55 protein-coding genes, 1 tRNA gene and 3 pseudogenes (1 of these 59 only partly in view) are annotated in these 56,231 nt (G+C 69.3%); 29 read left to right on the top strand and 30 right to left on the bottom strand.

All coding sequences use genetic code 11. The features are described 5' to 3' along the window. A protein-coding gene (locus ABD256_RS22095; RefSeq protein ID WP_344421839.1) for a FadR/GntR family transcriptional regulator crosses the window boundary here: on the top strand, positions 1-713 show its 3' portion. 34 nt of this gene lie to the left of the window's left edge; only the last 713 of its 747 coding nucleotides appear in the window; its start codon lies beyond the left edge, outside the window; it ends in the stop codon at positions 711-713. A 460-nt stretch (positions 714-1,173) separates the two neighbouring features. Here the strand turns inward: ABD256_RS22095 and ABD256_RS22090 are convergent, their stop codons facing one another. The 3 genes from ABD256_RS22090 to ABD256_RS44450 are packed head-to-tail and all read right to left on the bottom strand — an operon-like array spanning position 1,174 to position 2,256. Next, on the bottom strand, positions 1,174-1,344 hold the full coding sequence (locus tag ABD256_RS22090; RefSeq protein ID WP_344422057.1) for a DUF397 domain-containing protein: 171 nt from the start codon (positions 1,342-1,344) through the stop codon (positions 1,174-1,176). Then, positions 1,313-1,915 carry a DUF5753 domain-containing protein gene (locus tag ABD256_RS22085; protein ID WP_344422055.1) on the bottom strand — a complete coding sequence of 201 codons (603 nt, stop codon included), beginning with the start codon at positions 1,913-1,915 and terminating at the stop codon, positions 1,313-1,315. Before ABD256_RS22085 ends, ABD256_RS22090 begins: the two co-directional genes overlap by 32 nt. A 17-nt stretch (positions 1,916-1,932) precedes the next feature. Further along, the gene (locus ABD256_RS44450) at positions 1,933-2,256 is read right to left on the bottom strand and encodes a helix-turn-helix domain-containing protein (RefSeq protein ID WP_425546491.1); all 324 of its coding nucleotides are present in this window, start codon (positions 2,254-2,256) and stop codon (positions 1,933-1,935) included. On the opposite strand from ABD256_RS44450, the gene ABD256_RS22080 reads away from it, so the two are divergent. Then, positions 2,197-3,213, top strand: a complete 1,017-nt coding sequence (locus ABD256_RS22080; RefSeq protein ID WP_344421836.1) for a patatin-like phospholipase family protein — start codon at positions 2,197-2,199, stop codon at positions 3,211-3,213. The two genes, ABD256_RS44450 and ABD256_RS22080, sit on opposite strands and share 60 nt — an antisense overlap. Here the strand turns inward: ABD256_RS22080 and ABD256_RS22075 are convergent. Both ABD256_RS22075 and ABD256_RS22070 read right to left on the bottom strand, forming a co-directional pair. Further along, complete coding sequence (locus ABD256_RS22075; RefSeq protein WP_344421833.1) at positions 3,199-4,251, bottom strand: trans-sulfuration enzyme family protein; 1,053 nt, start codon at positions 4,249-4,251, stop codon at positions 3,199-3,201. The genes ABD256_RS22080 and ABD256_RS22075 overlap by 15 nt on opposite strands. A 32-nt stretch (positions 4,252-4,283) precedes the next feature. After that, entirely contained in the window at positions 4,284-7,007 is a 2,724-nt protein-coding gene (locus tag ABD256_RS22070) for a penicillin acylase family protein (RefSeq protein ID WP_344421831.1), read from the bottom strand. A gap of 171 nt (positions 7,008-7,178) precedes the next feature. Between ABD256_RS22070 and ABD256_RS22065 the strand changes: the two genes are divergently transcribed. Together ABD256_RS22065 and ABD256_RS22060 are read left to right on the top strand one after the other, a co-directional pair. Next, on the top strand, positions 7,179-7,877 hold the full coding sequence (locus ABD256_RS22065) for a hypothetical protein (RefSeq protein WP_344421828.1): 699 nt from the start codon (positions 7,179-7,181) through the stop codon (positions 7,875-7,877). A gap of 60 nt (positions 7,878-7,937) precedes the next feature. Next, positions 7,938-8,312, top strand: coding sequence for an FKBP-type peptidyl-prolyl cis-trans isomerase (locus tag ABD256_RS22060; RefSeq protein WP_344421825.1), 375 nt, complete (start codon positions 7,938-7,940; stop codon positions 8,310-8,312). 28 nt (positions 8,313-8,340) lie between these two features. On the opposite strand, the gene ABD256_RS22055 is transcribed toward ABD256_RS22060, so the two are convergent. The 5 genes from ABD256_RS22055 to ABD256_RS22035 all read right to left on the bottom strand — a co-directional run bounded on the left by ABD256_RS22055 (position 8,341) and on the right by ABD256_RS22035 (position 11,779). After that, positions 8,341-8,925 carry a hypothetical protein gene (locus tag ABD256_RS22055; protein WP_344421823.1) on the bottom strand — a complete coding sequence of 195 codons (585 nt, stop codon included), beginning with the start codon at positions 8,923-8,925 and terminating at the stop codon, positions 8,341-8,343. 17 nt (positions 8,926-8,942) lie between these two features. Beyond that, the gene (locus ABD256_RS22050; RefSeq protein ID WP_344421819.1) at positions 8,943-9,596 is read right to left on the bottom strand and encodes a hypothetical protein; all 654 of its coding nucleotides are present in this window, start codon (positions 9,594-9,596) and stop codon (positions 8,943-8,945) included. Continuing rightward, entirely contained in the window at positions 9,596-11,008 is a 1,413-nt protein-coding gene (locus ABD256_RS22045; RefSeq protein WP_344421817.1) for a putative T7SS-secreted protein, read from the bottom strand. Before ABD256_RS22045 ends, ABD256_RS22050 begins: the two co-directional genes overlap by 1 nt. Then, entirely contained in the window at positions 11,005-11,376 is a 372-nt protein-coding gene (locus ABD256_RS22040; protein WP_344421814.1) for a hypothetical protein, read from the bottom strand. Before ABD256_RS22040 ends, ABD256_RS22045 begins: the two co-directional genes overlap by 4 nt. Positions 11,377-11,696: 320 nt before the next feature. Next, positions 11,697-11,779, bottom strand: a tRNA-Leu gene (locus ABD256_RS22035). Positions 11,780-11,905: 126 nt separating this feature from the next. Here ABD256_RS22035 and ABD256_RS22030 point away from each other — a divergent pair. From ABD256_RS22030 to pknB, 7 genes and pseudogenes are all read left to right on the top strand, one after another. Further along, on the top strand, positions 11,906-13,117 hold the full coding sequence (locus ABD256_RS22030; protein ID WP_344421811.1) for an FHA domain-containing protein: 1,212 nt from the start codon (positions 11,906-11,908) through the stop codon (positions 13,115-13,117). Between the two features lie 139 nt (positions 13,118-13,256). Continuing rightward, positions 13,257-13,730: an FHA domain-containing protein FhaB/FipA gene (locus ABD256_RS22025; protein WP_344421808.1), complete on the top strand. Its 474-nt coding sequence runs from the start codon at positions 13,257-13,259 to the stop codon at positions 13,728-13,730. Beyond that, positions 13,727-15,076, top strand: a complete 1,350-nt coding sequence (locus ABD256_RS22020) for a PP2C family protein-serine/threonine phosphatase (protein ID WP_344421805.1) — start codon at positions 13,727-13,729, stop codon at positions 15,074-15,076. Before ABD256_RS22025 ends, ABD256_RS22020 begins: the two co-directional genes overlap by 4 nt. Further along, positions 15,076-16,548 (top strand): FtsW/RodA/SpoVE family cell cycle protein, encoded by a 1,473-nt coding sequence (locus ABD256_RS22015; RefSeq protein ID WP_344421802.1) that lies wholly within the window; start codon positions 15,076-15,078, stop codon positions 16,546-16,548. Before ABD256_RS22020 ends, ABD256_RS22015 begins: the two co-directional genes overlap by 1 nt. Beyond that, the gene (locus ABD256_RS22010) at positions 16,545-18,005 is read left to right on the top strand and encodes a peptidoglycan D,D-transpeptidase FtsI family protein (RefSeq protein WP_344421799.1); all 1,461 of its coding nucleotides are present in this window, start codon (positions 16,545-16,547) and stop codon (positions 18,003-18,005) included. Before ABD256_RS22015 ends, ABD256_RS22010 begins: the two co-directional genes overlap by 4 nt. A 3-nt stretch (positions 18,006-18,008) precedes the next feature. Beyond that, positions 18,009-19,345 (top strand): annotated as a pseudogene (locus tag ABD256_RS22005) (serine/threonine-protein kinase). Beyond that, positions 19,342-21,342 carry a Stk1 family PASTA domain-containing Ser/Thr kinase gene (gene pknB / locus ABD256_RS22000; protein WP_344421793.1) on the top strand — a complete coding sequence of 667 codons (2,001 nt, stop codon included), beginning with the start codon at positions 19,342-19,344 and terminating at the stop codon, positions 21,340-21,342. The pseudogene ABD256_RS22005 and the gene pknB overlap by 4 nt, the downstream one beginning before the upstream one ends. Before the next feature lie 71 nt (positions 21,343-21,413). On the opposite strand, the gene ABD256_RS21995 is transcribed toward pknB, so the two are convergent. Further along, positions 21,414-21,563, bottom strand: coding sequence for a hypothetical protein (locus tag ABD256_RS21995; protein ID WP_344421790.1), 150 nt, complete (start codon positions 21,561-21,563; stop codon positions 21,414-21,416). Positions 21,564-21,608: 45 nt separating this feature from the next. Here ABD256_RS21995 and ABD256_RS44445 point away from each other — a divergent pair. Then, positions 21,609-21,776: pseudogene (locus ABD256_RS44445) on the top strand (Scr1 family TA system antitoxin-like transcriptional regulator); the annotation flags it as partial. A gap of 128 nt (positions 21,777-21,904) precedes the next feature. After that, the gene (locus ABD256_RS21990; RefSeq protein ID WP_344421788.1) at positions 21,905-22,021 is read left to right on the top strand and encodes a DUF397 domain-containing protein; all 117 of its coding nucleotides are present in this window, start codon (positions 21,905-21,907) and stop codon (positions 22,019-22,021) included. Here the strand turns inward: ABD256_RS21990 and ABD256_RS21985 are convergent. From ABD256_RS21985 to ABD256_RS21955, 7 genes are all read right to left on the bottom strand, one after another. Next, positions 21,993-23,456, bottom strand: coding sequence for a caspase, EACC1-associated type (locus tag ABD256_RS21985; protein WP_344421785.1), 1,464 nt, complete (start codon positions 23,454-23,456; stop codon positions 21,993-21,995). The two genes, ABD256_RS21990 and ABD256_RS21985, sit on opposite strands and share 29 nt — an antisense overlap. After that, a complete protein-coding gene (locus ABD256_RS21980; protein WP_344421783.1) occupies positions 23,453-23,815 on the bottom strand; it encodes an effector-associated constant component EACC1 in 363 nt (120 codons plus the stop codon). Before ABD256_RS21980 ends, ABD256_RS21985 begins: the two co-directional genes overlap by 4 nt. A gap of 767 nt (positions 23,816-24,582) precedes the next feature. Further along, entirely contained in the window at positions 24,583-25,368 is a 786-nt protein-coding gene (locus ABD256_RS21975) for a choice-of-anchor P family protein (protein ID WP_344421780.1), read from the bottom strand. Positions 25,369-25,404: 36 nt separating this feature from the next. Beyond that, positions 25,405-26,202, bottom strand: coding sequence for a L,D-transpeptidase (locus tag ABD256_RS21970; protein ID WP_344421777.1), 798 nt, complete (start codon positions 26,200-26,202; stop codon positions 25,405-25,407). Positions 26,203-26,386: 184 nt separating this feature from the next. Then, the gene (locus ABD256_RS21965) at positions 26,387-27,028 is read right to left on the bottom strand and encodes an aminodeoxychorismate/anthranilate synthase component II (RefSeq protein ID WP_344421774.1); all 642 of its coding nucleotides are present in this window, start codon (positions 27,026-27,028) and stop codon (positions 26,387-26,389) included. A gap of 44 nt (positions 27,029-27,072) precedes the next feature. Further along, positions 27,073-27,510, bottom strand: coding sequence for a DUF6292 family protein (locus ABD256_RS21960; RefSeq protein WP_344421771.1), 438 nt, complete (start codon positions 27,508-27,510; stop codon positions 27,073-27,075). Continuing rightward, positions 27,507-27,683 (bottom strand): DUF6307 family protein, encoded by a 177-nt coding sequence (locus ABD256_RS21955; protein WP_344421768.1) that lies wholly within the window; start codon positions 27,681-27,683, stop codon positions 27,507-27,509. The genes ABD256_RS21960 and ABD256_RS21955 overlap by 4 nt, the downstream gene beginning before the upstream one ends. 213 nt (positions 27,684-27,896) lie before the next feature. On the opposite strand from ABD256_RS21955, the gene ABD256_RS21950 reads away from it, so the two are divergent. Both ABD256_RS21950 and ABD256_RS21945 read left to right on the top strand, forming a co-directional pair. After that, positions 27,897-29,222, top strand: coding sequence for an FAD-dependent oxidoreductase (locus ABD256_RS21950; RefSeq protein ID WP_344422052.1), 1,326 nt, complete (start codon positions 27,897-27,899; stop codon positions 29,220-29,222). Between the two features lie 100 nt (positions 29,223-29,322). Continuing rightward, entirely contained in the window at positions 29,323-29,715 is a 393-nt protein-coding gene (locus ABD256_RS21945; protein ID WP_344421765.1) for an SCO5389 family protein, read from the top strand. A gap of 33 nt (positions 29,716-29,748) precedes the next feature. Here the strand turns inward: ABD256_RS21945 and ABD256_RS21940 are convergent, their stop codons facing one another. The 4 genes and pseudogenes from ABD256_RS21940 to ABD256_RS21920 form a co-directional block, all read right to left on the bottom strand. Next, positions 29,749-29,925 (bottom strand): hypothetical protein, encoded by a 177-nt coding sequence (locus ABD256_RS21940; RefSeq protein WP_425546490.1) that lies wholly within the window; start codon positions 29,923-29,925, stop codon positions 29,749-29,751. Continuing rightward, a pseudogene (locus tag ABD256_RS44625) lies at positions 29,922-30,837 on the bottom strand (LLM class flavin-dependent oxidoreductase). The gene ABD256_RS21940 and the pseudogene ABD256_RS44625 overlap by 4 nt, the downstream one beginning before the upstream one ends. Next, positions 30,837-30,992, bottom strand: coding sequence for a hypothetical protein (locus ABD256_RS21925; RefSeq protein ID WP_344421762.1), 156 nt, complete (start codon positions 30,990-30,992; stop codon positions 30,837-30,839). Before ABD256_RS21925 ends, ABD256_RS44625 begins: the two are co-directional and overlap by 1 nt. Further along, positions 30,992-31,882, bottom strand: coding sequence for a class E sortase (locus ABD256_RS21920; protein ID WP_425546489.1), 891 nt, complete (start codon positions 31,880-31,882; stop codon positions 30,992-30,994). The genes ABD256_RS21925 and ABD256_RS21920 overlap by 1 nt, the downstream gene beginning before the upstream one ends. A gap of 188 nt (positions 31,883-32,070) precedes the next feature. Here ABD256_RS21920 and crgA point away from each other — a divergent pair, with 188 nt between their 5' ends. Both crgA and ABD256_RS21910 read left to right on the top strand, forming a co-directional pair. Further along, on the top strand, positions 32,071-32,337 hold the full coding sequence (crgA, locus tag ABD256_RS21915; RefSeq protein WP_344421759.1) for a cell division protein CrgA: 267 nt from the start codon (positions 32,071-32,073) through the stop codon (positions 32,335-32,337). 76 nt (positions 32,338-32,413) lie between these two features. Further along, positions 32,414-32,851: a PH domain-containing protein gene (locus tag ABD256_RS21910; RefSeq protein ID WP_344421756.1), complete on the top strand. Its 438-nt coding sequence runs from the start codon at positions 32,414-32,416 to the stop codon at positions 32,849-32,851. On the opposite strand, the gene ABD256_RS21905 is transcribed toward ABD256_RS21910, so the two are convergent. Both ABD256_RS21905 and ABD256_RS21900 read right to left on the bottom strand, forming a co-directional pair. Next, positions 32,834-33,790 (bottom strand): rhomboid family intramembrane serine protease, encoded by a 957-nt coding sequence (locus ABD256_RS21905; protein ID WP_344421753.1) that lies wholly within the window; start codon positions 33,788-33,790, stop codon positions 32,834-32,836. The genes ABD256_RS21910 and ABD256_RS21905 overlap by 18 nt on opposite strands. A 40-nt stretch (positions 33,791-33,830) precedes the next feature. Beyond that, positions 33,831-34,385 carry a peptidylprolyl isomerase gene (locus ABD256_RS21900; protein WP_344421750.1) on the bottom strand — a complete coding sequence of 185 codons (555 nt, stop codon included), beginning with the start codon at positions 34,383-34,385 and terminating at the stop codon, positions 33,831-33,833. Positions 34,386-34,474: 89 nt separating this feature from the next. Between ABD256_RS21900 and ABD256_RS21895 the strand changes: the two genes are divergently transcribed. Then, positions 34,475-35,191 carry a hypothetical protein gene (locus ABD256_RS21895; protein ID WP_344421747.1) on the top strand — a complete coding sequence of 239 codons (717 nt, stop codon included), beginning with the start codon at positions 34,475-34,477 and terminating at the stop codon, positions 35,189-35,191. 124 nt (positions 35,192-35,315) lie between these two features. On the opposite strand, the gene ABD256_RS21890 is transcribed toward ABD256_RS21895, so the two are convergent. After that, positions 35,316-35,771, bottom strand: a complete 456-nt coding sequence (locus tag ABD256_RS21890; RefSeq protein ID WP_425546496.1) for a DUF6918 family protein — start codon at positions 35,769-35,771, stop codon at positions 35,316-35,318. A 185-nt stretch (positions 35,772-35,956) separates the two neighbouring features. Then, positions 35,957-36,490, bottom strand: a complete 534-nt coding sequence (locus ABD256_RS21885; RefSeq protein WP_344421742.1) for a DUF2020 domain-containing protein — start codon at positions 36,488-36,490, stop codon at positions 35,957-35,959. A 49-nt stretch (positions 36,491-36,539) separates the two neighbouring features. Between ABD256_RS21885 and ABD256_RS21880 the strand changes: the two genes are divergently transcribed. The 3 genes from ABD256_RS21880 (at position 36,540) to ABD256_RS21870 (ending at position 39,939) form a co-directional block, all read left to right on the top strand. After that, positions 36,540-37,178, top strand: a complete 639-nt coding sequence (locus tag ABD256_RS21880; RefSeq protein WP_344421739.1) for a pyridoxine/pyridoxamine 5'-phosphate oxidase — start codon at positions 36,540-36,542, stop codon at positions 37,176-37,178. A gap of 90 nt (positions 37,179-37,268) precedes the next feature. Continuing rightward, complete coding sequence (locus ABD256_RS21875; protein WP_344421736.1) at positions 37,269-38,516, top strand: M14 family metallopeptidase; 1,248 nt, start codon at positions 37,269-37,271, stop codon at positions 38,514-38,516. A 52-nt stretch (positions 38,517-38,568) separates the two neighbouring features. Continuing rightward, positions 38,569-39,939, top strand: coding sequence for an alpha/beta hydrolase (locus ABD256_RS21870; protein ID WP_344421733.1), 1,371 nt, complete (start codon positions 38,569-38,571; stop codon positions 39,937-39,939). Between the two features lie 79 nt (positions 39,940-40,018). Here ABD256_RS21870 and ABD256_RS21865 read toward each other — a convergent pair whose 3' ends face one another. After that, positions 40,019-41,131: an alpha/beta hydrolase family protein gene (locus ABD256_RS21865; RefSeq protein WP_344421730.1), complete on the bottom strand. Its 1,113-nt coding sequence runs from the start codon at positions 41,129-41,131 to the stop codon at positions 40,019-40,021. 175 nt (positions 41,132-41,306) lie between these two features. Here ABD256_RS21865 and ABD256_RS21860 point away from each other — a divergent pair, with 175 nt between their 5' ends. The 7 genes from ABD256_RS21860 (at position 41,307) to fxsT (ending at position 52,650) form a co-directional block, all read left to right on the top strand. Further along, positions 41,307-42,614: a sensor histidine kinase gene (locus tag ABD256_RS21860; RefSeq protein ID WP_344421727.1), complete on the top strand. Its 1,308-nt coding sequence runs from the start codon at positions 41,307-41,309 to the stop codon at positions 42,612-42,614. Continuing rightward, the gene (locus ABD256_RS21855) at positions 42,611-43,273 is read left to right on the top strand and encodes a response regulator (protein WP_344421724.1); all 663 of its coding nucleotides are present in this window, start codon (positions 42,611-42,613) and stop codon (positions 43,271-43,273) included. Before ABD256_RS21860 ends, ABD256_RS21855 begins: the two co-directional genes overlap by 4 nt. Before the next feature lie 176 nt (positions 43,274-43,449). After that, entirely contained in the window at positions 43,450-43,869 is a 420-nt protein-coding gene (locus tag ABD256_RS21850) for a YciI family protein (RefSeq protein ID WP_344421721.1), read from the top strand. 3 nt (positions 43,870-43,872) lie between these two features. Further along, positions 43,873-45,150, top strand: a complete 1,278-nt coding sequence (locus ABD256_RS21845) for an RNA polymerase sigma factor (protein WP_344421718.1) — start codon at positions 43,873-43,875, stop codon at positions 45,148-45,150. A gap of 198 nt (positions 45,151-45,348) precedes the next feature. Beyond that, a complete protein-coding gene (locus ABD256_RS21840) occupies positions 45,349-47,172 on the top strand; it encodes a VMAP-C domain-containing protein (protein ID WP_344421715.1) in 1,824 nt (607 codons plus the stop codon). Continuing rightward, positions 47,169-48,248 (top strand): AAA family ATPase, encoded by a 1,080-nt coding sequence (locus ABD256_RS21835; protein WP_344421712.1) that lies wholly within the window; start codon positions 47,169-47,171, stop codon positions 48,246-48,248. The genes ABD256_RS21840 and ABD256_RS21835 overlap by 4 nt, the downstream gene beginning before the upstream one ends. Before the next feature lies 1 nt (position 48,249). Then, positions 48,250-52,650, top strand: coding sequence for an FxSxx-COOH system tetratricopeptide repeat protein (gene fxsT, locus ABD256_RS21830; RefSeq protein WP_344421709.1), 4,401 nt, complete (start codon positions 48,250-48,252; stop codon positions 52,648-52,650). 64 nt (positions 52,651-52,714) lie between these two features. Here the strand turns inward: fxsT and ABD256_RS21825 are convergent, their stop codons facing one another. Genes ABD256_RS21825 through ABD256_RS21815 form a run of 3 tightly spaced genes read right to left on the bottom strand, consistent with a single transcriptional unit; the run spans position 52,715 to position 55,523 of the window. Beyond that, positions 52,715-54,499 (bottom strand): HEXXH motif domain-containing protein, encoded by a 1,785-nt coding sequence (locus ABD256_RS21825; protein WP_344421706.1) that lies wholly within the window; start codon positions 54,497-54,499, stop codon positions 52,715-52,717. 38 nt (positions 54,500-54,537) lie between these two features. After that, a complete protein-coding gene (locus ABD256_RS21820; RefSeq protein ID WP_344421703.1) occupies positions 54,538-54,807 on the bottom strand; it encodes a hypothetical protein in 270 nt (89 codons plus the stop codon). Further along, the gene (locus tag ABD256_RS21815) at positions 54,804-55,523 is read right to left on the bottom strand and encodes a Crp/Fnr family transcriptional regulator (RefSeq protein WP_344421700.1); all 720 of its coding nucleotides are present in this window, start codon (positions 55,521-55,523) and stop codon (positions 54,804-54,806) included. The genes ABD256_RS21820 and ABD256_RS21815 overlap by 4 nt, the downstream gene beginning before the upstream one ends. Positions 55,524-55,706: 183 nt before the next feature. Here ABD256_RS21815 and ABD256_RS21810 point away from each other — a divergent pair, with 183 nt between their 5' ends. Continuing rightward, the gene (locus ABD256_RS21810) at positions 55,707-56,114 is read left to right on the top strand and encodes a hypothetical protein (protein WP_344421697.1); all 408 of its coding nucleotides are present in this window, start codon (positions 55,707-55,709) and stop codon (positions 56,112-56,114) included. The last annotated feature ends 117 nt before the right edge of the window (positions 56,115-56,231 follow it).

Here is a 56,231-nt window from a genome sequence, read left to right as displayed (position 1 = left end):
ACGAACGCGTGGTCGAACAGATCGAGGAAGCGGTACTGTCCGGGCGCGTTTTGCCTGGTGAGAGGCTATCCAGCGAGCGGGATCTGATGGTCCAGTTCGGGGTCAGCCGGTCCACCGTCCGCGAGGCGCTGCGGGTGTTGCAAGCCGCACAAATCCTCCGTTCGCGGCCCGGCGACCCTCGCGGGCCCGAGGTGCTCGCGGCCTCGCCCGCCGCATTGCACAAGTCCGTGCGGCACCTGACGCGCGCGCGGCACATGGGCCTCGGCGAGGTGCTGCAGTTCCGGATGCTGCTCGAAGGATCCGCTTATCTCCTGGCCGCTTCGCTGCGGACGTCCGCCCAGCTCGACGAAATGGCGGCCGCGCTGGAAGCCATGCGCGCGGATCTCGGCACGAGCGAGTTCAGCCGCGCCGACGTGGCGTTCCACGACGCCGTCGCCCGCGCGACCGGCAACCCGATGATCGTGGTGTGCGGCGAGGTCGTGCGGGAGGTGGTGCTCGAACTCATCGAGGACAAGCTCGTGCACGCCGACGACCGCCACGCGCTGATGCGGTCTTCGCTCGCGCACCACACCGAGGTGCTGGCCGCGGTCCGCGACGGGGACGGCGCGCTGGCCTGCCGTCTGGGCAGGCAAGCGCTGTACGACTACTACGCGGATTACGTGCCGGAGGAAGGGCTCGCGAAGCTCCGGCCGCTGATCGGCGCCGAGACCTGACCGTTCGCGCGCTTGTGGTGGCGGCGCTGCGCATGCCCTGAAGGATGCTCCTATAGAGGTCAAGGTGAGGTCCCGCTGCGCATGCCCTGAAGGTGCCCTTCGGGGAATCTGACGCCCCGAAGGTGACCTTCAGGGCATGCGCTGGGATTTCGCCGCCCGCGCCTCTTCCCTCGTCCGCGTCCAGGCCCCTGCAGGGGCCTTCATAGGCGTGAATGCCACGGATGCGGCCTCCACGGACCCGCTCTGCTCCGGGCGCATGCCCCGAAGGGGCCCTTGAGGGAATCTGACGCCGCGAAGGGCCCCTTCAGGGCATCAGCACCACCGTGCCGCCCGCCGCGAGGGACGAGATCGCGGCGTCAGATTCCCCGAAGGCGACCTTCACGGACCCAGCCCCCGACGGCTCCGCGCTTCCGCCACCCACCTCACCAGAATCAACGCGCACACATCATCACTGTGACCTTCAGGGCATGCGGGCTGTGGTGAGGAAGGCTTGCCAGGCGGTGCGGGGGACGGTGAGGTGGCCGGATTGGGGTGCCTTCGAGTCCCGTACTGCCGCACCCGTGCTGACTTCGGCGACCTCGACGCAGGTTTGGCCGCTCTCATTGCTGTAGGAGCTGTTGCGCCTGGTCAGGCCGGGGTGGACTTGAGTGGGCGGCCTCCTCGTGATCGTAGGCGGCTGCCAGGTCGGTCAGCCATGCCCGCGATTCTTCCTCATCGAGTGCGGCGTTTTCGAGCTTGCCGAGGATGGTGCGGTGTGTGATCACATCGCTGGGGACTTCCAGGAAAGTGCCACCGCAGATGCCTTCCGCGTAGACGATCGAGGGGTACTTGTCGTACTCCATGACTCGAAAACTGTTCCACGTGTTGGGCCCGGTCGAGTCGAGAACCACGCGCACGGCGCAACGGGGATGAGCGCCGGTGAGCAAGAGGTACAGCATCTGCTCGTGCATGAGCCGGGAGTCGCCGACCACCGTGCGGAGCGCGTGTTCCCGCAGGAAGAACAGGCATCGCGGCGGTGTGGATCGCTGGAAAAGACCCTGCCGGGCCATTCGTGCTCGTACCCGCAGTTCAACGTTGTCCGGCGTGAGCAACCCACCCCAGCGCATCAGTGTTTCCGCGTAGTTCTCCGTTTGCAGAAGTCCGGGCACCACATTGGATTCGTACTCGGTGATCACGGTCGCGAGGCTCTCCTGCACGACCAGAGATCTGAGTTCCGCGGTTAAGCTCGGTTCGCAGGAGCGGGGCCCGGGCCGCAGCCGCCGAGGTACCTCGCGACATCGGTGGGCGACGGCGGCCGCGCCCCGCTCTCGATGAACGACAGACTCGCGTGCGACCAGCCCAGCTTCCTGCCGAGTTCGCGGATCGACATGTTCACTGCCTCGCGGCGCTTCCTGAGTTCCGGACAGATACTTTGCCGGATTTCACCGCAAAGAACGCAAGCGGTTCGAAGCTGTACCGTGATCGCACGAGCGGAAGGGGTGGCATGACCGGATCCATCGGGCTTTGCCTGTCGGGCGGCGGGTACCGGGCGATGCTCTTCCACACCGGGACGCTGTGGCGGCTCAACGAACTGGGCTGGCTTTCCCGGCTCGACCGCGTGTCCAGTGTGTCCGGCGGCTCGATCGCGGCGGGCGCGCTGGCGAAGGCGTGGCCGTCGTTGAAGTTCACCGACGGCATCGCGGCGAACCTCGGCGCCGAAGTCGTTACGCCGTTGCGGAAACTGGCGAGTACCAGCCTCGACGTCGGCGTGGTCGTGCGCGGGTTGCTCCGTCCGTGGCGCAGCGTCGGAGAGGAGCTGGCGATGGCCTACGCGCACCACCTCTACGGCGACGTGCACCTGACCGACCTGACCGCAAGCGGGCCGTCGTTCATCTTCACCGCGACCGATCTGTGCGACGGTTCGCAGTGGTGGTTCGCGCGCCAGCCGGGGGTCACGCTCGCCACCGCGGTCGCCGCGTCGTCGGCCTTCCCGCCGTTCCTGTCCCCGGTGGTGACACCGGATCCGCGACCGGACCGCGACGGGAAGACCGTGCTCTCCGACGCGGGCGTGTTCGACAACCTCGGCCTCGACGCCGTGGTCGGGCAATGCGAAACCGTGCTGGTGAGCGACGCGGGCAAGCACATGAAGAACCTGCGCAAGGTGGGGAAGAACTGGATCAGCCAGATGCTGCGGGTGTCCACGGTGACCGACAACCAGGTCCGCGAGCTGCGCACCGGCGGACTCCTGAAGTCCTATGTAGACGATGAGTTTTCCGGCGCCTACTGGGGAAGTTACAGCGACATCGAAAACTTCAAGCTCGCCGACGCGCTGACCGCACCGCACGAGGACACGAAGAAGCTCGCCGAGACCAAGACGAGGCTGACGAGTTTCCCTTCGCTCCTGCAGGAACGGCTCATCAACTGGGGTTACGCCGTGTGCGACGCGGCCATGCGGCGCCACGTCGACCCGGACGCGAAGGCACCGGCGAAGTTCCCGTTCGCCGGCTCAGGCGTCGGCTGACAGCGCCCGTTCCAGGTCGCGCCACAGGTCGTCGGGATCCTCCAGCCCGACGCTGAACCGGATCAGCCCCGGCGGCACGTGCCGGTCGCCTTCCATCGTGGCGCGCCGTTCCACCAGGCTTTCCACCCCGCCGAGGCTGGTCGCGTGCCGGATCAGCGCCAGCGACGCGCAGACCTTGTCGGCGGCTTCCGCGCTGCCGAGTTCGAGGCCGATCATGATGCCCTCACCGGGGTACCGCACCTTCGTCACCGCGGGGTGCCGCGCGAGCAGGTCCGCCAGTTTCGCGGCCGTCGAAGCCTGTTCCGCGAGCCGCACCGGCAACGTGCGCAGGCCGCGCAACGCGAGCCACGCCTCCAGCGCGCCGGGGGTGGCACCGTTGCGGGACCGTGAATCCCGCAGCTCCTTCGCCAGTTCCTCGTCGGCGGCGATGGTGACGCCGAGCAGCAGATCGCTGTGCCCGCCGATCAGTTTCGTCGCGCTGTGCACGACGACGTCGGCGCCGAGTTTCAACGGCTGCCGTCCCAGCGGGGTGGCGAAGGTGTTGTCCACGACCACGCGCGCGGTCCGGGCCGGCGCACCGGTCACCGCCTCGATGTCGATCAGGTCGAGCGTCGGGTTGGTCGGCGACTCCAGCCACACCAGGTCCGCCTCGCGCGCCGCATCGAGCCAGCCGTTGGTATTACCGGGTGGAATCTCCGACACGACCAAACGGCCACGCTCGTGTTCGTGGGCCAGGAGGCCGCGGCTCCCGGCGTAGCTGAAGGTCGGCACCGCGACCTTCGCGCCGAGGGGCAGCACGTCCACGATCGCGGCCAGTGTGGCGATCCCCGACGCGAACGCGGTCGCGTGGCCGCCTTCGAGCGCGCCGATCGCTTCCTCGAACGCTTCCCAGGTCGGCGTGCCGTTCTGCCTGGCGTAGGCGCGATCCGTCCCGGCGCCGTAGGTGCTCGCCGGGACGATCGGGGTGTTCAGCGGTTCGCCTGGCCCGTGCGGGCGGCCCGCGACGATCGCCAGCGTGCGAGGGGAGAGTTCGTCCACCCGGTCACGGTAGACGAACCCTCCCCCGCACTTCACCGGTGCGACGGGTACTCGACCACCTGCTGGAACGTCGGCCGGTTCTGCGTGCTGATCTTGTCCTGCGTGATCCCGCCCAGCGGCCGGTGGATGATCGCGTCGGCGCACCACTGGTCGCCCGCCTTGCAGTCGCCGTCACCCGAGTACACCTCGGCGATCGGCTGCGCGGCCGCCTTCGTCAGCGCGTCCAGCAGCACCTGGCGGCACCGGCCGAGATCGCCGCCGCCGCAGAACTTCGCGCCCATCGGACCGGCGACCGGCGCGCCGAGCACCGAACGGATGTCCTTCGACAGGTACCCCCACCAGCCGTGCTGGTAGGCAGAACCCGCGTGCGGCGTCCCGACGTGCTTGCCCGGCACCTCCTGCTGCCATCCCGACGGCGTTTCGTTGATCGGCAGCACGCCCGCCATCGCGCCGAAGGCCGCGTCGCCGAGGCCGGGTTTGAACTCGGCGTTCACCAGGAACGGCCACCACGCGTCCATGATCCTGATCGCGTCCGCGTCGGTGTAGGCCTTGCTGCCCTGGCTGGTCTCCGCGCGCTTGCCGCCCTTGGCCGCCCACACCTTGAGCTTCGTGACCGCGTCGGCGGCGGGCCCGCTCACCGGCGCGCTGTCGATGACCTTCAGCAGGTCCGGCAGCACCTTCTCGGCGCGAAGATCGGTCAGCGACGCGTCCGCCATCGCCTGCGTCAGGTTGACCCTGGTCACCGGCGTGTTCGAGGAGATGAGCCGCTTCACCCTGCTGTCGAGCAGGTCACCGCGGTGCACCGCCGACTTGTCCGCCCCGCCCGAGGCGTAACCGTCGGCCTGCGCGTTGTTCCAGCTGATGTAGTAGTCCTGGTTGATCGACTGCGGGTGCTGCGCGGCCGGGGTGTAGGCGGCCGTGTTGCCGTCGGGGTTCCAGCCCTGCCAGTCGAAACCGGCGTCCGCCTTGACCGGCATGGCCGGGTCGACGTTCGGGTCGCGCACCGGGTTCGTGCCCGAGTTGAAGTACGCGATGTCCTTCGAGTCGGCGTAGAACCAGTTGAACGTGTAGTTGACCGCGCTCGCCGCGCGCTGGAAGTCCTGCGCGGATCTGATCGCATCGGGATCGTTGAACTGCTGGAACCCGAGCACCGAGTCGATCTCGTGGAAGTAGCTCGACCGCAGCGAGGCGTAGGCGACGGGTTTGCCGCCCACCGTCGCGCGATGGGTCACCGGGCCGTACTTCGTGCGGTAGCTGCGCAGCGTGTACGACCCTTCCGCGGTGCCGTCGGCGACGGTCGGCTTCCACGAATCCTTGCGTTCCACGGTGTCCATCGGCAGGCACTGGCCGCGGTGGCGGTAGTAGTTCGTGTCCTTCGTCGCGGGTTTCCCGCTCGGGTCGCACAGTTCGAGCGCGTAGGTGTCGGTGATGTCCTGGGCCGCCGAAGTCGCGCTCCACGAGTAGTCCTGGCCGCGACCGAGCAGGACGTAGAAGCTGAGGCCGGCGAACGACGCGCCGCGCGCGCTGATGCCGGGGCCCTGCAGTTCCTGCAGCATCAGCAGCTGCGGCGCGAAGTACCCGGTCTGCGGGCCGAACACGGCGACGGGGTGCCCGCTTTCGGTGTGCTTGCCGGACACCACGAGCGCGTTCGACATGCCGCGGTGCTCGGCCTGGCTCGGGACCGCGGCGCCCTTCGCCGAGCCCGTCGGATCGAACACGAGCTGCTGCCCGCTGACCGAGCCCTGGTCCGGCAGCGCTGCCCCCTGCGGTGACGCGGGCGTGTTGCCGTACGGGAACTTCTGGCCGTCGTGCACGGTTTTCACGGCTTCGGGATCGTTCTCGGCGCGGAAGCTCTGCCACACCTTCTCACCCTGCTCGACGCCGTAGCGCTCCTGCATGGCGAGCTTCGCGACCGCGTTCTGCACCTCGCCACCGCCGCCCGCGCCGAACTGCGCGCCCACCACCGAGGCCAGCACCACGAGATCGGTCAGCTTGAACGGTTCGATCGTGCCCGCGTTCGTGATCGCGTCGACGTGCCCGGTGAGCACGTACTCACCGGGGAAGTAGCGGCCGTCGTGGGACTGCTTGACGTACTGGTTGATCCCGTCCAAATAGGACTTCGCGTCCGCCAGTGCCTGCACGCCGCGCGGCCCGGTCGCGGCGGCCGCGTCGATCTGCTGCTGCAGTTCCTGTTCGGTGTAGGGCGCCGCGGAGAAGAACTGCTGTTCGAGATCGCGGTTGCCCTGCGCGCCGCCCGCGAACGAGGTCAGCTGCCCGCGGCCGACGTGGCGCATCACGTCCATCAGCCACAGCCGGTCCTGCGCCGCGGCGTACCCGGCGCCGAACTCGGTGCCCGCGCGCGTGGTGCCCTGGACGTGCGGCACGCCGGTCGCCTTGTCGCGCGTGATCGTCACGTCCGAGCGCGGTTTCACGGTGCTTTCCACCTGGCCCGCGGGCACCCCGAAGGACGAGTCGTTGAAGAACCTGCCGATCGTGTCGCTGGTCAGGCCCTGGTAGTTCGACGGCAGCGCCGCGTACTTGCCGAGCTGGTCCGCGGCGTGCGCCGGCCGCGTGCCCAGCGTCTTGTGCAGGAGGATGTCGGTCAGCGTGGCGTTCCCGTTCTGGCCTGGCGGCGTGATGTCGTTGCACTGGTTGCCGCAGAAGTCGATCTGCGGCGCGGCGGCCACGGGAGGGGCGGTCGCGAGCGCGCCTCCGATGACGGTCGCGGTGACGAGTGCCGTTATGCGTCGTCGCATGCGGGAACGTCCCTCCCTGCTCGAATGGTGACCCGGCGCACGTTACCCATCGGTAGAACCATTGTGAAGAGTATTCGCATTCGGCTCGTTCTGATGGAGTAAGCCCTGCATACAGCGGCGACGCGGTACCGTCACCACTCGAATGCACTAATTGGCCAAAAAGGACGTCCCGTGACCTATCCGCCCAACCAAGGCCCGTACGGCCAACCGCACCAACCGCCGCACGGACAGGGTGGTTACCCGTACCAGTACCCCCAGCAGCCAGGCCAGTTCCCCGGGCAGTACCCGGGGGGCCCGCCGCCGCGGAAGAACAAGACCGGACTGATCGCCGGGCTCGTCGCGCTCGGCTTGGTCGTGGTGGTCGGCGTGGTGCTCGCCATCGTGCTGACCAGCGGCGACGACAAGGCCGCGGCGCCGCCGTCGTCGAGCGCGGCCGCCCCGCCGCCGTCGTCTTCTCCGTCGTCTCCGCCGAAGTCCTCCGCACCGAAGTCGTCCTCGGCACCGTCCGGCGGCGGCATCCCGGCGGCGGACGCGTCGACCCTGCAGTCCCTTTCCATCCACCTGCAGTCGAACCTGAACTACAAGAACGTCGACGGTCTCCTGATCAAGGTCTGCTCGCCGGCCGACAACAAGGAGAAGGCCCGCGCGGACGTGCTGGAGCAACTGCCGATGATGGACCCGGCCAACCCGGAGCACGAGCGTCGCTGGAACTTCGGTGTCGGCGTGACGTCCAAGGCGTCGGGCGAGGGCTACCAGATCGCGTTCCAGGGCTCGTTCAACGACGCGCAGGACACCCCCATTTCCGTCACGTTCAAGGCCTACGTCGACGACGGCAAGGCGACCTGGTGCGGGATGAAAAAGGGCGGCTGACCACGCGCGATGACCGGTGAACGACTAACGTCCGCGGTAACCACCAGGAAGGAACAGCGAATGGCACTGGAAAAGCCCGAAGTCGACCGGCCGGACGGCCCGGCGCCCGCCGAGCTGACCGTCACCGACATCAGCGTCGGCGACGGCACCGAAGCGGCCACGGGCAAGACCGTGTCCGTGCACTACGTCGGCGTCTCGCACTCCACCGGCGAACAGTTCGACGCCTCATGGGACCGCGGCGAACCGCTGCGCTTCCCGCTCGGCGCCGGGCACGTCATCCCCGGCTGGGACCAGGGCGTCGCGGGCATGAAGGTCGGCGGCAGGCGCAAGCTCGTCATCCCGCCGCACCTCGCCTACGGCGACCGCGGCGCGGGCGGCGTCATCAAACCGGGTGAAACCCTGGTCTTCGTCGTCGACCTGGTCAACGTCAGCTGATCTTCGGTACCGGGACCGCGCGGGCGCCTCACGGGCGGCCACCGCGGTCCCGGACCAGCTGACGCTCACGGTTGGTGATCGCCAGCCGGACCGTGGAGCCGTCCGGCCAAGTCAGCGAAGCCTCCGTCGCCTTGAGCTTCGGTCGCTGTCCGCGTGGTGCCTGCCAAAGGATCCGGCTCGACCGGTTTTCGCCTGCCACCGCAACGGCCAAATACGAGTGGGACCACGCGAGCCACAGGGTGCGGTCGTCGACGCGGACCGCGTCGGCGAACTGGACCGCGGGCGAATCCGGCGCTCCCCTGACTGCGAGGGTGCCCTGTTTCGACAGCGGTCCTGACAAGGACAGCTCCAGCCCCACCAGGTTCAGCACGGCTTCGATCACCAGGAGCAACAGCAGGAACACCCCGACGACGGCGAGCGCGACGATGAGGACCGCCTTGCCGAACACCCGGTGGGCAACGCTGGAGCTGACCGGATGCCCGTTGCCGCGCCGCCCACGCACGTCATAGCTGAACCGACGCCGCCGGAAATGAACGAGCGAAACCGACTCGCGCCACTGAGCCGACAAGTGGACGCGGATCTGTTCCCGACAGGCCTCGTTGGGATCGCGCACTTCAGATCACCGACTCGTCAACCGACACCGATGGGCTCCCATTGGAAAGTATCGAATATCTCGACACCTAGGACGCAGACCCGATCCCAGTCACGCCAAGAGTTGCTCAGGACCGAGACGACTCCGATCGCGGTACCGTCCGGGTCGGGAATCCAGGCCGAAAACTGACGCGTCAACACCGGATCCCGCTCCGACCCGACCGATATGAAATTCTTGTCCTGTATCGCGAGTGCCACCGCGGGGCCGACCGGAAGTTCCATCAGGGTCGGCGTTCCACGACCTTCGTTCTTGTGAATCTCGTACAGTCCGGCGACGGCGGTCTCCTGGTCGCCATGGCTCGACGGCATAGTCAACCCGGTGACGGTGACCATGATCGGCCGCAACGGATCCTCCGGCGATTTGTAGTACGCGACAGCAGCGTAGTCGACTCCACTACCGCCGATCGTCATTCCTAGTTCCGCGAAGGCCGCAGCCGTCGCGGCGGCATGGTCCCCACCCGATTCCAGGCTGAACTGCTTACCGACGTCTTCAAGAAACGGATCACAGAAGTCCGTCGAGTGGATCTGATCTTCGTCGAGCGGCAAGGCTATGAACCCTGGTGGCATACCGAGGCTGAAGCCCCGAGGAACGACTGGCTCGTCCGTCGCGGCGCTACCGGAATTCGAGCTCATTATCTGATTCTCCCGCCCAGAGCCTTGCTGACCCCCTGCGAAACCGCCTCTCGTCCTTGTTCGACATAGGGCTCCGCTTCCCATTTTCCCACGGTCACGACGGCTTGTTTACCTGTCACTACCGCCGCCCCTGCGGCCACCGCGGCCCCACTCTCGGCAGTGTGCAGAGCTTTTTCCGTGAGGCCGAGCGTGGCCAGACTCCGCCCACCAGGCTTCCACGAGTTGACAGTCAGATTCTGAATTCCCTCCCCCTCCTTGCCGAGGAACTTGGCAACCTTGTTGACGCCGTCTATTCCCTTGTTCACCAAGTTCGCCCCGCCACCGATCTGCTGCGACCCCGCCCTCGAAAAAGTCTTACCCATCGCTCGGGCACCGCTGGCCATCTTGGATCCCTCTTCGGCGAACTTGGCCGCATTACGCCCTGCCTTCACCGCTTTGGGGAGTACCTTTGCCGCCCCGAGCGCACCTTTTCCCGCGCCCGCCCCTGGAATCATTCCCAGACCATCGAAGGCGATCGTCGACCAGGAGACGTTGGCGCCCGCGGCTTTGGCAAGCAAATGCGTCCCGGCAGCGGCCGCGCTCACCCCGACCGCTGCCGCGGCGGTTACCGCGTTTACACCGGGAATCCAGGACGTCGCAGCCGCGACGACGCTGAGAACCGTGCCGACCGCGCTCAACACGTCGCCGATCTTGGCGATGACGTCGGCGTGGTCCTTGACCCACTGCCACGCCTTGCCCGCGAGATCCTTGATGCCGTCGACCATTTTGCCGATGGCGTTGCCGATTCTTTCGAGCATGCCGGGTTCTTCGGGTGCTTCGTCCTTCGCGCGGCGGAGGGCGGCGGCTACCTGGCCCGCGAGGTCGAGATGCTGTTCCCGCAGGCGTTTCGCGGCGCCGCGGATCGCGTCCAGGTCGTCTTGGGCCTTGGTCACCTGCTGCTGCGCCGCGCCGAGGGCATTCTCGGCTTCCTGGAGCTGAGCCGGGTCTTCGAAGCTCTGGCCCGCCAGTTTCAGGTTCGGATTTCCCTGCGCGCGGGTGACCTGCGACTGCGCGGCGGCAGCCTGCTGCTCGAACTCGGCGGCCTGCCGTTGCATGGTCCCGAGGTCCTCGGCCCATTTGCCCAGTGTCCTGGAGGCGTCGGCCAGTGACGTGTGCGCCTTGTTCAGGTAGTCCGGCACTTCGCCGACGGTGCCCTTGAACGCCTGCGCGCCGTCGCCTTCCCAGAAGCCGTCGGAGCGGTTCAGCTTGGTCAGGTCGTCGTGCGCGATACCGATGTCGGTGGCGACCTTGCCGAGCGTGGTGGCGACGCCGGTGACGGTGGCGACGACGCCGGGCGCCGGGTCGAAGCCGAGTGCCGGGTAGAGGCCGCTTTCCACGGGGGCGGCTTCGTCGAGCGCGCGGGCCCAGCTCATGCGAGGCCGTCCAAACGGTCCGCGATGGCCGACCGCTTGCCCGGCTCCGGGACCGGCGCTGGTGCGGCCCCGTCGCCACCGGACTTGCGGAGCATGTCGGCGACGTTGTCGTCCATCTCCTGGTACAGCTTCTTGGCGGCGTTCAGCGCCTCGACCATGGAGCCGGAGAACTCGGCGATCTTGCCGATGCCGTACTCCCAGCGGTCCTGGAAGTCGCTGCCCGCGGTGTCGATCTCGCGGCTGCCCATGTCGACGGGTGACGAATCCCCCAGCGCCTTGTTCGCGCTCGTCATGCGTTCCTTGGCCTGGCCGAGGGTGGTGATGAGCGACCCCATCTCCGCCAGCCCGACCCGATATCCCCCACTCATCTCGCGCTCCCCACGCTCACGCGCGCGCCAGGGACCCCCCGATGGGCACCTCCCCAGGCCACGCCACTAGGTCATGCACGGTAACCGCACACCCCCGCCAGCGTAACCAAATCCCCCGCCCTGTCCGCCCCCCGCGAACAAACCACCCACAAGCACCAACCCCACCTGTGACCACACCCACCAAAGAGGCCAAACAGCCAATAAACAGTACCCAGTCGCACAACAAAAAACCCCGGCCTACAGCCGGGGGTGTGGGGGGTCGTCCCCCACTGCGAATCGGGAGAACGGGAGCTGGGGCCGGTAAGGCCCCACGAACACGGTGGGCGAGGAGGGAGTTGAACCCTCACGTCCTTTCGGACACACGGACCTGAACCGTGCGCGTCTGCCATTCCGCCACTCGCCCGAGCAACTGCGACAGCCAGAGAAGACTATCAGGCCGCTCGAACGGGTTTCACGGACCCCGCTGTCGAACGGTCCGCACCCAGATAGGATCGGTGTCGAGCAGGCGAGTAAGGAGGAGTGTGACCCCGTGGGCCGCGTTGAGCGCTTCGACAGGCGCCTTGAGCACCTGGTGGGTAACACCTTCGCCCGGATGTTCGGTGGCAACGTCGTCACTCAGGAAGTGGCGCAGGCGTTGGAGCGGGAGAGCGAGGACAATGTTCGTGAGCTGGCCGGCGGCCGTCAGCTCGCCCCGAACCACTACATCGTGTCGTTGGGGCAGGCTGATCACGACCGGATGGCCGGTGACGAACAGCGCGTCACCCGGGTGCTCGCCGGAGCGGTGGCGGAGCACCTCGCCGAGCACGGTTGGGACACCTATGGTGACGTCGTAGTTTCGCTCGAGCGCAACGAGGCGCTGCATACTGGACAGTTCAAGACCCGCTCGTCCGTCGATCCCGACGTCAGCGCGCATGACGCCGGGAGGAACGGACGATCAGCACCACCCAGCGACGCAGGAGACCGAGCAATGAGCCAGTCCCCCGGCTACGGCCAATATGACCAGGGCGACCCGTACGGCCAGCAGGGCCAGTACGGCTACGGACAGGGTCAGCCCGGTTACGACCAGGGCTACCAGCAGGGCGGCCAGCAGCCCGGCTACGACCAGTACGGCGGCCAGCAGCCAGGGTATGACCAGTACGGCGGCCAGCAGGGTGGCTACGACCAGGGCTACCAGCAGCCCGGCGGCCAGCCCGGTTACGACCAGGGCTACCAGCAGCCCGGCGGGTACGACCAGGGTTACCAGCAGCCGGGTTACGACCAGGGCTACCAGCAGCCCGGCGGCCAGCCCGGCTATGACCAGGGCTACCAGCAGCCCGGCGGGTACGACCAGGGCTATCAGCAGCCGGGTTACGACCAGGGCTACCAGCAGCCCGGCGGGTACGCGCCCCCCGCGGCGCCGGACCCGTACGCGCAGCAGCAGCCCGGTTTCCAGCCGCCCGCCGCCAACCGCCAGCTCGCGGCGACGCTGCAGCTCGACGACGGGTCGAACCGCAGCTACTCGCTGAAGCAGGGCGGCAACGTGGTCGGCCGCGGCCAGGACGCGGACTTCCGCCTCCCGGACACCGGGGTCTCCCGCAGGCACCTGGAGATCACCTGGGACGGCCAGAGCGCGACGCTCGCGGACATCGGCTCGACGAACGGCACCACGGTCAACGGCACGCCGGTGCAGACCTGGCAGCTCGCCGACGGTGACGTGATCAGGGTCGGGCATTCGTCGCTGGTCTTCCGCACCCAGGGCTGAGCGACGATCACGCGTTTGGCCTAAGACCGACAGCCGCCGCGCGCGCGAGTTTTTCCGTCCCGCATAATTCCCGTGCGGGAACCTGCGGCGAAACGCGTCGCGGGGCGGGTGCGCGCACAGGCGGGAGCTGACACAACCGGTGCCAGAGCTGGTCGTCCAACTGACCAGGGTGGGATTTCTGATCCTGCTCTGGCTGTTCGTGCTGGCCGCGTTGCGGGTGGTGCGCTCGGACCTCTACGCCGCGTCCGGCCTCCGGGTCGCGGTCCCCGGCTTGCGCCGGAACAAGGAAAAGAAGCAGCAGCGAGGCCCCGGCGGCGGCAAGTCGGCGAGGCAGATGATCGTGACCCACGGCGCGCTGGCCGGCACGAGGATCACGCTCGACGAGCGGCCGATCATGATCGGCAGGGCCGACGATTCGACGCTGGTCCTCGACGACGACTACGCGTCGACGAGGCACGCTCGCCTTTCGCTGCGCGGTGGGGACTGGTACGTGGAAGACCTGGGCTCGACGAACGGGACCTACCTGGACCGGGCTAAGGTCACTCAACCCCTCCGAGTTCCGCTCGGGGTCCCCATCCGGATCGGCAAGACGGTGATCGAGCTCCGCCCATGACACTCGTCCTTCGCTACGCGGCCCGCAGCGACCGCGGCCTGGTGCGTTCTGGCAACGAGGACTCGGTATACGCGGGTCCTCGGCTGCTGGCGCTCGCCGACGGCATGGGCGGCCATGCCGCGGGCGAGGTGGCCAGCAAGGTGATGATCGCGTCGCTGGCCCCGCTGGACGACGACGAACCCGGTGACGACCTGCTCTCGCAGTTGCGGGACGCGGTGGCGCACGGGAACGGCGCGATCGCCGAACTGGTGGCGAACGATCCCGATCTCGACGGCATGGGGACGACGCTGACGGCGGTGCTGTTTTCGGGGCCCCGCCTCGGTTTGGTGCACGTCGGCGACTCGCGGGCGTACATGTCCCGCAACGGCCAGTTCTCCCAGATCACCCGGGACGACAGCTTCGTGAACGAACTGCTCGACCAGGGCCGGATCACCGAGGAAGAGGCCGCGACGCATCCGCAGCGCTCGCTGCTGCTGAAGGCGCTGACCGGGCACGAGGTCGAACCGAGCCTCACCGTGCGCGAAGCCCGCGCCGGTGACCGGTACCTGATCTGCTCGGACGGGCTGTCCGACATGGTCAGCAACGACACGCTCGCGGAGACCATCCAGAACGGCACCCCGCAGGAGTGCGCGGACCGGATGATCGAGCTGGCGCTGCGCGGCGGCGGCACCGACAACGTGACGGTGATCGTCGCCGACGTCGCCGACGTCGACTACGGCGAGGACGCCCCGATCGTCGGCGGCGCCGCCGGTGACGGCAGCGACGACTACGCCCCGCAGGGCGATTCGCCCGCCGCGAGGGCGCGCGCGCTGACGGCTCCGCCGCCGCAGCCGCGCCCGGAGGCGGTCGAGGAGCAGCCGGACCCGAAAGCCAAGCGGCGCAAGCGAATCCGCTGGCTGGTCGGGATCGTGCTGGTGCTGGTGGTGCTGGCCGCGGCCGCGATCACCACGCGGTACTTCGTGCTGAGCCAGTACTACGTCGGCGTCGGCCCGAGCGAAGAAGTCGTGATCTACCGGGGCGTGCAGGGCAGCATCCTCGGCCTCGACCTGCACCAGCAGGCGGAAGGGTCGTGCGTGCCGAACGGGTCGCTGTGCAAGCCGCTGATGCTGAACCAGCTCCAGCAGGGCGCGCAGAACGCCGTGCGCAACGGCATCCCGCGCGAGAACCTCGACCAGGCCCGCGACTACATCACCGGGCTGCGCAAGAACAACTGCGCGACGAAGACCCCCGCGCCCGGCGGGACGCCCCAACCGAGCACCCCGGCCGTGCCGAGCACCGGCGCGCAAGGTGGGCAGGCGGGGGTGGACTGCCTCCAGACGACGCCCGGCACCGGCGGCGGTCACTGATGGGGCAGCCCGTTTCGGACCCCTTGGCAGGCCAGTACCAGACGAATCCGCCACGCGAGGTCCCGACCAGGCGCGGCACCGAGCTGCTCATGCTCGGGTTCGCGGCGTTCATCGTCACGATGGCGCTGGTGCTGGTCGAGGCGAACCAGGAGCAGGAACTCACCTCGTCGATCATCTGGCTGGGGCTCGCCTACCTCGCCCTGTTCGCCGGAGCGCATCTCGCGGTGCGCCGGTGGGCGCCCTACGCGGATCCGCTGATCCTGCCCTTGGTGGCGCTGCTCAACGGGCTCGGCCTGGTGATGATCCACCGGCTCGACCTCGCCTACGCGGCCAAGGCGGCGGAGGACGGCAAGGACTTCACGCCCTACATCGGCAAGCAGCTCCTGTTCACGTTGCTGTCGCTGGTGTTGTTCGTGATCGTGCTGGTCGTGGTGTCCGACCACCGCACGCTGACGCGGTACTCCTACACCGCGGGCCTGATCGGCATCGCGGCGCTGGCGCTGCCCGCGCTGCTGCCCTCGTCGCTGTCGGAGGTCCACGGCGCGAAGGTGTGGATCAGGATCCCCGGTATCACCGGGATCCAGCCCGGTGAGTTCGCGAAGATCCTGCTGATCATCTTCTTCGCCGCGTTCCTGGTGTCCAAACGCGACATCTTCATGACCGCGGGCAAGAAGATCGCCGGGATCGAGCTGCCGCGCGGCCGCGACCTCGGCCCGCTGCTGATCGCCGCCGCCGCCTGCCTCGGCGTGCTGGTCTTCGAAAAGGACCTCGGCAGCGCGCTGCTGTTCTTCGGCCTCGTGCTGGTGCTGGTGTACGTGGCCACCGAACGGGCCATCTGGGTGGTGCTCGGTCTCACGCTGTTCGCGGGTGGCGCCGTGGTCGCCTACAACCTGTTCACCCACGTGCAGACCCGGGTGCAGAACTGGGTCGACCCCTTCGCGGACGCGTACGGCGACGGGTACCAGATCGTCCAGACGCTGTTCGGGCTCGGCACCGGCGGTATCGCGGGCACCGGCCTCGGCGCGGGCAGGCCGGAGATCGTGGCGGAGGCCAACACCGACTTCATCACCGCGGGCATCGGCGAGGAGCTCGGGTTCATCGGGCTCGCCGCGGTGCTGATGATGTACCTGATCCTGGCGCTGCGCGGGATGCGCAGCGCGCTCGCGGTGCGGGACACCTTCGGCAAGCTGCTCGGCTGCGGCCTGTCCTTCGCGTTGATCATGCAGTTGTTCGTGATCGTCGGCGGGGTCACGAAGCTGATCCCGATGACCGGTATCACCACGCCGTTCCTGTCCTACGGCGGTTCTTCCCTGCTGGCGAACTACATCCTGGTGGCGCTGCTGCTGCGCATCTCGGACGCGGCGCGCCGCCCCGCGACGAGGCCGAAGCCACCGGTTCCGCAGCAGGCGCCGATCGCGGAGGCGCACACCGTGATGGTGCAGCGCCCGCCGGACATGGGAGGCCAGCAGTGAACACCCCGATGCGCAAGGTCGGCATCACGATGATCGTGATGATCGTCCTGCTGCTCGTCAACGCCACCTACATCCAGATGTTCAAGGCCGACGAGTACCGCGCCGACAGCAGGAACTCGCGCGTCCTCTACGACGAGTACTCGCGCCAGCGCGGCAACATCACCGACGCCGACGGCAACCTGCTGGCGACCACGGCGCCGTCGAACGACAAGTACCGCTTCGCGCGCACCTACACCGCTGGCCCGCTGTTCGCGCCGACGACCGGGTACTACTCGATCAACTACGGCGCGGGCGGGCTCGAGCGCGCCGAGGACGAGATCCTCAACGGCTCGGACCCGCGGCTGTTCGTGCGCAGGCTCTCCGACCTGATCACCGGCCGCGACCCGCGGGGCGGCAACGTGCAGCTCACCATCAACTCGAAGGTGCAGAAGGCCGCCTACGACCTGATGATGCAGCGCGGCTACGCGGGCTCGGTCGTCGCGATGAACCCGAAGACCGGCGAAATCCTGGCGATGGTGTCGACCCCGTCGTACGACCCGAACCCGCTCGCCGCGCACGACACCAAGACGCAGAAGTCCGCCTGGGAAAGCTACGACAACAAGCAGAAGCCGATGCTGAACCGCGCGACCCAGGAGATCTACCCTCCCGGTTCGACGTTCAAGCTGGTGACGGCCGCGGCCGCGCTCGAGGACGGCAAGGGGCCGGACACCCCGATCAACACGGCGTCGAACACGACCCTGCCCACCACCAACGTCAAGCTGGAGAACTACAACGGCACCCCGTGCGCTGGCGGCACGTTCAAGGACGCGCTGGCGCATTCGTGCAACGTGCCGTTCGCGGAGTTCGCCGGCCAGCTCGGCAAGGACAAGCTGACCAAGGCGGCGGTGAACTTCGGCATCGGGCAGGACATCACGCTGCCGATGCGGGTGGCGCCGTCCACGGTCGGCCAGCTCGACTCGCAGCCGGCGCTGTTCCAGAGCGGCATCGGCCAGCTCAACGTCCGGCTCACCCCGCTGCAGGACTGCCTGCTCTCGGCGACGGTCGCGAACGGCGGGATGGCCATGCAGCCGCAGCTCATCAAGAAGATCCTGGCGCCGGACCTGTCCGATATCGAGACGTACACGCCGAAGCAGCTCACCGGCACGCCCGCGCTGTCGTCGGCGAACGCCAGCATCCTCAAGGACATGATGCTGGGGTCGGAGAGCTTCACGAAGGGCGGCGGCAAGCGCCCCGACGTGCAGATCGCCTCGAAGACCGGTACCGCGGAGCACGGTGTGAACTCGAAGACCACCCCGCCCGACGCGTGGTACACCGGGTTCGCCCCGGCGAACGACCCGCAGATCGCGGTGGCGGTGCTGGTGGAGAACGGCGGTAACGCCGGCCTGGAGGCGACCGGTGGCTCGGTGGCCGCCGAGATCGGCCGCGCGGCGATGAACGCCGTCGTCGGGGGTGGGTAGCGGATGCTGTCCACGGGCCAGTTGCTCGCCGAGCGGTACCGGCTGACCAGCCGGATCGCCGTCGGCGGAATGGGTGAGGTCTGGCAGGCCAACGACACCCGGCTGGACCGCACCGTGGCGGTGAAGGTGCTGAAGGCGGAGCTGTCCGGGGACGCCGAGTTCCTGCACCGCTTCCGCACGGAGGCGCGCACCACGGCTTCGCTGAACCACCCGAACATCGCCGCCGTGCACGACTACGGCGAGACCGTCGCGGACGAGCTGTCGATCGCCTACCTGGTGATGGAACTGGTCGAAGGGGACCCGCTGGCGGGCATCCTGGCCAGGGAAGGCCGGATCACCGCGGACCGCACGCTGGAGATCCTGGAGCAGGCGGGCAACGCGCTGCAGGCGGCGCACGAGCGCGGGCTCGTGCATCGCGACGTGAAACCGGGCAACATACTCGTGGTGGCGGGGCAGGGCGGCCAGATCACCGTGAAGCTCACCGACTTCGGGATCGCGAAGGCGGCGGACGCGGCACCGGTGACGCGGTCGGGCATGGTGATGGGCACCGCGCACTACATCGCGCCGGAGCAGGCACTCGGGCACGACGCGGAGCCCGCGAGCGACGTCTATTCGCTGGCGGTGTGCGGGTGGGAGTGCCTCACCGGGCACCGGCCGTTCCTGTCGGAGAACGCGGTGACGGTGGCGATGATGCACATCAGGGACGTGCCGCCGCCGCTGCCGCCGGACGTGCCGCCGGGTGCGCGCGCGGTGATCGAAGCGACGATGACGAAGGACCCCCGTCAGCGATACAACAGTGGGGGCGAATTCGCGCGCGCCGTCGCGGCGGTGCGCGCGGGGCATCCACTGCCGTTGCCGTTGAGCGTGGTGAACGCGGCCTACCCGCAGCCGCAGCTCGGCGCACCGGTGGGCCCGGCGTCACGGCCCGCGATGCACCCGGTGCCGCAGCCGGTGGTCGCGCACCCGCCGTCGGGCGGGATGGTGCCCGGTCCGGCGTCGCTACCGGTCCCGCCACGAAAACGGACCCACACCGCCTTGTGGGTGGTACTCGCCGTGGTACTGGTGGCACTGATCGTGGCGGCGGTGTTGCTGATCCCGGTGTTCGCGAAGTCGGGCGGCACCCCCACCCCGGGTCCGATGGACCCCGGCACCACGGCGGGAAGGGCACCGGAACCGAACGAAGGCGGCCAGGAGCCGGGAGTGCGGACACCGTCGTCCGGCCTCACCCGGCCGGGTGAGGAAACACGCTCACCCGAAAGTGGACCGCCTTCACCAGAGACAACGGCTTACAGGGCATGATGGGCACACCTTGGACGGAATGGAACGGCACCCACCGATGAGCACACCGAGACTGCTCTCGAACCGCTACGAGCTGGGCGACACGCTCGGCTACGGAGGCATGTCCGAGGTCCATCACGGCCACGACGTCCGGCTCGGGCGCGAGGTCGCGGTGAAGATCCTGCGCGCGGACCTCGCCCGCGATCCGCAGTTCCAGGAACGGTTCCGGCGTGAGGCCCAGAACGCGGCCGCCCTGAACCACCCCGCGATCGTCGCCGTGTACGACACCGGTGAGGCGCAGACGGAGAACGGCCCGCTGCCCTACATCGTGATGGAGTTCGTCGACGGCAGGACGCTGCGCGACATCGTGAAGACCGAGGGCCCGATGCCGCAGAAGCGGGCCATGGAGGTCATGGCCGACGTCTCCGCGGCGCTGGACTTCTCGCACCGCCACGGGATCATCCACCGGGACGTCAAGCCCGCGAACGTGATGATCACCAAGAACGGCGCGGTCAAGGTGATGGACTTCGGCATCGCGCGCGCGCTGCACGACGGCCAGTCCGCGATGACCCAGACCGCCGCGGTGATCGGCACCGCCCAGTACCTCTCGCCCGAGCAGGCGCGCGGGGAGAGCGTGGACGCCCGCAGTGACGTCTACGCGGCGGGATGCGTGCTGTACGAACTCGTCACCGGCGAGCCCCCGTTCACCGGTGACTCGCCGGTCGCGGTCGCCTACCAGCACGTGCGGGAGGACCCGCAGGCCCCGTCGAGCGTGAACCCCGCGGTGTCGCCGGAGCTGGACGCCGTGGTGCTGAAGGCGCTCGCGAAGGGCCCCGCGAACCGGTACCAGTCGGCCGCGGAGATGCGTTCCGACCTGGTGCGCACGCTGTCCGGTCAGCGTCCGTCGGCGCCGATGGTGATGGCCGACGACGAGCGCACCCAGCTCATGGACGGCCGCCGCCAGGCCGCGCCGTCCGGGTACGAGGAGTACGACGACTACGACGATCCCGAAGCGGAAGCACGCGAGAAGCGCAAGCGCCGCACGAAGATCGCGGTCCTGCTGGCCGTGCTCGGGATCGTCGTCGTCGGCCTGCTGATCTGGCTGCTCAGCTCGCTGGGCAGTGACACGAAGACCTTCGCGATGCCTTCGCTCAAGGGACAACTGGAGCAGAAGGCGATTTCCTCGCTGACCGACCAGGGCGTGCCGCAGACCAACATCTCGTCGGAACCGGTGATCTGCCAGGCCACGAACGACGGCAGCGCCGCGCCCTGCGGGCCGGACGACGTCAACAAGGTCATCAGCACCACGCCGGACACCGGCGCGCAGGTCAAGACGACCGACAAGGTCGTGCTGAAGGTGGGCAGGCCGCCGGGCAAGGTGAACGTGCCGGACCTGAACGGCAAGACCCAGGCCGAGGCGACCACGCTGCTGACGCAGGCCGGGCTGAAGCTCGACCCGAACGTCAAGGAGCAGGAAACCGACAACACGAGCCAGTACGGCCGGGTCCTCGACCAGAGCCGGGCGAGCGGCACCTCCGTCGACGCGGGCACCGCGGTCCAGATCACCATCGGCAAGACACCGGCGATGAGCGCGGTGCCGGACACGCGCGGCTCGTCGGTCAGCCAGGCGAAGAAGACGCTGCAGAACGCCGGGTTCAAGGTCAAGGTCAACACGGTGGCCAGCGACAAGGACAAGGACATCGTCGTCGACCAGCGGCCGAACAGCGGTCAGCAGCCGAAGAACAGCCAGGTGGAGATCGATGTCTCCGACGGTTCGCTGGCTCAGGTCGACATGCCGAGCCTGAAGGGGCAGAGCTTCGACCAGGCCAGCGCGACCCTGCGAAGCCAGGGCTTCACCGGCCAGGTTTCCATGCAGGAAAAGGCTGTTTCGGACCAGAGCCAGGACGACCAGGTGCTCGACCAGACTCCCGGCTCGGGCACGAAGGTCAGCAAGAACCAGCCCATCACCCTGGTCGTCGGCAAGTACGACAGCAACGGCAGCACGAGCCCGAGCAAGCCGACGGGGCTGCCCGGATTCCCCAACAGCAACGGGCAGTAGCCCGGACGCTCGGCACTGGTGCCCCGCGGAGCTTCACGGCCGCGGGGCACCGCTGTTTTCTCCGGGGGCTTCTAGAGCCAGGTGAAGTCGACATCGGCGATCACCTGCTGCAGCTTGAACACGCGCTCGGGGCTTTCCGAGCTGTGGATGCCGGAGCTGCCGAGGAAGCGGAAGATCGTGCCGTCGCCGTCGGGGAACTCCATGCCCAGTGAGCAAATCATGCGTGCGCAGCTACAAATCTTGTCGCTTCGTCGAAGCGACCCAACGTGACCATCCAGGTTCTGCCTTTCACCGTGCCAGGTCGCATCACCATGGCGTCGGCCTTTCAGCTCTTCCGCCTGAAGGAACAGAACCTGCCCATCGTGTATCTCGAAGACCTGTTCGGGGCGACGTACCTGAAGCAAGCCATCGAGTTCACCAAGTACAGCGTCGTCTTAAGCCGTCTGCGAGATGCCGCACTGGATCCTGAAGAGTCCCGGAGGTTCCTCGCTAGGCTGCCCCGACCTTCTCCAACTCTGCGTGGTTCACCAGCTCTCACAGCGGTGGCAACGGTGGGGACTGCGTGGAGGTTGCGCGCGCCGAGCAGGCGGTCGGGGTGCGCGACACCAAGGACCGGGCGGGTGGCCACCTCCAGCTCTCGCCCGCCGCCTTCACCGCCCTGCTGACCCGCCTCCGCTGATCCGCCGCCGGTACAGCACCCATGCGCAGCCGGCGGCGATCTCCAGCATCATGACGATCACGTCGACGGTCAGGGTCACGCTGCTCAGCTGGCCGGTGCTCGACACCGGGGTGACTACCGCCGTGATCGCGATCGCCACGCACAGGGGCGCGATGAACGCCAGCAGCGGCGTGCTCACTCGCCGGACCACGACTCCGAGCGCGGGATAGGACTCGGTCAGGCTCGCCGCACGCGAATTTCGGTCGCGCGACTGGCGCAGCCTCCGCCGGATGCCCCATCCGCACCCGGCCGCGACGACGAGCGTCGCGGCACCGGTCGCGAGATCTCTCGTCTGCACGAAGATCCCACCGGCCAAACCGCCTGCCCCGAACGCCGCCGAGATCGCGAACACCACCCACAACACCCAGGTCAGTACCGGCGGCACATATCTGGCCCGCCGGTGCTGGCCCCCTTCCGCCCCAACTTCACCGGAGGCCCCCTCCGTCTTCGGCGGAACGGAGGCGCCCTCCGGTCGCGGCGGAGCGGAGGCATCGTCCGACTTCGGCGGAGCGGAGGCCCCCTCCAGCTTCGATGAAACGGAGGGCAGCTCCGATTGGATGGGAGCCTCCGATTGAACTGGCACGGAGGGGCCCTCCGCTTTCCGCTGGAGGGGCTCCTCCGGTTTCACGGGCATGGCGGTACCAGCGGGCGCGCTGACCGCGCGGCGGAGCACGACCATGCTCGCGGTGTCCACTGTGGACATCTTCGGTTCCGGCAGCTCCCGGCGGGTCATCGCGGCCGTGACCGAGCGGAACAGCTCGGCGGCGTCGAGCTGGCGGCCGGGGATCCGCGGGCCGTTCTTGAGCAGCGACAGCACTTCCGCGGTGAACGCGGTATGCCGTTCCCCTGGCGGCGACAGCGATTTCCTGTTGCGAGGCGACGACGTGATCACCGACGTTCCCCGCACCGCGACCTCGTCGGACTCGACGCCGGCGCTCGACATCCGGCCGATCGCCATGCCCGAATAGCAGCAGTCCAGGATCAGCAGCTTGGTGCGAGCCGAGCTGGCCGCGACGATCTCGCGCACCGACTCGTAGGGCACCGCCGTGCCGTCGAGTTCCTCGGGATCGGTTTCGCGGACCGCGAGGTAGAGGGTGTCGCGGTTCAGGTCGCGCAGGCCGTGCCCGGCGTAGTACACGATGAGCAGGTCCTCGGCCTGCCTGGTGACGGGCCGGAGCTGGCCGAGCAGACTGCGCGGGGAATCCGGCGTGTACACCGTGGTGCAGTGATCGGGGTCGAGCACTCCGGTTTCCGCGTTGGTCAGCGCGTCGGCGAGATCGGCGATGTTGCGATTGACCGCGGGCAGCGGCGGCAGCGGTTCCGCGTGCTGGAAAGCACCGGCGCCGATCAGCACCGCGCGGGAAAGCTCCCGGATCGGCAACGCGGGCGCGGTCATTCCGTGCCGTTGAGGAATCGTTCGACGGAGAGCAGGACCGCGTCTGCCTCGGTGGCCGAGCCGCATTCCAGCTCGAGATGATCAGTTCTCCCCGGCCGTTTCACGAGGATTTTCACCTGGTCGGCGGTACGGCGATGCTTCAACCATTCGAAGAACGAGGTGACGGCCTGCTTGGCGACCCCGCTGCCCAGAATCACCGACAGCGCCTCGATCGTGCCGCCCATCTCGCCGTCACGGGGCGCCGACTCGGTGAAGCCGACCCTCCCGGTCAACCCGTCCTCGTCGCGGAGCCAACGGGCGAGCGACCGAATATCCTCGTCCGCTGCAACGAAATCGATCATGCCGCTCTCTTCAATCACGCAGAGCGACGATACTCGCCGATTCGACCACCGGCTAAGGACGGGATAAGAATGATCCAGCAAACAACCACCACCATTAGCACCATTGTCGTGAATCGCCCCCTGCCCTGATCGGACCAGCGATTGCCCCGCCGGACCCCGCACCCGCCCGGCAACTCGCACACCCCGAAACTGTCGGCGCACCAGGGTATTGTTGAATTCGGGGGTCCCCTGGCGAACGAAAGGGATACTTCGTTCGATCCAAGCCGGGGATCAGGGGTGTTCGCGGTTCACGAGGGCCGGGTTCAGGGCGCTCAGTTCCCCGACGGCGGCCTTCAGGGCGTGCGGCACGCTGCACACTGACGCCGAGCACGCGAAGGGAACATCTGAGGCGTTCAATTCCCCGAAGGCGTCCTTCAGGGACTCTGACGCCACTTTCCCACCCTCGCGGGCAGGCAGCCCGGGGCTTGCCTATGCCCCGAAGGCGCCCTTCGGGGACTCACACGCCCCGAAGGCGCCCTTCGGGGCATGCGAGGCCCCGCAGATACAGCGCGAAGGCCGAGTTTGAGGCGTTCAAGTCCCCGAAGGGCCCCTTCGGGGCATCGCGCAACTCCGCCGACTCGCCAAGCCAGCACGCCGCCGACCGCCCGACCCGCCAAGCCAACGAGCCAACGAGTCAGCGAGCCAACGAGCCAACGAGCCGACAAGTCAGCGAGCCAGCGATGAGGAGCAGCAAAAGAGCGGGGCCGCCTCCCCGCGGTGGAGGCGGCCCCGCGAGGAAGGAAAGATCAGCCGGTGACGTCGAGGTGGGCCTTCGCCGGGGTCGGGGTCGGGGCCTTGCCGTCGGCGGTCGGCTTGTCGCCGGGCGTGTGGGAACCGGTCGAGGTGGTCGGCGTGCTCGGCTTCGTGGTGCTCGGCTTGCCGGGGGTGCTCGGCTTGCCGGGCTTCGTCGGCTCGGTGGTCGGCGGCGTGCCGCCGTCACCCTCGCCGCCGCCCGCGCAGGTGGCCGAGGCGAGGTCCAGCGTCTGGATGCCGTCGACGCTGACCGACAGCGCGGTGACGGTGAAACTGCCGTCCTTGTGCTTGACCTGCTTGTTCACCGTGACCGACGCGAGGCCGTCGATGCCGACCTTCGTGTTCGGGGCCGCGGCGACGTCGAGCTTGATGCCGCCGATGTTCGCCTTCGCCAGCGAGGCCGCGCCTTCACCGGCCTTGCAGTGCGCTTCCAGCGCCGACGCGGAGACCAGCGGCTTCCCGCCGCCGCCGAAGATCGCGTCCAGGCTGACGCTGACGTCCTTGATGCTGGCCGCCGCCTTGTTCCCGCCGGCCTGCGCGTTGAGCGCGTTCAGCTTGACGAGCTTACCTGGCAGGGAGAACTCGGCGAGCGACTTCTGGTCGAACCCGGACGCGCCGTTGGCGTGCGGCACCGGGTCGATCTTCAGCAAGCCGGTGGCCGACAGGGCGAACGCGGAGCTCTTGGTGAACTCGGTGGCGCCGGCGACCGAGGGCGCGGCCACCGCGACCGCGGCGACGCCGAGCGTGATCGCACCGGCGAGCTTTTTTCTGGAGAACAACGGACTACCTCTTGTCTTTGTTGGGGGGACCGTGATTCAGGTGATGTTGACAATGGTGCCGAGCGGCACCTTGACCAAAGCGTCCAGCGCTTCCTTCGGCACGCGGATACAGCCGTCGCTGTTCGCCTTGCCGACGAAACTGTCGTTCGGCCAGGTGTGGATGCCGACCGTGCCGGGACCGCCGCCGAAGGTTTCGTGCGATTCGGAATGCACGCTCAGCGGCAGCACGATCGGGCTGTACTTGTTCACCGTTTCCTCGATCGAGGCCAGCAGGAACGCGCGCCCCTTCGGGGTCGGGAACTCGGGCTTCCCGGTGCCGATCTTCCACTTGCCGAGCGCCTTGCCGGACTTCGTCAGTTCGAGCGAGAACGCTGCCGTGTCCACGTCGATGCGGTAGTCGTTCTCGGCTGATTCCACTTCGGACGGATCGGCGCGCACCCACCCGCTGGCCTGGTTCGGCCTGGTGGGCAACAGAACCTCGGCCCACGGGCCCTGTTCGGAGAGCACCGGCGCCCAGGTCGGCGAGCCGACCTGGTTCGTGGGCAGCTTCGCGATCGCCTTGCCGCCGACGCTCTGGTACACGACCAGATCGGCCTTCGGGTGGATGACCTTCGCGGTCGCGGCCGAGCCGGCGTCCTTGGCCGCATCGGGCAGCGCGGCGAAGGTGGTCGCCTCCGGCAGCATCGTCAGATCTTCCTGACTCAGCTTGGCCGGTTCGGCGGTTTCCTCGCCGCCACAGCCCGAAACCGCGAGCACGACCACGGCGACGATGCCGTAGATCTTCGCCCGGTTACGCCTGCGCGCACGGGGGTTTATGACATCACAAGTTTCCATACATCCCGATCCTGAGCAGGAGAATTCAACCACTAGGCACAGAAAAATATGGCTTGATCAAGCAGTGCGCGGCGAGCGTAGCAGTACCGGAAAACGCCGTAAACCGGGGCCGGTAACGGGAAAAACATATCACCGGCGTGATAGCCGGTGATAAAGCCGGCCCGCGGCGGGGCTCATGCGGGTGCTAACCGGCGGAGGCCTGCTGCAACGCCGTGGTCTCGCGTTCGAGAGCGTCCACAATGGACTTCTCGACCGCGTTGCCGGCGCCGGACATCCAGTTCGACAGCATGCGGTGGCCGTACTGGGTGAGCACCGACTCGGGGTGGAACTGCACACCCTCCAACGGGTGCTCGCGGTGCCGCATGCCCATCACGATGCCGGACTCGGTGCGCGCGGTGACCTCGAAGGCGTCCGGAATGGTCTCCGGCAGCACGGTCAGCGAGTGGTACCTGGTCGCGGTGAGCGGGCTCGGCAGGCCGTGGAACACACCGGCGTCGGAATGGTGCACCAGGCTCGTCTTGCCGTGCAGCAGTTCGGGGGCGCGGTCCACGGTCGCACCGAACGCGACGCCCATCGCCTGGTGGCCGAGGCACACGCCGAGCATCGGGGTGCCGGATTCGGCGCACACCTTGACCACGTCGATGCTCTTGCCCGCGCGCTCGGGGGTGCTCGGCCCCGGCGAGACGAGCACGCCGTCGAAGTCCGGCACCTTCTCCAGGTCGACGACGTCGTTGCGCCACACCGTGCAGCCGGCGCCGAGCTGCGCCAGGTACTGCACGAGGTTGTAGACGAAGGAGTCGTAGTTGTCGACCACGAGAACGCGCATGCCCGCAGTCTAGTGCGTGCGAAGCGTTCTCCGATTTTGGCTGGTCAGAGGATTCTCAGCCGCGAACGAGCGGCATAGTGCGCCAGCCGTCCGGCGAGCGCGTGCCGGTCGTGGTGGTCGAAGGCGGGGCGGTCACGGGTGAACTCGGCACCCGCGATCACGGCCGTGACGAACCGCGCCACCTCCTCGGGAGGCGGGACGACGTCGCCGCCGCCGAGGTAGGCGAGCACCTCGGCGGTCTCGGCGGGCGCGGTCTCCACCGCGAGCGCCCAGCCGGTGCGCTCACCCCACTCCAGCATCAGGTCATGACCGGGCCGCCGCGGCCAGCGCCTGGCCAGCGCCAGGTACGCGGTCGCGGTGTCGCTGATCTCGTAGCTCGTGCCGTCGGAGGGCACACCGACCGCGACCGCCACGGCGCGCAGGTACCCCGCGAGCCCTGGCCGGAGCGCGGCGGTGCTGTCCTGACCGGCGGGAAGTCTCAATGGACGTTTTCGGGCACCGTGTCCAGGGTGCGCACGATCTGGGTGGCGAGTTCGGCGGCGGCCTTGTCACCGAGCTTCGTGTGGGCGCCGACGACGTCCTTGACGAGCAGGACCCGCTTGTCGTAGCGGGACACGAACGCGGTGCTGGTTTCCTTGGCTAGAGCCGACTTCATGTCGGTGCTCCTGTCTCCGGCGGGAACTCCAACCGGGGGGATCGCCGGGGACGACGCGGACTTGACCGTCCGTGTGCGAGATGCGCCCGACACCTTCACCCTACGCCCAAAGGCCGGTTCCCGGATGCTGGACCGTATCGAGTATCACACTGCAAGTTAGCCTAACCTTACTTTAACGTGGATCGGGTGACTCGTTCTCTTCGCGTGGCGATCGTGGGCGCCGGACCCGCCGGCATCTACGCAGCCGACAGCCTCCTCAAGTCCGACGCCGACGTCTCCATCGACCTCATCGAGCGCATGCCGGCGCCGTTCGGGCTCATCCGCTACGGCGTGGCACCCGACCACCCGCGCATCAAGGGCATCGTGACCGCGCTGCACAAGGTCCTCGACAGGCCGGGCGTGCGGCTGCTCGGCAACATCGACTACGGCACCGACCTCAAGCTCGACGACCTGCGCGAGTTCTACGACGCGGTGATCTTCTCCACCGGCGCGAGCGCGGACCGCCCGCTCGACATCCCCGGCATCGACCTCGACGGCAGCTACGGCGCCGCGGACTTCGTCTCCTGGTACGACGGGCACCCCGACGTGCCGCGCACCTGGCCGCTGAACGCCACCAGCGTCGCCGTGCTCGGCGTCGGCAACGTGGCGCTCGACGTCGCGCGGATCCTCGCGAAGACCGCCGACGAGCTGCTCACCACCGAGATCCCGCACAACGTCCACCAGGGCCTCAAAGCCAGCCCGGTGACCGACGTGCACGTGTTCGGCCGCCGCGGGCCCGCGCAGGCGAAGTTCACCCCGATGGAGCTGCGCGAGCTGGACCACTCGCCGAACGTCGAGGTCATCGTGCAGCCGGAGGACATCGAGTTCGACGAGGGCTCGATCGCCGCGATCCGCGGGTCCAAGCAGGTCGACATGGTGGTGAAAACGCTGCAGGAGTGGGCGATCCGCGACCACGGCACCCGGCCGAAGCGGCTGCACCTGCACTTCTTCCACTCGCCGACCGAGGTGCTCGGCGAGGACGGAAAGGTCGCCGGGCTGCGCACCGAACGCACGGAGCTGACCGGCGACGGCAACGTCCGCGGCACCGGCGAGTTCCACGACTGGGACGTGCGGGCGGTCTACCGCGCGGTCGGGTACCTGTCCTCGCACCTGCCGGAAATCCCGTTCGACCACCTCTCCGGAACCGTGCCGCACCAGGCGGGCCGCGTGCTCGACCTCGACGAGAACCAGCTTCCCGGCGTGTACGTGACGGGCTGGATCAAGCGCGGCCCGGTCGGGCTCATCGGGCACACCAAGGGCGACGCGGCGGAGACCGTGACGAGCCTGCTCGCGGACGCCGACACGCTGCGCGCGCCGACGCAGGGCCACCCCGACGCGATCCTCTCGTTCCTCGCCGAACGCGGCGTGCCGTTCACCACCTGGGACGGCTGGGGCCGCCTCGACGCGCACGAGCGCGCGCTCGGGGAACCGCACGGGCGCGAGCGGATCAAGGTCGTGGACCGACACGAAATGGTGCGCGTGTCACGTCTGAACGGGTGACGCCTGCGCCATATCGGTAAAGATGATCATTTTCTCTTGTCCGCGATGAGGAGTGCGAGTAGCCACAGAGGTGGCCCTTCACGCCCATCACGGAGGTTCGATGTCTCTCGATGTTTCCCCCGCCCTGCTCGAAAAGGCCGAACGCGGTGAGGTCGATGACGCGGAGTTCGTCGCCTGCGTACGCGAATCGCTGCCGTACGCCTGGGATGTGCTCACCACGGTGATCGCCGATCTCGACGGGGCGCCGGACGGGTTCGCGGATCACGAAACGCCGCCGCCGAGCGAAGCCGAACGCGGTCAGCTCCTGCGCGCGCTCGCCTCGGACGCCATCCGCGGCGGACTGGAACGGCACTTCGGCGTGAAGCTCGCCTTCCAGAACTGCCACCGGGTCGGCGCGTTTCGTCCGTCCGAAGTGGACAGTGACAGGTACCGCGCGTTCGTCTCGCCGCGCGGGCAGTTGCTCAACCAGAGCCCGGAGCTGCGGGACTGCTGAACCACCGTGCCCCCGTCTTCGGCGGGGGCACGGTCAGTTCGCGCTGTCCAGGAACCGGATCACGGCGAGGCCCCTGCGGTTGGTGTCGTCGGACGGGCCGAGGCCGAGCTTGCCGAAGATGCTCGCGGTGTGCTTGCCGACCGCGCCGCTGGCTCCAGGTCCGCTTGCCCTGAAGGCGCCCTTGAGGGAATCTGACGCCGCGAAGGTCACCTTCGGGGCAAGCGGGACGTCAGCCGGGGAAGGACCTCCGCGCCGATGCGGCGGATGTTCTCCTCGGCCCGGTCACCGGATCCTTCGATCATCATGATCACGTGCTCGACGCCGGTCCGCCGCGCGCTCTCGGCGAGCTTCGCGACGCAGTCGTCCGCGCTGCCGACGGGATGGATCCCGCACAGCTCTTCGGTGTAGGCGACCGGATCCCGGTTCGGCCGCGGCCGCCCGTCCACCGGCACGTGCGCGGCGAGGCCCGCGTCGAGCCAGCCCGGCATCGCGGCGCGCAGCCGGCGCACCGCCGCTTCCCGGTCGTCGGCGACCTCGCACAGCACGGTCGAGATGTGGCCGGGGTCCGACGGGCCGTAGCGGCGGACGGTCTCGGCCTTCTCCTCGTCGTCGGCGTGCACACCCAGCAGCATCGGCAGCCCGCGCGACCACCGGCACTTCGCGGAACGAGAAGTGCGTGCCGTCCGCGTGCACGCGCTCGTCGGCCGTGGCCCGCAGCAACAGGTCGAGACTCTCCGCGAAACCGTCTTCGTACCGGGCCACGCCGGTGCCGAAGACCTCCAGGTCCTGCCACGGACCGCCCCTGCCGACGCCGAGCCGGAACCGCCCGCCCGACACCACGTCCAGCATCGCCCACTGCTCGGCGAGCGCCACCGGGTGGTTCGTCGACAGCACGCTCACCGCGGTGCCGATTTCGATCCGGCTCGTCGCGCCCAGTGCGTGTGCCGCCAGCGTCACCGCCGACGGGCACACGCCGTACGGCATGAAGTGGTGCTCGGCCAGCCAGGCGTCGGCGAAGCCCGCTTCCTCCGCGGCGGCGATCGCGCGCACCGTTCTGGTCAGCGCGGCGGAGTCGTTCTGCCCTGGAAAGCGACCGGTGATCAGGAAAACGCCGAAGCGCACTACTGCACGGACACGTCGTTGAACGGCAGCATCGGCTCCAGCCACGGGAAGATCACGAACATCAGGAGCGCCACCACGGCGAGCACCAGCACCAGCGCGAGCGCCGCCTTCGCCGCGACCGGCCCCGGCAGGTGCCGCCAGATCCACGCGTACATCAGGCACCTTCCCCGATCTGCTTCAGCAACTGCGGGTACCCGCCGTTGCCAGGCTGCTTCGCGAACTGGTTCGTGAGCACGGCGTGCACGATGAGCCGCTCCCGGTCGGAGAACTGCGGGTGGCAGGTGGTGAGCGTCAGCAGCGCGACCTGGCCGGCCTTCGGCAGCGGGTTGTCCGCCCGGTACGGCACCGGGGCCACCGCGTCACCGCGGTTCGGCGTGACGATCTTGCGGCCGGCCGTCTGGCCGTACGGGCCGCCGTCCTGCTGCGCCGGGTCGGCCAGCGGCTTGACCTTCGCGCACTTCGGGTCGACGCCCTTGGTGGCCGCCCAGTCCGCGACCTCGTCGTCGTGCGGGAGCACGCGGTACACGAAGAAGTCGTTCACCGTCTCGACGACGACCGCGTCGCACGAGGCGAGCTGGTCGAGGTCGTTGAACGGGGCGCCCTTGCCGACGCGGTGCCCGGCCATGGCGAAGTTGCCCGGCTCGCCGGGCAGCGCGGTTTCCTTGTAGTGGCCGGGACCGACCTCGAGCGCGTCCGGGCCGACGCCCTGCTGGACGGTGAAGTGGTAGTCGGAGCCGAACGACGGGATGTACAGCCGCGCGAACGCCTTGCCGTCGACGAGGTCGGAGCGCAGTTCGCGGCCGTTCTTCCAGTCGTCGTCGAGCTGGGACGACGCGGTCGCCTGTTTGCCAGCGGAGAAGATGTCCGTCACGTACAGCTCGTAGACGACGAACAGCAGCACCACCAGGCCCGCGGTGATCAGCACCTCGCCGATCGTGCGGACCGTCCTGGCGCCGGTACCGGGTTTCGCCGCGACCGCGGTCGACGGTGGTGCGGAATCGGGGCCGGTGAGCCGACGCTCACCCGGCTCGTCGGGCGTGGACACGCAGGCGCCTCCTCAAGCGTCGAAAGTGCCCGCCGTCACACTCTTGTGACTTAGCGGGACGAAAGGAGCGCTCGTCCCCGGTTCTTGCGCGTCCTCGATTACGTTAACGTGTTCACGAAGCACTGGTTGCGCACCCGATGGGGTGGCTCCCGGCGCCACGACTGGTTCCAACGCACGCGAGGACTCCCATGCCCAAGTCCAAGGTCCGCAAGAAGACGGCGTACACCCCGCCGACCGACCGGCGCACACCGGTCAAGGTGCGTGCCGCTGGGCCGTCCCACCTGCTCTACAAGATCGTCATGTTCGGGTTGATGCTGCTCGGGCTGATCTGGCTCGTGGTCAACTACATCGCGGGCGACAAGATCCCCTTCATGGCCGACCTCGGCAACGTGAACTTCGCGATCGGGTTCGCACTGATGATCGCCGGCCTGCTCATGACGATGCGCTGGCGGTAGCGAGACGGTTACGCCGAATGGCCGCTTGACACCGAATTACATCGGTGTGACTCCATCCCCATTGTGGACAACGCCTGTGGATAACTATCCGGCCGATTCGGCTCCCCAGCAGCAATGGGCCCCGAAGACGGCGCTGATCGCCGTAGCCGGTGTGCTCGCGCTCGCCGCCGCGGCCGGTGCCGCCTACGCGGCCGTCCGCGGTGACCGCGGCGGGCTGGTGCTGTTCGGCCTCGCCGCCGTGGTGCTCGCGGTCGTCACCGGCTACGGCGCGCTCGTGCGCCCGAAGCTCGCCGCGGGCGAGGACGGCGTGCGGATCCGCACCGCGGCCGGGCGCGTCGCGCTGCCGTGGCCCGGACTCGAAATCCGGCTGCGCACCACCCGCAGGCTCGGCAGGGACAGCGTCACGCTCGAGTTCGAGAGCGGCGAAGACCTGCACGTGCTCGGCTGGCTCGAACTCGGCGAGGACCCCAGGGACGTGCTCGACGCGCTCAGCGCGCTACGCGCCGGTCGTTGACCTGTCCACGCAGGTCACGCGCTGGCTGTTCCCGTAGCACGCCAGGTTCTCCACCTGGGCGTCCCGCACGAAGACCCCGGCCACCAGCGCGCACGCCACCAGCACGAGCGCACCCGTCTGCCAGGCGACGCGCCCCTTTTCCGGCGCGTACAGGATCGCGGCGGTCACCAGCGCACCCACGACGAGGCCGCCGAGGTGGGCCAGTATCGAGATGTTCGGCAGCGAGAAGCTGATCACCAGGTTCAGCGCGATCACGCCGAGCGCGGGCACCGGGTTGAGCTTGAGCCGCAGCACCGCGATCAGGATTCCGCCGAGCAGGCCGTAGATCGCGCCCGACGCGCCCGCCGTCGTCCCGGCGGGGTTGTCGAACAGGTAGACCGCCACCGAGCCGCCGAACAGCGACACGAGGTACACCGCGGTGAACCGCGCCTTCCCGAGCAGCAGTTCGAGATCGCGCCCGAGCATCCACAGCGACAGCATGTTCACCGCGATGTGGATCAGCCCGAAGTGCAGGAAACCCGAGGTCAGCAGCCGCCACCACTCGCCGTTCTGCCCCACCGCGAGCGGGAACATCACGCCGTCGAGCGAGAGCTTCGACGCGCCGTTGTCCATCGGGCTCTTGGCCTGGAACGCCGTGATGGCGTACAGGACGGCGTTGAGCGCGATGAGCACCGGCGTGACCACCACCTTGGTGGACACGCGCGCGCCTGCCACCGTGCGGGCGCCAGGGCCGGCCGCGCGGTACTGCCGCTGCCGGCCGCGGTCCTGCCGCTGGCCTGCCTGCACGCAGTCGATGCACTGCGACCCCACGGAGGCGTCGCGAAGGCAGTCGGGGCAGGCAGGCCGTCCGCAGCGGGTGCAGCTCAGCCCGGTGTGCCGGTTCGGGTGCCACCAGCACGTCGGCATTTCCTGCTGGTAGTTCGGCTGTGGTTGCGTCACGATGCCCCCAACTTACCGAAAGACCGGCGCGAAGCGGACGTCAGCGCTCGACGTCGACCTTGGTGATCACGATGTCCTCGACGGGCTTGTCGCCGAGCCCGGTCGCGGTGCGGCCGATCGCGTCGACCACGTTGCGCGAGTCCTGGTCCGCGACCTCACCGAAGATCGTGTGCTTGAAGTTCAGGTGCGTGGTCGGACCCACCGTGATGAAGAACTGCGAGCCGTTCGTGCCGGGACCGCGGTTCGCCATCGCCAGCAGGTACGGCTTGGTGAACTGCAGCTCGGGGTGGAACTCGTCGCCGAACTCGTAGCCGGGGCCGCCGCGGCCGGTGCCGGTCGGGTCGCCGCCCTGCAGCATGAAGCCGTCGATCACGCGGTGGAAGATCGAGCCGTCGTAGAACGGGCCCGAGTTCTCTCCCTTCGCGTTCGGCTGCGTGTACTCCTTCGTGCCTTCGGCGAGGCCGACGAAGTTCGCGACCGTCTTCGGCGCGTGGTCGGGGAAGAGGTTCAGGTGAATATCGCCCTGCGTGGTGTGCAGGGTGACCTTGCGGGCACCACCAACGGGGGATCCATTGCTTTCAGTCACGCGACTCATCGTGCCATCTGCGGCAGGATGGGGCGGAAAGGGGCACGATAGGTTACAAGCAACTAAGCAGAGCCAAAACGATTGACGAGGTGAAGGCCATGACTCGGGCCGCAGATTCGGTCGGTGAGTCGGTCCGTACCGGCTTGCTCGACCTGCGCAAACGCGCCATCGAGGCGGCGCAGGCCGGGGCCGAAGCAACAGCCCAGGCGGCTCAGGCCGCCGAGCAGAAGTTCTCCGACGGGACCGAGAACGTCCGCAAGGAGGCTTCGAAGCGGGGTCGTCGCGCTCGCAAGAAGCTCGCCAAGAAGAGCGGGCAGACCCGCAAGGAGCTGGCTCGCAGCTCCAAGGAGGCGCGCAAGATCGCCGCCGAGCGGCTCGCCGAGATGCGCAAGCCCGGCCGCAAGGCCAAGAAGGCCGCGATCAAGGCCGCGAAGTCGGCCGGCCAGTCGAAGCGCCGGGGCAAGAAGGACTTCAAGCACGCCAAGAAGGACTTCAAGGCCGCGCTGATCGAGGCGAAGACCGCCGCCAAGGGTGGTCGCAGGCGTCGTCGCTGGCCGTGGCTCGTCGTCATCGGCGCGGTCGCCGCCGGTGCCGCCGTCGCGCTGAAGTCGAAGCCGGAGCCGCCGGTCGCACCCGCTCCCCCGCGTCGCCCGGAACCGCCGAAGCAGGCCGCGAAGCCCGCTGAAGCCACTGGTGCGGCGAAGCCGGCCGACAAGCCCGCTGAGCCCAAGCCCGGGCCGAAGCCGGCCGAGAACAAGACGACGGCGGCCCGCAACGGCCAGCAGTCCGGCAGCCCCAGCGAAAAGAAGAACTAGCTCGGCTCCGCCGGACGGTCCTGCCGGGCTGTCCGGCGGGAGAGCCGGAGAGCCGGAGAGCCGGAGAGATGAAAAGTCCCCGGCGCCCGCACGGGCGCCGGGGACTTTTTCGCGGTGGCTGGGCTCAGCCCGCGTGCTTCTGGATCAGCGCGCCGAGGCGGGGCAGCGCCTCCTCGACGTTCTTCTTGCCGTTCGGGCGGAGCTTGCCGTAGACCTTCTTGATGCTGTCGCGGCCGCTCTTCTCCGCGCGCTTGTCGGTGACGCTCAGCAGCGCGTCGGAAGCCTCGTCCGAGCGGCCGGTCAGGTAGGCGCCGAAGTCGCCGCCGCCCTTGGCCTTGTAGTCGCCGTAGAACGGGTCGAGGGCCACGGTGAAGTCCTCGAGCAGGCTGTCGACGGCCGCGGGGATGATGCCCGGCTTGATCTTCTTGACGGCCGCGTAGCCGGTCTTGACGACCGCACCGGACACGCCACCCTTGTCTGAAACCTCTTCGTCGACCAGCGTCTGCAGGTCGGTGACGACGGCCGGGCGACGGGACGAGTCGGTCAGGATTTCCTTCAGGGTCACGGCATTTGTCCTTATGAATCGAAGTGCACGAAACGGGTCCGCAGCACTGGCGCGCCACCTTGGGGGGCGGGACCGTGATGGGCGGTGCGCTGGTCCTCACCGGCTGCGAGTGACGCCAAGGGTAGTACAAGATCAACTTTGCCCCGGCAGTGCGTCACCTGTTGGTGCCAGCGTGTTGACTGTGCGTCTACCAAGCGTGGTTACAGCGCCAATTTCGTGATGACCTGCTTGACGACCGTGCGCGCCTTCACGGTCTGCTTCTGGTTGGTCGTCACCACCACGGCGACGCCCTCCTTCGCGACCGCGTACACCGCACCGGCGTCGGTCGGCTGGTACCCGCCCTGCCAGCCGGGCGGTTCGGTGGCCGGGCTGCTCGTCGCCACCGGCGCCACCTTGTCCACGAGCGCGCGGGCGACTTCCTTCGTCCCGGTGTACACCCGCGCGGTGAGCTGCAGCTTTCCGGTGAGCGCGTAGAAGAAGCAGGCGGGGTGCGGCGCGTCGGCCGAAACCTGCGCCTTCGACACCCGCTGCCCGTTGGCGTCCGAGACGAAGGTGTTGTCCAGGTACGGGCAGGGGCCCGGCTTGGCCGGCTGCGGATCGGGCGGCACGACCGGCGCGGCGGACACGGGCACGGGCGGCGGCGGCGCGGGCGGCGGCGGCGGTGGCGTGCCGCCGGAGCACCCGGTCAGCACGACCGCGGTGGCGGCACCGAGAGTGAGGACGGCTCGTCGCATAGCGGCGTCAGTCAACCACGCGCGGCGGCGTGCTGCGACCATGACACCCATGAGTGCGCTGCGCGGCTGGCCGTCGTTCCCCGCCGAGCTGCCGGAGTTCGATCCGGACACGGCACCGGAGCGGCCGCACGAGATCTTCCTGGCGTGGCTCGAAGACGCGGGTGAGCACGCGCTCGCGCCCCACGCCGTCACATTGTCCACAGTGGACGCAGACGGCATGCCGGACGCCCGCGTCGTGATCCTCAAGGACGTCGACGCGGCGGGCTGGTACGTGGCGACGAGTTCGGAGAGCCCGAAGGGGATCCAGCTCGGGAAGCACCCGATGGCCGCGCTGACGTTCTTCTGGGCGGCGCGCGGGCGGCAGGTCCGGATCAGGGGCGCCGTCACGCCGTCGCCGAGCGAGGTGTCGAGGGAGGACTTCCTGGCCAGGCCGCCGGAATCGCGGGTGGAGGCGTTCATCGGCAACCAGTCCGCGGTCCTGCGCGATCCGGCCGAACTCGAGCGCGCGGCGGCGGCAGCACGCGAGTGGGTCGCCGAAAACCCGGACGAGGCGCCGGAAACCTGGGTCCGCTATCTCGTCGCGCCGCTGTCCGTGGAGTTCTGGCAGGCCCGCCACGACCGGCGCCACGTGCGGCTGCGCTACCGCCTCGAAGGGGGCCGGTGGACAAGGGAGCGACTTTGGCCCTGATGTCAGTGCTTTTCCGACTATCGACGGGTTGTGGTCGAAAGCTGACCGAAGGACGCTGAGCGGCACTGTCGGCGATCTTTCGGAGGCGAAATGTTCACACGACGTCGAACCTGGGGCGCGCTGGCCGCGGCCGCGGGACTCGCCCTGCTCACCGCGACCGCGCCCGCGCACGGCGATCCCGCCGCGCCGCAACGCGGTCTCTACGAAGTGCACGGGGCGACCGACGCCGCGAAGCGCACCACCGTCCGGAACAGTGGCGCCGACGTGGCCGGGACCCGCGGCGACGTGATGACCGTGGTCGCCACCCCGAAGCAGGCCGACGGCCTGCGCGCGGGCGGGTTCGCGCTGGACCAGGTCGGCGACTTCGACCAGCTCCTCGCCCAGCGCAGCAACGCGGGCGGAGCGCACGAGCCGAACGACTTCCCGCCCGGCGACGAGGCGTACCACACCTACGCGGAGACCACCGACGCGCTGAAGAAGGCCGTCGCCGACCACGGCGACCTCGCGCAGCTCTCCAGCGCGGGCAAGTCCTTCGAGGGCCGTGAGCTGAACGTCCTCAAGATCGCGAGCAAGGCCTCGGAAGGCAAGCCCGAGGTGCTGTTCACCTGCAACCAGCACGCGCGCGAGCACCTGACCACCGAGATGTGCCTGCACATCGTGCAGCGGTTCACCGACGGCTACGCGAGCGACAACGCGATCAAGGACATGGTGGACTCGCACCAGATCTACGTCGTCCCGAACATGAACCCCGACGGCTCCGAGTACGACATCTCCGGCGGGAAGTACCAGGGCTGGCGCAAGACCCGCAAGCCGGTGCCGGACAGCACCGAGATCGGCACCGACCCCAACCGCAACTGGGGCTACAAGTGGGGCTGCTGCGGCGGATCCTCCGACGACCCGTCGGCGGAGGACTACCACGGCCCGTCCGCCTTCTCCGAGCCGGAGACCAAGGCCGTCTCGGACTTCATGGCGGCGCACCGGTTCAAGGCGCACATCGACTTCCACACCTTCTCCGAGCTCGTGCTGTGGCCCTACGGCTACACGAAGGACGACACGGCCGAAGGCATGTCCGCCGAGGAGGCGAAGCGGTTCGCCGACGTCGGCAGGCAGATGGCCGACACGAACAAGTACACCCCGGAGCAGTCGAGCGATCTCTACGTCACCGACGGCGACGTCAACGACTGGGCGTGGTCGAAGTCCAAGACGCTGAGCTACACGTTCGAGATGTACCCGAAGGACGGCGGCATCGACGGTTTCTACCCGCCCGCCAGTGAGATCCCGGAGCAGACCACCCGCAACGACGCGGCGGTCGACATCCTGGTCAAGCAAGCGGGCTGACCCCACCGAAAGTCTGGTGCCGCCGACCGCGGTGGCGGGCAGAATCAGCGCCATGCGCCTGAAGTTCTTGCTCGTCACCGCGTTGGCGGCCTCCTTCGTCACGGCCGGTGCCGCGTCCGCCGCGCCGAACCCGCTCGAAAACGCGCATCCGTGCGCCGGGCAGCCGGGATTCACCTGCGCCACGCTGAAAGTGCCGCTCGACCACACCGGCCGCGTGCCGGGCACGCTCGACCTCCAGGTGGCCACCGGCGACAACACCGATGCGCCGAAGGGCGTGCTGCTGTTCCTCACCGGCGGACCCGGCCAGCCCGGTGCGTCCGCGATCAAGGGGATCACGTCGCGGCTGCCCGAGGTCGCCAAGGACTACCGGTTCGCGATGATCGACCAGCGCGGCACCGGCGAGTTCGGCGCGATCCGGTGCCCCGGCCTGCAAGCGCAGGTCGGCAGCTCGGACATCATCACCGCCACCCCGGAAGCCATCGACGAATGCTCCGGCCTGCTCGGGAAGACCGCCGGGCTGTACAACACCGACCAGAACGTCGCCGATTTCGACCAGCTCCGCCAGGCGCTCGGCGTGCCGAAGATGGTGGTGGACGGCGTTTCCTACGGCTCGTTCAGCGCCGCGCGCTACGCGATCGCGCATCCCGATCGCGTGTCGAAGGTCGTGCTCGACTCGGTGCTGCCGCACCACCAGAGCGCCGCGGACACCTTGTATCTCAAGGGACTCCAGGCGCAGGCGCGCGTGCTGCGCGACGCGTGCACTGTCGCACCCGCCTGCGGTTTCGACCCCGCGGACGATCTCGCGGCCGTGGTGCGGAACTCCTCGACGGCCGACGGCGTCCGGATCTTCGACATGATCGTGTCCTACGAGTTCGAGGACCCGACCTACCGGAGCGCGGACGCCGGGGACCTCATCGGCTCGCTGCACCAGGCGCGAGGTGGCGACCGCTCGAAACTCGACGCGCTGCTCGCCGCGTTCAAACCCGGCGGGGACAACGTCCTCCGGTACAGCGCGGGCCTGCACGCGGCGACCGTGTGCACCGACCTCCGCTTTCCCTGGGGCGACGCGGGTTCCCCGTCGTGGCTGCGGCAGCCGTCGATCGGGCTCACCGAACACCTCCTGCCCGCCCACGCGACCTGGCCCTACACCGCGCGGGTCGCGGTGAACCAGTACTTCGTCCAGACCTGCGCGCGCTGGCCTCGGGTGCGCCCCGCGTCGAACCCCGCCGCCGAGCTGCCGAACGTCCCCGTGCTGCTGCTCAACGGCGACCGCGACCTCTCGACCCCGCTCGAATGGGCACAGCAGGAAGCCGCGGCCGCCCCCACCGGAAAACTGGTCGTGGTGCCGGGCGCGTCGCACTCGATCCAGAACCGCGAACGCGGCCACGCGGGCCGCGACGCACTGATCGACTTCCTGCGCTAGGCCCTTCGGGCTCCCGCCCCGAAGAGACGCACGAGTCCCCGGGGGTCACCGGCAGGCGCGTCTCGGCCGCGACCCGGGGTCAGGGCCAGAACCTGACTTCGGGGTTGGTGGCGACCGGGCCGTCCAGCAGTGGTTGCGGGCGGCCTCGCAGGTGCAGGTCGAGGAAGGCGGCGACGTAGGCGCGGGTCAGTTCCATCGACCGCGCGCCGGGCATCGTGCCGGGCTTGGTGACCCCGGCCTGGTCCATCAGCGCGATGTTGTCGGTGAAGCCGGTGTGCGCGGCACCGTCGACGCTGAGCCAGCGCTTCCAGCCGTGCAGCTTCGGCCAGCTTTCGGGCCAGGTCGGGTCCGGGCCGGTGGGGGTGTGCGCGGATTCCCTGCCCAGCAACAGGATCGGACGGTCCACACCGGACTCGGGCAGCGGTGACCAGAAGCGGCCGTCCAGGTTCACCCCGGCGCGGATCCGGCGGTCGGCCAGCATCGCGAGCGGCGCCGCGTTGCCGCCGACGGACTGCCCGACGAGGCCGATCTTCGCCGGGTCGATCAGCAGGGCGTACGGGGAATCCCTCGCGGTGAGCCGGTTCAGCACGAAGGACACGTCCGCGGTGCGCACCTTCGACAGGAGGACGTGGTCGAGCCCGGGGCCGCAGGCCGCGCACTCGGTGACGTGCCCGTCCGGGAACGCGGTGCCGTCCGCCTCGTAGTTGTGCCCGACGGCGGCGACCACGTACCCGCGGCTGGCCAGGTCCTCCGCCAGGCCGGTGAGCGTGGCGCGCGGCATGCCGAGCCCGTTGGACAGCACCGCCAGCGGGTACCCGTGCCACCGCGGCAGCGGCGGCGCGCCCACCCGCGCGCTGCTCCTCGTCCCGGCGAGCAGTTCGGGCGGGATCTCGGGAAGATCGTTGGCCGCCAGCAAGATCTCGGCTTCCCGCGCGGTGAGGTACTGCCGCGGCGCGCCGACGGGCACCGCGGCCGGGTAGTACATCGACACCACCAGCTCGCGCGGGCCGGACTCCGGCACCCACGGGTCGGCACGCGTCTCGTCGACGAGGTGCAGCTCGGCCGTCCCGACCGCATGGTGGCCAGTGGGTGGCGGCACCGCCAGCCGCTTCGGTGGGGGCGAAGCGGTCGCGGGGCTCATCATCGCGGCGACCGCCGTCACGGTCATCGCGGCCGTCGAAATCCTTCTCACTGCGTTCACGCTCCTGTCCGAGGTTCGATCCCGGCACAGCGTGGACCGGCGGGCGCTCGTCGCACATCGGCCGGCGGGCACGATCCGGCAGCCCTTTCTCTGCCGGAGGTCGCACTCCGGTGTCCGCCTCGCGGGAGATCCGCGGCCGCGGATTCCGAACTACGCTCCGTCGGCTATGAAGCTGTCTTCGAGGTTCGCCTCGGCCGCCGCGAAGGCGGAGCACGCCCGTTGGTCGCCACTGGGCACCGACATCGCGGTGGCGCTGCTCCTCGCGACGGTCACCGTGGTCATCGCGAGCGACGACGACGTCGACGGGGCATGGTGGCTCGCTTCGGCCATCGCGATCGCGGCGGCCGGCGTGCGGCACCGGCTGCCGCTCGTGACCTTCACGGCCGGGCTGGGGGCGGCTTTCGCGCACCTGGTGCTGGGCAACGACGTCCGCCCGGTGGACGTCGTCGTGCTGATCGGGTTGTACACCGTGGCTTCGCGGGGCCCGCAGTTGCGGGCGATCGCCTTGGTGCTGATCGGGTTCGTCGTGGCTGGCGGGTGGTCGATCTACGAAAACGCCGTGACGGAGGACGAACACGCATCGGGGATGGCCCGGATCGACGACAGCGCGGCCTGGGTGCCACCACCGCCGTGCCCGCCGCTACCGCGTCAACCGTTCGTGGCACCGCCCTGCCCGGTGGTCCCCGTCGACGAGGCTCGAACCACCACCTGGGGCGGATTCCCGGTGCTGGGCCTGGCGCTGACCGTGACGTGGTTGACGGGTCTCACCGCCCAGCAGCGCCGGGTGCGGCTGGCCGAACTGCGCCAGCGCGCCGAAGACCTGGAACGGGAACGGGACACGCGGGCCGCGCTCGCGGTCGCGGCCGAACGGGGCCGGATCAGCCGCGAGCTGCACGACGTGGTGGCGCACGCGCTTTCGGTGGTGGTGCTGCAGGCGCAGGGCGGCGCGGCCGAACTGGCGCGCAGGCCCGAGCGCACCGGCGAAGCACTGGAGGCCATTGTGGACACCGGGCGCACCGCGCTGGCGGAAACCCGGCTGCTGCTGGGATCGCTCGGGCAGGACGCACCGGAGTGGCAGCCGCGACCGGGCGTGGAACGGGTGCCGCAGCTGGTCGAAGAGGCACGGGGCGCCGGTACCGGCGTCCGGCTTCGCGTCGACGGGCAGCCGCACCCGCTGCCGCCCGCGGTCGACCTCGCCGCGTACCGCATCGTGCAGGAAGCGCTGACCAACACCAGGAAGCACGCCGGCGCGGGCGCGTCCGCCGCTATCGTGCTGCGCTACGCGCCGACGGCACTGGAGATCGACGTGACCGACGATGGCACCGCACCTGACCGCGATACCACCCCTGGGCAAGGGATTCGCGGCATGCGGGAACGCGTGACCGTGCTCGGCGGCGCCTTCGAAGCGGGGCCGATCGAGGAAGGCGGCTTCGCCGTCCACGCGACCCTCCCGCTCCTCGCGGGGCGGCCGTGACCATCCGCGTCCTGATCGCCGACGACCAGGCGCTCGTCCGGACCGGGTTGCGGATGATCCTGGACAACACCCCGGATCTCGTAGTAGTCGGCGAAGCGGGGACGGGCACCGAAGCCGTCGACCTCACCGCGAGCACCCGGCCCGATGTCGTGCTGATGGACATCCGCATGCCCGGCCTCGACGGGGTGCGGGCGACCGGGCGGATCATCGCGAACCACGGACCCGAAGGCCCGCGCGTCCTCGTGCTCACCACCTTCGACCGCGACGAGTACGTCTACGCGGCCTTACGCGCCGGAGCCAGCGGCTTCCTGTTGAAGGACGCGTTGGCCACCGACCTGCTCGCCGCCGTCCGCGTCGTCGCCGCGGGGGAAGCGGCGCTGGCGCCGACCGTCACCCGGCGCCTGCTCACCCGGATCGCCGTCGAGCTGCCCGCGCGGGAAGACCCCAGGCTGGGCCTGCTGACCGCCCGTGAGCGCGAGGTGCTCCAGCAGGTCGCGCGCGGCCTTTCGAATGCGGAGATCGCCGAACTGCTGTGCCTGTCGGCCGGGACGGTGAAGACCCACGTCGGCCACATCCTCGCCAAGCTGGACCTGCGGGACCGCGTGCAGGCCGTCGTGTTCGCGCACGAATCCGGCCTGACCGGCGCTCAGGAAAGGTGACGGCGCGAGAAATCGAGCTGATCGCGACTTTACTCACGAGTAGTAAACCGGGGCGAAGTACGCTTCCCGGACCTTCGGAAAAAAGTTCGGCGGGTGTGTCGATCCGTGTCGTGCCCCGTTCGACCAAGGGGTGAACGGGCCCGAACGGGGCCTGACGGGACTCAGGAGCCGGAACCATGAAGTACATGCTGATCATGCGCGCCACCGACGACGCCTACGCGGGGATGGCGAACTTCGACTTCGACGAGATGCTCGCGACCGTCGGCGCGTTCAACGAGGAGCTGATCAGGGCGGGCGTGCTGGTCGCCGCGGAAGGGCTCACCGACGCCGAAGAGGGCGTCGTCGTCGACTACTCGTCGGAGCCGCCCCTGGTCACCGACGGCCCGTACGGCGAGACCAAGGAACTGTTCAACGGGTTCTACATCCTCAACGTCGCCTCGAAGGAAGAAGCCGTCGAGTGGGCGAAGCGGTCGCCGATCTCCGGTCCCGGCTTCAAGACCGAGATCCGCCGGGTCAGCTCGATCGACGAGTTCCCGCAGGACAACGAGTGGGTCAAGCGGGAGCGGGCCTGGCGCGAATCGACCGGCCAGCTCTGAGGGATGACCGGGCACAGCGGCCGTGAGGCCGTCGCCGCGCTGTGGCGGATCGAGTCCGCGCGGATCGTCGGTGCGCTCGCGCGGTACACCGGCGATTTCGCGCTGGCCGAGGACCTCGCACAGGAGGCGCTGGCCGAAGCGCTCGTGACCTGGCCGCGCGACGGCGTCCCGGAAAACCCCGCGGGATGGCTGCTCACCGTCGGGAAGCGCCGCGCGATCGACGGGTTCCGCCGTCGCTCCGCCCTCGACGAGCGGTACGCCGCCCTCGCCCGCGATCTCGGCGAGGGCGGCGTCGCCTCGGGGGGCGCGCCGGTGGATCCTGGCGGCGACGTGCTGTGGGATCCGGACCAGATCGACGACGACGTGCTCGCGTTGATGTTCATCTCGTGCCACCCCGTGCTGTCCCGCGAGGCGCGGGTGGCGCTCACCCTGCGCGTGGTCGGCGGGCTGACCAGCGACGAGATCGCCAAGGCGTTCCTCGCCCCGACCGCCACCGTGCAGGCCCGCATCACCAGGGCGAAGAAGACCCTCGGCGCGGCCGGGGTGCCGTTCGAAGTCCCGGCCGCCGGGCAGCGGGCGGAACGCCTCGGCTCGGTGCTCAACGTGGTCTACCTGATCTTCACCGAAGGGTCGTCCGCCAGCTCGGGCGCCGATCTGATCCGGCTCGACCTGTCGAGCGAGGCACAGCGGTTCGCCCGCCTGCTCGCCAGGCTGGTCCCGGACCAGTCCGAGGTGCACGGCCTGCTGGCGCTGCTGGAGCTGACCGCGGCGCGCTTCCCCGCCCGCACCGGCCAGGACGGCGAACCCGTGCTGCTGGAGCACCAGGACCGCGGCCGCTGGGACCAGGCCGCGATCCGGCGGGGACGAGCGGCGCTGACCCGCGCCAAGGAGGTGGGCCGTGGGCTGGGCGCGTACGGCCTGCAGGCGGCGATCGCCGAATGCCATGCCGTCGCGGCGTCGGTCGGGGAAACGAACTGGGAGCGCGTCGTGCTCATCTACGAGGCGCTCGGGCGGCTCGCACCGTCACCGGTGGTCGAGCTGAACCGGGCGGTGGCCGTTTCGATGGCGACCGGTCCGGCCGCGGCACTGGCGATCGTGGAGGAATTGGTGACCGCCAATTCCCTGCCGAATTCGCACATGCTGCCAAGTGTTCGCGGCGAATTGCTCATCCGGCTGGGCCGGACGGCCGAGGCGCGCGCCGAACTGGACCGCGCCATCCACCTCTGCGCCAACGAACGCGAACGCGCGGTGCTGGCACGCAAACGAGCGGCGCTGGCCTGAACGGGCCGAAACACTTGCGGAAAGCACGGCGGGCGGGGAAACCTTGTCGTCGGCATTCCGCACACAACCGGGGGACCTGCCACGGATGCGCGGGGATCTGTTTGTCATATGACGCTGATCCCGTGCGCGGGCGACCCATAATCGAGTAGTAGTGGCCTTGCTGCCGGGTCGACGCCGGTATCGCGGGAGGGAGGGCCAGTGACGCACCTGACGCCGACCCTCTACCGCACGATCGTCGTGGTCGACGTCGCGGGTTTCACCGCGCCCGACCGGAGGCTCCCCGACCGGCTCGCGGTGCGGCACGGCATGTACGAGGTGCTGAAGACCGCCTTCGCGGAAAGCGACGTCGACTTCGATTCCTGCGCCACCGAGGATCGCGGTGACGGCGCGCTGGTCCTGCTGCCGTCGGGCACGCCCAAGAGCGCCGTGGCGGACCGGCTGCCGGACCGCATCGCGGTCGCGCTCCGGCGGTACAACTGGACCCGCACTTCGCAGGCCCAGATCCGGCTGCGGGTCAGCCTCAACTCGGGCGATGTGCTGCACGACGGAAAGGGGTGGGTCGGCGAGGCGGTCGACACCGCGTTCCGCATCCTGGACGCGCCGCGGGCGAAGGAGGTGTTCGCCGAATCCGGCCGGATGGTCGCGGTCATCTCCTCGCAGCGGTTCTTCGACGAGGTCATCGCGCCGGATCCCGGCCTGCTTCCCGAGTTCTACGCACCGATCCCGGTTTCGGTGAAAACCTTCACCGGGACAGCGTATTTGCGCCTGCACGGCGAACTCGTCGCGCCGAGCCCGGTGCCGATGCCCCACGCCGCGCCCGCCGACACGAGCGGAGCCGTACTGGACGTGGTCCCGCGCGCGGAGCTGACGGATCTGCGCCGCCACCTCACCCGGACCGAGGTGCCCCAGCTCGCGATCATGGTGAGCCGCGCGCTCGGCCCGGCCGCCTCGCTGCCGCCGCTCGACGGGATCACCAACGCGTGGAGCGCATTCCAGCTCCTCACCGACTTCACCGCGGGCCCGGACGGCATCCCGCCCGCGGTCACCTTCCTTCGCCTGCTGGCCGATCAGGTCGGCGGTGAGATCGGCGAACTCCTCGGCGGCTGGGTGGGCAACCAGGCCCGCCGGCTGCGCGTCGGCCCCGCGCTGGAACGGCAGCAGCAGGCAAGGGCGCCGGTTCCGGGGCGCGCGCACCTGCACCTGACGATCATGCTCGAACCGGTCGTCGCCGATCCGGCCCGCTGCACCCTCGCGTTCTGGCGCCAGGACGACCCGGCGGTGTGGCCGCCCGCGCTCGGCGGTGTCCGTGAAATCGGCATCGACGAGATGGAGTACCGGGTCGACGAAGTGATCCTGGAGGCCGAAGGAGTCTGGTCCGGCCAGGGCATTTCGGCCGCGGTCGAATTCCTGCTGCCGAGGACTTTGATCAATTTGCCGGTGCAGCGCTGGGCCAAGGAGCACGCGACCGGGCAACCGCAACCGCTGCGGTACGGGTACCGGCTCACCATAAGATCCCTCGAACGGATGAGGGCAAAACATTGGCATCGCGCGTGGCACGTCCGATGGGACTCTATGCTCGAAGACCCGTCGGCCGACCGGCTGCACTATTCCGGATGCGCGGAGTTCGAGGAGTTCCCCATCGACGCAGCACTGAGCGATGACCACTGGGTCGGGCTGGTGATGGCGAAACCGCCGCCACCGCAACCGGAACCGGGTGCACCGCCGGACGAATTGATCAGCGCGCTCCGCAGCGGGCTGCCGGTGATCCTGTGGCACCCGGACGCGGGCCCCGCGGAGCTGCGCGAGCTGCTCGACTCGGTGCTGGCCACCGACAGCGGTCTCATGGAACTGCCCGAACGCCGGAAAATTGCCAATTCATCGCGGATGGCGGTACCGCTCAAGAATTCGCTGGCTCACGATTTGGTGGTAATGTGGGACGACCCGAAAAGGGTAATCGTTCTCGACCAACCGTTGGCCCCGGCCGTTGATCTCGGCTCGACTCTGAGGGGGTACCACGGATGAGCGTGAACGACAGTGCGGACAAGAACGGCGCCGCGGCACGCGTCGAAGCGCCCGACTGGTGGATATACCGCGGCACCGGGCGGCCGATCCACGACATCGACCTCACCCAGATCCTGCCCGAACCACCGCCGTGGCGCGATTACCGCGGCGGCCCGGTGCCCGAGCACGACGTGCCACCGCCGGACGACGGCGAGTCCGAACGCAGGCTCGGCTCCGCGTTCACGCTCACCGATCAGGAGATCGACCCCACCGAGCTGAACATGGTCAACGCCGCGCTCTACCTGCGGCGGCCGCTGCTGGTCACCGGCAACCCGGGAACCGGCAAGTCCAGCCTCGCCTACCGGATCGCCCGCGAGCTCGGGCTCGGCCGGGTGCTGCGCTGGGCGATCACCAGCCACACCACGCTGGGCTCCGGCCTGTACGGCTACGACGCGATCGGCCGCGTCCAGGCCGCCGCGACCAGCCAGGCGCAGCGCGGCGGCGAGGCCGAGGAGCCGCCGATCGGCGACTTCGTCCGGCTCGGCCCGCTCGGCACCGCGTTCCTGCCCGCACGGCTGCCCCGCGTCCTGCTGATCGACGAGCTGGACAAGTCCGAGGCGGACCTGCCCAACGACCTGCTGTCGATCTTCGAGGACGGCGAGTTCCCGATCGAGGAGCTGACCAGGGTGCGCACCCGGCATCCCGAGGTCACCGTGCACACCGCCGACCCGCAGCGCACCGCCGTGGTGCGGGACGGCCGGGTCGCCTGCCGCGCCTACCCGGTCATCGTGCTGACCAGCAACGGCGAGCGGGAGTTCCCGCCCGCGTTCCTGCGCCGCTGCCTGCAGTTGCGGATCGAGAACCCGGACCGCGAGCAGCTCGCCGCGATCGTCGCCAGTCACCTGATCGACGAGCACGGCGAACACCGCGACCGGCTCGTCCGCGAGTTCGCCGAGCGGAGCAAGGCCGAAGGCGGCCTGCCGACCGACCGGCTCCTCGACGCCGTGTACCTGGCCACGTCGGGCGCCTACCAGCCGGATCACCAGGCGTGGCCGCGGCTGGTGGACTCGCTCTGGCAACGACTGACGGTGCGGTGACATGGGACGGCCGACCGGCGTCCCCCGTTCCGCCCCGCGGGCGGAACCCCACGCACCTGCCGCCAGAACGAAGCTCCGGCTCGACCAACTCGGCTGGCACGAGGTCGCGGACATCGTGTGGCTCGCGGCGGCCATCGGCCCGGCCGGCGCCACCACCGAGCAGGCACCGCCGGAAGAACCCGAGGAGCCGGAGCCGACGTTCGACGGCGGCGAGGCCCCGATGCGCCAGGCGCCTGCCGAGTCCCGGTGGATCCCACCCGCGCCGCCGCCCTCGTCACGGCACCCTTCGGTCTCCGATGCGCCTTCGCCGGGCGGCGAGCCGAATCCGGTCGGCGCCGGGGCCGGTACCGCCCCGGCCGAGCGGCCCGAACCGACCGTGGACGGCGCCGCCGTCGGCGGAATCGCGCTGGCCGAGTCGCTCGACTATTTTCGCGCTTTGAGAAGGCTGAAACGCGAAGCGGCCTCGCCGCGAATCAACGATGTGGTCCTGGACGAAGAAGCGACCGCCGTCCGGGCCGCCGAGACCGGTGTGTGGTGGCCGGTCACCCGATCGAGAAAAGAACGCTGGCTGGATCTGACGCTCGTGCTCGACAACGGCCCGTCGATGGCGTTGTGGCGGCCGAGGGTGACCGCGTTCATCAGCATGCTCGAACAATTGGGTGCCTTCCGCACCATTCAGGTCCGGCTGCTCGAAACCGCCAAGGACGCCGACCAGACCGCCCCCGTTCTCCGTGGTGGCACGCCGGGCGCGCCCGCCCGCGACCCGGACGAAATCCTGGACTCGTCCGGCAGGCGGGTGGTCCTGCTGGTGACCGACGGAGTGGGCGACGCCTGGCAGAAGACCGTGTTGCACCCGATGCTGGCACGCTGGGGCTCGGTGCTTCCGGTGAGCATCGTCCACCTGCTTCCGCAGTGGCTTTGGGGCCGGTGCGGGCTGGGCCCGCACAAGGCGAAGCTCCGGGTGCCGAACGCGTTCAACCCCAACAGCCGGTGGGCTTTCGACCTTGCCGACGCCTGGCTCGAACGCGGCTCGGCGGCACCCGCGGGAGTGGTTCCGGTACCGGTGCTCGAACTGCAGCCGCGCTGGCTGGCGTGGTGGGCGAAGCTGATCACCGGCGAGCACACCGACACGACGGAGGGAACCGTCGTCCTCGCCAGCACCGAACGGATTACCCCGGACGAGTCGGAAAGTTCACCGGAATCGTTGTCGCCCGTGGAAATGGTGCACCGTTTCCGTAGCGTGGCTTCCCCACCGGCATTGCGATTGGCCCAGTTGCTCGCATCGGTACCGGTCCACTTGGACGTCGCACGGGTGATCGGACGCCACTTTGTGCCGGATGCCGGACTCGAACACCTCCTGGAACTAGTGGTGTCGGGGGTCCTGTACGCTCCCGCGCCAAGGGAGGGGAAGTCCACTTGGGACACAAGTGGGACTTTTTCCTTTCCCGAGGCAGTCCGGGAATTGCTGCTCAGTGGTGTTCGTCGGTCGGAAACGGCCGATGTCGTCCGAGTGGCGGCCACCCATTTCGGCCGCCGGATACCGGTGCTCGGTCACCTCCGAGACGCCATCGCCGACCCGCACAACACGCCGGACCCGGTACTCACCCTCGAGTCCTCGGCCGACGTCGAACTGGAGAGCGCAGTCATGCGCGCGCTCTCCGGCCCGTACCTGTCCCGTGCCGACCGGCTGCGGAACGCAGTACCGCAGGACACCTCCCTACCCACTTCTGAATCCATCAAGGCTGTGACTTCCAAAATGCCCGAGACGGCTGAACGTCCCCCCGACTCAGCTCCAGCGACGGAGGAACGCGTGCCCCGTCTCAACGAGCCCGACCAAGCCGAGCAGGTCACCAGGCCGATGCCGCACCCCTCGGCGACGGGCACCACCCGCAGCTTCCCCAGCCGCCAGCCCGACGACCCGCCACAGGTCTGGGGCAACATCCCGCCCCGCAACCCCAACTTCACCGGCCGGGTCGAGCTCCTCGACCAGCTGGCCAAACGCCTGACCAGCGGCACCACCGCGGTACTCCCGTCGGCCGTGCACGGACTCGGCGGCATCGGGAAGACCCAGATGGCCACCGAGTACATCTACCGGCACCTCCAGGACTACGACCTCGTCTGGTGGATCGACGCCGCGCACACCACCCAGATCCGCGCCGGCCTCACCGATCTCGCCCGCGCGCTCGGCCTGCAGGGCTCCTCCGAGGCCAACATCGCGGTGCCCGCCGTCCTCGAAGCGCTGCGGACCGGTCGCCCGTTCCGCCGCTGGCTGCTCGTCTTCGACGCCGCGGAGAGCCCGGACGCGGTACTGCCGTTCTTCCCGCGCAACGGGCCCGGCGAAATCCTGATCACCTCGCGCAACTCCGACTGGGCCGGTATCGCCCGCCCGCTGGAGCTGGCGGTGTTCAAACGCGAGGAGAGCATCGAACTGCTCGGCCGCCGCGGCCCGGAGATCGACGTCGACGACGCCGACGAGCTCGCCGAGAAGCTCGGCGACCTGCCGCTGGCCGTCGAGCAGGCGGCGGCGTGGCGCGCGGTGACCGGGATGCCGGTGCACGAGTACCTGCGCCTGTTCGACGACTCGGTCGAGGAAATCCTCGACACCGCTTCGGCCCCGGACTACGAGGTGTCCGTCGCCGCCGCGTGGAACGTCTCGTTCGAGGAGCTGAAGACCCGCAACCCGGCGGCGCACCAGATCCTGCACATCTGCGCCTTCTTCTCCCCGGAACCGATTTCGCGCGACCTGCTCACCGGGGTCAGCCGGGTCTCGATCTCGCCGGAACTGGACGCCGCGCTGCGCGACCCGATCAAGCTCGCCCGCGCCATCCGGGACATCAACCGGTACGGCCTCGCGAAGATCGACCACGGCAACAACACGCTCCAGCTGCACCGCCTGGTCCAGCTGGTGCTGCGCAACCGGGTGATGGCCCCCCAGGTGCACGCGCGCATGCAGCACGGCGCGCACCAGCTGCTCGCCGCACTCGACCCGAACGACCCCGAGTCGAGCAGGCACTGGCCGCGCTACCGCGAGCTGCTGCCGCACGCCTACGCCGCGAACGTGCTGGACTGCGACGACAACTGGCCGCGGCAGCTCCACATCAACCTGATGCGGTACCTGTTCGAGTACGGCGACCACGAAGAGGCCGCCCGGCTCGGACGGCAGGCGCGGGAGCACTTCACCGAAACGCTCGGGCCGACCAACCCGCAGACGCTCGAAGTGTCCTCCCGCCTCGGTCTCTACCTGTGGGCGATCGGCCGGTACGCCGAGGCCGCGGAACTGAACCAGCGCACCCTCGCCCTGCGCCTGCAGGTGTCCGGCGAGGAGAACGAGGAAACCTTCGCGCTGCAGCGGAACATCACGATCGATCTCCGCGCACAGGGCGATTTCGCCGCGGCGACGAAGCTGAGCGAAGAGATCTACACCAAGTGCAAGCGCATGTTCGGCGAGGACGACCCGGAAACCCTCAACGCCGCGTTCCAGCACGCGCTCAGCCTCCGGCTGTCCGGCGCCTACCAGGCCGCTGCCGAACTGGACCACGACACCCACCGGCGTCGCGTCGAGGTGCTCGGCCGCGATCACACCCGCACGTTCAGCGTGAACTGCGCGCTGAACGTGGACTCCCGTGAAGGCGGCGAGTACGGCCAGGCCCGCGTCCGGCAGGAACGGCTCACCGAGAACTTCCACGCCCGCTACGGCGAGGACCAGCTCGACGCGGTGGCCAACACGTTCTACCTCGCGGTCGCCCGGCGCAAGGACGGCGACCACGCCGGCGCGCTCCCCCTTTCCACCGACGCGCTCGGCCGGTTCCGGCTCGCCTACGGCGACGACCACGCCACCACGATGGCCTGCGCGCTCGCGCACTCGATCGATCTCCGCCATTCGGGGGATCTGGCCGGGGCGAAGGCGTTGGGGGAACAGACCTTCGAGCGGTATCGCGGTGGTCTCGGCGAGCACCACCCGCACACCCTGGCCGCCACCGTCGACCTCGCGGTGACGTTGCGGCTCCAGGGTGACCCGGCGGCCTCGCGCACCCTCAACGAGCGCGCGCTCGAACACTTCCGCGCCAGCATCGGGCCGGACCACCCGTACGCCGTCGTCGCCACGATCAACCTGGCGAGCGATCTCTCCGCGCTCGGCGAGTACGACAAGGCGATCGAACTGGGCCGGGACGCCTACGAACGCGGCCGCCACGTGCTCGGCGAGGACCACCCGACCGTACTGGCCGCCTGCTTCAACCTCGGCCTCGACCTCACCGCCGTCGGCCGTACCGAGGACGCCGCCCCGTTCCACGACCCGATCCTGGTCAAGTACCGCCGCATCCTCGGCGAAGCACACCCGGGGACCCAGGCGGCGGGCCGCGGCGCCCGCGCCGACTGCGATATCGACCCGATGCTGATGTAGCGGGGCCGATCCGGGCGGCGGCCCGCTCCGCGGCCGGTGGTCGCGGAGCGGGGTTCGTGACGGGCTAGCCGGGCACGAGCTGGCCGATCCAGGCGGCGATCCGCTCCACGGCCGGTGGTCCCGGACTCGTGCCGCGCAGGTGCCGGTGCACCGCGCGGACGAGTTCGGGGCAGTGCAGCAGTGCGCGCGCCGCCGGATGGGGTCCCCGCGCGGACAGGGCGAGGCCGAGGCCGACCAGTGACGCCGGGCGGTCCGGATCGGCGGCCAGTTCCGCGCGGTAGCCCTCGACCGCCTCGGCGAACCGGCCGGTGGCGTAGGCGAAGTCCGCGCCGGTGGCGCCGGGGACGGTCAGCCACACGTCCGGAAGCGGCGGCGAGGGCGGGTCGCCGACGACGAGCCGGATCAGATCGGTTCTGGCGCGGGACCAGGATCCGTCCGGGACCGGGGTCGGGGGCAGGTCGGCCGGGTCGGCGGCGACGGGCGGGCGGGCACGTCCGTTCGACCACGCCGCCGCCAGTTCGGCGACCACGGACGGATCCGGGCGCAGGTGGCGGGCGCGCCACCCGGCGAGATGGTCCCGGGCGACGGCCTCGGCCAGCCGGTTCGCCTCCGCCTCGACGGCCTCGTCCTGCCACGGCCCGAGGCGTTCGGCGATGCCGTCGAGGAAACGACGCCCGGCGGCGGTCAGCGTCGCGTCCGCGCGCAGTGCCCGGAGCGCGTGCCAGCTGTGCCTGCGCCAGCAGGCGAACTCGAAGGCCGCGCGCCGGGATCCCGGGTCGGCTTCGGCCAGTGCCCGCCAGAAGGCGGCGACCCCGAAGAAGGCGTACACACCTTGCAGCGCACCGCTCAGCGGACGCGGATCGTCCCGCCACGGCACGTAGATCCGTTCCGCCGGATCGGGTTCGTACAGTTCGACCAGGTGCAGCAGGCCCCCGAGCACGATGTGCTGGAACTCGTGGATCAGGGTGGCGGCGAGCGTCGCGCCGTCGGTCGGCAGGCCGACCACCGCGCTGCCGAACGCCTCCCCGGTCGACGCGCTCAGGTTCCGGAACAGGACGTGCGGCTTCGGCACCAGCGAGGTCAGCCCGACCGGCATGACCCCGGCCAGTTCGGGCAGGTGAGCGGCGACCAACCGGCAGGCCTCGTCGATCAGCCGCCGCCACCGCTCGACGTCGCCCGCCGGAACCCGTTCCGGCGGGATCGGTTCGTAGAGGCCGCGGTAGGGGTCGAGATCGTCCAGCCGCAGTGAAAACCGGCGCGCACCGACCCGGCTCCGCACTTGGCGGACGCCCCACCAGCCGGGGCCGTCGGAGCTGAGCGCGAACGGGAGCCGCACCGTCTCTCCGTCGTGGGAGATGAGGTACCGGCTGGCCGCACCGCGCACGGTCGCCAGTGAAAACGGGGCGGTGGCGGAAAAGCGGGCCATCCCCAGCGACGGGAGCACGGCGTTTCCGTGCCACACCGGGATCTCGGTCTCGAAGTCGAGTTCCGCCCCGATCGCCGCGGCCGCCGCGATCGCGTGCACGTGGCCGAGGTGCATCCACAGTGGACTGACACCGTCCGTTCCGTTGCGCAGCAAGCGAGTCGTGTACCCCGCCCAGCTCCCGGTGTACGGGTTGGTGAGCATCCGGTTCACCACCCGCGGCGCCCTTGCCTCGGCACGCGCGAGCAGTTCCCATGCCGCGTCCAGCGGTGGCAACGGGCCCAGCCGCTCCGGGGTCTTCGCCGCCGCGGTCAGCAACGCGTGGATCAGCAGCTTGCGCCGGCTCCGCTCGGCCCGGCGCAGGCGCCGGGCCATGTCCTCATCGCCGTCGAGGCGCGCGAAGGCGTCGAAGTCACGCCAGGACAAGCGATGGAACGAGGGCCGTTCCGCCGCCGGCGGCGGCATCAGTCGATCCGCTCGCCGCCCCCGCTTTGGGCGCTCCGGTAACGCGCGCGGACGTGCCTGGTCCGTTCCACCACGTGGTGCGCCGAATGGCGGACGGCCTCGCTGTCCAGATCGCGCAATGCCGTAAAAGGAACCGCATCGAGGTCGATCAATTCGGATTCGATGCCTGGTTCGGTGCTCGCCGAGAACGAATTCACTGTGTCGATCCCCTCGCGAGAGTCAAATATTTTCCAATAGTAGCCGATTTCCGGTGCACCGGCCTTGATCAATCCGAACCGATCCCCGCGACCGGGGGCGGATGGCCCGCGGCCAGCTCACGAAGTGCCTGGGGATGCACAATCGTGATGCGACGGCGAGCCGTCCGCACGATGCCCAGCCTGCGAAGTTCGTCGAGGCCGCGGATCAGGGTGCTGCGGGAGACCCGCGCGAAACTCGCCAATTCGCCTTGGTTGAAATGGAGGTCGACCTGATTGTCGGACCGGCCGGCGTCGTGCTGGAGCGACAGTTCCAGCAGCACCGCGGCGAGGCGTTGCGGGAAGTCGGGGCCGCCCGATTCCAAGCGGAGGCGATCGGACTCCTGGAGCCGGATCGCCGTCGTGCGGAGGACTTCTTCGGCTATCCGCGGCCTGGCGCGCAGTACCGCCAGGAACCGTTCCCTCGTCACCACGAGGGTCTGCACCTCGTCGATGGCCGACATCGTCGCGGTACGGGGAAGGCCGCTGATGGGCGCCATTTCCCCGACGATCTCGGCGGGACCGCGCGCGGCCAGTGGTGCGTCGTCGCCGCGGTAGTTGGTGGCGCTGATCTTCACCCAGCCGCGCAGGATGACGAACACGCTGGCGGCAGGGCTGCCCTGGAGAGCGAGGATCTGGCCGGGGTGCCACACCTTGAGGTGGCCCGCGGCGGTGATGGCGGCCCGTTCCTCCGGCGTCAGCCTGCGCCAAGCCCTGCGTTCCTCGTTCTCAGCGGCCGAGGAACCCGTCACGGGGTCCCTCCGGTTCTGCCGGGCCCGGTCCGGCCCCGTGTTCCATATGACGCACCGCCCGCTCCCCCGACTCGTCAGCATGGTCAGTGAGCGAGATTGCCAGATCTCTCACCGCAACCCGCAATTATGCCAGGCGGCAGACCCCGTAACCAGGGCTTTCGCCGGCGTCCGGGGAGGAACGTCATGCGTGGTGCCAAAAGTGTCCTGGAGCCGGCGGACCGACACCAGACCGCGCCGACACCCGCGCCGACACCGGAGTCGTTCGGGGTGAAGCCGAAGATCTTCGCGCCACATCCGCCGCTCGTGTCCGGCGGGTGGTACCAGTGCGACGACCGGGAGGTGGCGGGCCCAGGGCGGTACCCGGTTCCCCGGCCGCCGGACAGGTCCGCGGTGACCGCGCTGCTCTGGGCCACCGCCTGCGGGCCGCTGGGACTTTGCTACCTGTCGGCCGCGGGCGGGCTGATAGCCGCGGCGGTGGCGGCGGGGGTGGTCGTCGTGGCCGGCACCGCCGCGGCGCTGGCCGCGATCTGGCCGGTTTCCATGGTGCTGTCGCTACTGGCCCGGCGTGGCACCGGCCGGTGCACGTCCTGAGTCCACATCAGACGAACTGCCATCCGGTACTCCCGTCCGGTTCCGGCCACGCGAGCGTGTCTTCACCGCCCCCAGGGGTCACCGAGGAGGTACCTGGGGTGTTGCCACGAGACACCC

Source organism: Amycolatopsis minnesotensis, assembly GCF_039529815.1.
Lineage (GTDB): Bacteria > Actinomycetota > Actinomycetes > Mycobacteriales > Pseudonocardiaceae > Amycolatopsis > Amycolatopsis minnesotensis.
This window is presented reverse-complemented; position numbering and strand designations above follow the sequence as displayed.

Bases quoted from the DNA above. Each gene is read 5' to 3' on its own strand.
- ABD256_RS22080 (WP_344421836.1), top strand. From the start codon at position 2,197: ATGACCGGATCCATCGGGCTTTGCCTGTCGGGCGGCGGGTACCGGGCG.
- ABD256_RS22070 (WP_344421831.1), bottom strand. From the start codon at position 7,007: ATGCGACGACGCATAACGGCACTCGTCACCGCGACCGTCATCGGAGGC.
- ABD256_RS22060 (WP_344421825.1), top strand. From the start codon at position 7,938: ATGGCACTGGAAAAGCCCGAAGTCGACCGGCCGGACGGCCCGGCGCCC.
- ABD256_RS22050 (WP_344421819.1), bottom strand. From the start codon at position 9,596: ATGAGCTCGAATTCCGGTAGCGCCGCGACGGACGAGCCAGTCGTTCCT.
- ABD256_RS22045 (WP_344421817.1), bottom strand. From the start codon at position 11,008: ATGAGCTGGGCCCGCGCGCTCGACGAAGCCGCCCCCGTGGAAAGCGGC.
- ABD256_RS22040 (WP_344421814.1), bottom strand. From the start codon at position 11,376: ATGAGTGGGGGATATCGGGTCGGGCTGGCGGAGATGGGGTCGCTCATC.
- ABD256_RS22020 (WP_344421805.1), top strand. From the start codon at position 13,727: ATGACACTCGTCCTTCGCTACGCGGCCCGCAGCGACCGCGGCCTGGTG.
- ABD256_RS22015 (WP_344421802.1), top strand. From the start codon at position 15,076: ATGGGGCAGCCCGTTTCGGACCCCTTGGCAGGCCAGTACCAGACGAAT.
- pknB (WP_344421793.1), top strand. From the start codon at position 19,342: ATGAGCACACCGAGACTGCTCTCGAACCGCTACGAGCTGGGCGACACG.
- ABD256_RS21995 (WP_344421790.1), bottom strand. From the start codon at position 21,563: ATGATTTGCTCACTGGGCATGGAGTTCCCCGACGGCGACGGCACGATC.
- ABD256_RS21985 (WP_344421785.1), bottom strand. From the start codon at position 23,456: ATGACCGCGCCCGCGTTGCCGATCCGGGAGCTTTCCCGCGCGGTGCTG.
- ABD256_RS21970 (WP_344421777.1), bottom strand. From the start codon at position 26,202: ATGGAAACTTGTGATGTCATAAACCCCCGTGCGCGCAGGCGTAACCGG.
- ABD256_RS21965 (WP_344421774.1), bottom strand. From the start codon at position 27,028: ATGCGCGTTCTCGTGGTCGACAACTACGACTCCTTCGTCTACAACCTC.
- ABD256_RS21955 (WP_344421768.1), bottom strand. From the start codon at position 27,683: ATGAAGTCGGCTCTAGCCAAGGAAACCAGCACCGCGTTCGTGTCCCGC.
- ABD256_RS21945 (WP_344421765.1), top strand. From the start codon at position 29,323: ATGTCTCTCGATGTTTCCCCCGCCCTGCTCGAAAAGGCCGAACGCGGT.
- ABD256_RS21925 (WP_344421762.1), bottom strand. From the start codon at position 30,992: ATGTACGCGTGGATCTGGCGGCACCTGCCGGGGCCGGTCGCGGCGAAG.
- crgA (WP_344421759.1), top strand. From the start codon at position 32,071: ATGCCCAAGTCCAAGGTCCGCAAGAAGACGGCGTACACCCCGCCGACC.
- ABD256_RS21900 (WP_344421750.1), bottom strand. From the start codon at position 34,385: ATGAGTCGCGTGACTGAAAGCAATGGATCCCCCGTTGGTGGTGCCCGC.
- ABD256_RS21895 (WP_344421747.1), top strand. From the start codon at position 34,475: ATGACTCGGGCCGCAGATTCGGTCGGTGAGTCGGTCCGTACCGGCTTG.
- ABD256_RS21885 (WP_344421742.1), bottom strand. From the start codon at position 36,490: ATGCGACGAGCCGTCCTCACTCTCGGTGCCGCCACCGCGGTCGTGCTG.
- ABD256_RS21880 (WP_344421739.1), top strand. From the start codon at position 36,540: ATGAGTGCGCTGCGCGGCTGGCCGTCGTTCCCCGCCGAGCTGCCGGAG.
- ABD256_RS21875 (WP_344421736.1), top strand. From the start codon at position 37,269: ATGTTCACACGACGTCGAACCTGGGGCGCGCTGGCCGCGGCCGCGGGA.
- ABD256_RS21870 (WP_344421733.1), top strand. From the start codon at position 38,569: ATGCGCCTGAAGTTCTTGCTCGTCACCGCGTTGGCGGCCTCCTTCGTC.
- ABD256_RS21860 (WP_344421727.1), top strand. From the start codon at position 41,307: ATGAAGCTGTCTTCGAGGTTCGCCTCGGCCGCCGCGAAGGCGGAGCAC.
- ABD256_RS21850 (WP_344421721.1), top strand. From the start codon at position 43,450: ATGAAGTACATGCTGATCATGCGCGCCACCGACGACGCCTACGCGGGG.
- ABD256_RS21845 (WP_344421718.1), top strand. From the start codon at position 43,873: ATGACCGGGCACAGCGGCCGTGAGGCCGTCGCCGCGCTGTGGCGGATC.
- ABD256_RS21835 (WP_344421712.1), top strand. From the start codon at position 47,169: ATGAGCGTGAACGACAGTGCGGACAAGAACGGCGCCGCGGCACGCGTC.
- fxsT (WP_344421709.1), top strand. From the start codon at position 48,250: ATGGGACGGCCGACCGGCGTCCCCCGTTCCGCCCCGCGGGCGGAACCC.
- ABD256_RS21810 (WP_344421697.1), top strand. From the start codon at position 55,707: ATGCGTGGTGCCAAAAGTGTCCTGGAGCCGGCGGACCGACACCAGACC.